This window comes from Butyrivibrio sp. FCS006, assembly GCF_000424525.1.
In the GTDB taxonomy this organism is placed as follows: domain Bacteria; phylum Bacillota; class Clostridia; order Lachnospirales; family Lachnospiraceae; genus Butyrivibrio.
Genome location: NZ_AUKB01000013.1, coordinates 115,344 through 173,014 on the forward strand (window position 1 = coordinate 115,344; position 57,671 = coordinate 173,014).

The 57,671-nt window shown below is 42.7% G+C and carries 57 protein-coding genes (2 of these 57 cut by a window edge); 25 read left to right on the plus strand and 32 right to left on the minus strand.

Translation table 11 applies throughout. The features are described 5' to 3' along the window. On the plus strand, nt 1–1,990 hold the 3' portion of the coding sequence (locus G633_RS0105285; protein WP_026519287.1) for a glycoside hydrolase family 2 TIM barrel-domain containing protein. The gene continues 533 nt to the left of window position 1, outside the view; the window shows 1,990 of its 2,523 coding nt (coding positions 534–2,523); its start codon lies off the left edge, out of view; its stop codon occupies nt 1,988–1,990. 37 nt (nt 1,991–2,027) lie between these two features. On the opposite strand, the gene G633_RS0105290 is transcribed toward G633_RS0105285, so the two are convergent. Next, nucleotides 2,028–3,431: an RNA-guided endonuclease InsQ/TnpB family protein gene (locus G633_RS0105290; RefSeq protein WP_026519288.1), complete on the minus strand. Its 1,404-nt coding sequence runs from the start codon at nt 3,429–3,431 to the stop codon at nt 2,028–2,030. Nucleotides 3,432–3,527: 96 nt separating this feature from the next. Here G633_RS0105290 and tnpA point away from each other — a divergent pair, with 96 nt between their 5' ends. Next, the gene (gene tnpA, locus G633_RS0105295) at nt 3,528–4,013 is read left to right on the plus strand and encodes an IS200/IS605 family transposase (RefSeq protein ID WP_026519289.1); all 486 of its coding nucleotides are present in this window, start codon (nt 3,528–3,530) and stop codon (nt 4,011–4,013) included. A 131-nt stretch (nt 4,014–4,144) separates the two neighbouring features. Here tnpA and G633_RS0105300 read toward each other — a convergent pair whose 3' ends face one another. Both G633_RS0105300 and G633_RS0105305 read right to left on the minus strand, forming a co-directional pair. Beyond that, entirely contained in the window at nt 4,145–4,579 is a 435-nt protein-coding gene (locus tag G633_RS0105300) for a hypothetical protein (RefSeq protein WP_026519290.1), read from the minus strand. 106 nt (nt 4,580–4,685) lie between these two features. Next, nucleotides 4,686–5,327: a DUF4867 family protein gene (locus tag G633_RS0105305; RefSeq protein ID WP_026519291.1), complete on the minus strand. Its 642-nt coding sequence runs from the start codon at nt 5,325–5,327 to the stop codon at nt 4,686–4,688. Nucleotides 5,328–5,497: 170 nt separating this feature from the next. Between G633_RS0105305 and G633_RS0105310 the strand changes: the two genes are divergently transcribed. Together G633_RS0105310 and G633_RS0105315 are read left to right on the plus strand one after the other, a co-directional pair. Continuing rightward, complete coding sequence (locus tag G633_RS0105310) at nt 5,498–6,919, plus strand: amidophosphoribosyltransferase (RefSeq protein WP_022767640.1); 1,422 nt, start codon at nt 5,498–5,500, stop codon at nt 6,917–6,919. Nucleotides 6,920–6,943: 24 nt separating this feature from the next. Continuing rightward, a complete protein-coding gene (locus G633_RS0105315; RefSeq protein WP_026519292.1) occupies nt 6,944–8,200 on the plus strand; it encodes a DNA polymerase Y family protein in 1,257 nt (418 codons plus the stop codon). Between the two features lie 37 nt (nt 8,201–8,237). Here G633_RS0105315 and G633_RS0105320 read toward each other — a convergent pair whose 3' ends face one another. The 3 genes from G633_RS0105320 to G633_RS0105330 form a co-directional block, all read right to left on the minus strand. Next, nucleotides 8,238–9,329, minus strand: a complete 1,092-nt coding sequence (locus tag G633_RS0105320) for a radical SAM protein (RefSeq protein ID WP_026519293.1) — start codon at nt 9,327–9,329, stop codon at nt 8,238–8,240. Between the two features lie 83 nt (nt 9,330–9,412). Then, nucleotides 9,413–10,825, minus strand: a complete 1,413-nt coding sequence (locus G633_RS0105325; RefSeq protein ID WP_026519294.1) for a hypothetical protein — start codon at nt 10,823–10,825, stop codon at nt 9,413–9,415. Nucleotides 10,826–10,843: 18 nt separating this feature from the next. Continuing rightward, on the minus strand, nt 10,844–12,406 hold the full coding sequence (locus tag G633_RS0105330; RefSeq protein ID WP_026519295.1) for an ABC-F family ATP-binding cassette domain-containing protein: 1,563 nt from the start codon (nt 12,404–12,406) through the stop codon (nt 10,844–10,846). A 104-nt stretch (nt 12,407–12,510) separates the two neighbouring features. On the opposite strand from G633_RS0105330, the gene G633_RS0105335 reads away from it, so the two are divergent. Genes G633_RS0105335 through G633_RS0105350 form a run of 4 tightly spaced genes read left to right on the plus strand, consistent with a single transcriptional unit; the run spans nt 12,511 to nt 16,924 of the window. Next, nucleotides 12,511–14,400: an acyltransferase family protein gene (locus G633_RS0105335; protein WP_081664690.1), complete on the plus strand. Its 1,890-nt coding sequence runs from the start codon at nt 12,511–12,513 to the stop codon at nt 14,398–14,400. 14 nt (nt 14,401–14,414) lie between these two features. Next, nucleotides 14,415–15,008, plus strand: a complete 594-nt coding sequence (locus tag G633_RS0105340; protein WP_026519297.1) for a hypothetical protein — start codon at nt 14,415–14,417, stop codon at nt 15,006–15,008. A 41-nt stretch (nt 15,009–15,049) separates the two neighbouring features. Then, a complete protein-coding gene (locus G633_RS17485; RefSeq protein ID WP_051199978.1) occupies nt 15,050–16,474 on the plus strand; it encodes an Mbeg1-like protein in 1,425 nt (474 codons plus the stop codon). A gap of 18 nt (nt 16,475–16,492) precedes the next feature. Beyond that, nucleotides 16,493–16,924 (plus strand): hypothetical protein, encoded by a 432-nt coding sequence (locus G633_RS0105350; protein WP_155828833.1) that lies wholly within the window; start codon nt 16,493–16,495, stop codon nt 16,922–16,924. Nucleotides 16,925–16,979: 55 nt separating this feature from the next. Here the strand turns inward: G633_RS0105350 and G633_RS0105355 are convergent, their stop codons facing one another. The 15 genes from G633_RS0105355 to G633_RS0105425 form a co-directional block, all read right to left on the minus strand. After that, nucleotides 16,980–17,966 carry a DUF3048 domain-containing protein gene (locus G633_RS0105355; protein ID WP_026519298.1) on the minus strand — a complete coding sequence of 329 codons (987 nt, stop codon included), beginning with the start codon at nt 17,964–17,966 and terminating at the stop codon, nt 16,980–16,982. 61 nt (nt 17,967–18,027) lie between these two features. Beyond that, nucleotides 18,028–18,987 (minus strand): CPBP family intramembrane glutamic endopeptidase, encoded by a 960-nt coding sequence (locus G633_RS19695; protein ID WP_081664691.1) that lies wholly within the window; start codon nt 18,985–18,987, stop codon nt 18,028–18,030. 11 nt (nt 18,988–18,998) lie between these two features. After that, nucleotides 18,999–19,985 (minus strand): hypothetical protein, encoded by a 987-nt coding sequence (locus G633_RS0105365; RefSeq protein ID WP_026519299.1) that lies wholly within the window; start codon nt 19,983–19,985, stop codon nt 18,999–19,001. Between the two features lie 114 nt (nt 19,986–20,099). Beyond that, nucleotides 20,100–20,408: a hypothetical protein gene (locus G633_RS20070; RefSeq protein WP_026519300.1), complete on the minus strand. Its 309-nt coding sequence runs from the start codon at nt 20,406–20,408 to the stop codon at nt 20,100–20,102. Between the two features lie 132 nt (nt 20,409–20,540). Continuing rightward, on the minus strand, nt 20,541–20,975 hold the full coding sequence (dtd, locus tag G633_RS0105375; RefSeq protein WP_026519301.1) for a D-aminoacyl-tRNA deacylase: 435 nt from the start codon (nt 20,973–20,975) through the stop codon (nt 20,541–20,543). A 23-nt stretch (nt 20,976–20,998) separates the two neighbouring features. Further along, nucleotides 20,999–21,265, minus strand: coding sequence for a hypothetical protein (locus G633_RS0105380; RefSeq protein ID WP_026519302.1), 267 nt, complete (start codon nt 21,263–21,265; stop codon nt 20,999–21,001). Nucleotides 21,266–21,344: 79 nt separating this feature from the next. Beyond that, complete coding sequence (locus tag G633_RS0105385) at nt 21,345–21,524, minus strand: hypothetical protein (RefSeq protein ID WP_022767662.1); 180 nt, start codon at nt 21,522–21,524, stop codon at nt 21,345–21,347. Between the two features lie 67 nt (nt 21,525–21,591). Continuing rightward, on the minus strand, nt 21,592–22,371 hold the full coding sequence (locus G633_RS0105390; protein WP_026519303.1) for a YdcF family protein: 780 nt from the start codon (nt 22,369–22,371) through the stop codon (nt 21,592–21,594). Next, nucleotides 22,371–23,654: an O-acetylhomoserine aminocarboxypropyltransferase/cysteine synthase family protein gene (locus G633_RS0105395; RefSeq protein WP_022767664.1), complete on the minus strand. Its 1,284-nt coding sequence runs from the start codon at nt 23,652–23,654 to the stop codon at nt 22,371–22,373. Before G633_RS0105395 ends, G633_RS0105390 begins: the two co-directional genes overlap by 1 nt. 132 nt (nt 23,655–23,786) lie before the next feature. After that, nucleotides 23,787–24,269, minus strand: coding sequence for a hypothetical protein (locus G633_RS0105400; protein ID WP_051199980.1), 483 nt, complete (start codon nt 24,267–24,269; stop codon nt 23,787–23,789). An 11-nt stretch (nt 24,270–24,280) separates the two neighbouring features. Next, nucleotides 24,281–25,858, minus strand: coding sequence for a Y-family DNA polymerase (locus tag G633_RS0105405; RefSeq protein ID WP_026519305.1), 1,578 nt, complete (start codon nt 25,856–25,858; stop codon nt 24,281–24,283). Between the two features lies 1 nt (nt 25,859). Continuing rightward, nucleotides 25,860–26,195, minus strand: a complete 336-nt coding sequence (locus G633_RS0105410) for a hypothetical protein (RefSeq protein ID WP_035770764.1) — start codon at nt 26,193–26,195, stop codon at nt 25,860–25,862. 21 nt (nt 26,196–26,216) lie between these two features. Continuing rightward, on the minus strand, nt 26,217–26,480 hold the full coding sequence (locus tag G633_RS0105415) for a hypothetical protein (protein ID WP_035770765.1): 264 nt from the start codon (nt 26,478–26,480) through the stop codon (nt 26,217–26,219). 13 nt (nt 26,481–26,493) lie between these two features. Next, the gene (gene dinB / locus G633_RS0105420) at nt 26,494–27,783 is read right to left on the minus strand and encodes a DNA polymerase IV (RefSeq protein WP_035770767.1); all 1,290 of its coding nucleotides are present in this window, start codon (nt 27,781–27,783) and stop codon (nt 26,494–26,496) included. A 218-nt stretch (nt 27,784–28,001) separates the two neighbouring features. Further along, complete coding sequence (locus G633_RS0105425; protein WP_026519309.1) at nt 28,002–28,391, minus strand: DUF4342 domain-containing protein; 390 nt, start codon at nt 28,389–28,391, stop codon at nt 28,002–28,004. A 273-nt stretch (nt 28,392–28,664) separates the two neighbouring features. Here G633_RS0105425 and G633_RS19895 point away from each other — a divergent pair, with 273 nt between their 5' ends. Beyond that, on the plus strand, nt 28,665–28,838 hold the full coding sequence (locus tag G633_RS19895; protein ID WP_155834915.1) for a hypothetical protein: 174 nt from the start codon (nt 28,665–28,667) through the stop codon (nt 28,836–28,838). On the opposite strand, the gene G633_RS0105435 is transcribed toward G633_RS19895, so the two are convergent. Genes G633_RS0105435 through G633_RS0105445 form a run of 3 tightly spaced genes read right to left on the minus strand, consistent with a single transcriptional unit; the run spans nt 28,839 to nt 31,904 of the window. After that, the gene (locus G633_RS0105435) at nt 28,839–29,360 is read right to left on the minus strand and encodes a cysteine hydrolase family protein (RefSeq protein ID WP_022767672.1); all 522 of its coding nucleotides are present in this window, start codon (nt 29,358–29,360) and stop codon (nt 28,839–28,841) included. A 24-nt stretch (nt 29,361–29,384) separates the two neighbouring features. Next, on the minus strand, nt 29,385–30,887 hold the full coding sequence (malQ, locus tag G633_RS0105440; RefSeq protein ID WP_255346139.1) for a 4-alpha-glucanotransferase: 1,503 nt from the start codon (nt 30,885–30,887) through the stop codon (nt 29,385–29,387). 27 nt (nt 30,888–30,914) lie between these two features. Continuing rightward, nucleotides 30,915–31,904 carry a helix-turn-helix transcriptional regulator gene (locus G633_RS0105445; protein WP_026519311.1) on the minus strand — a complete coding sequence of 330 codons (990 nt, stop codon included), beginning with the start codon at nt 31,902–31,904 and terminating at the stop codon, nt 30,915–30,917. A 123-nt stretch (nt 31,905–32,027) separates the two neighbouring features. Here G633_RS0105445 and G633_RS0105450 point away from each other — a divergent pair, with 123 nt between their 5' ends. Further along, nucleotides 32,028–32,813, plus strand: a complete 786-nt coding sequence (locus G633_RS0105450; RefSeq protein WP_022767675.1) for a class B sortase — start codon at nt 32,028–32,030, stop codon at nt 32,811–32,813. Between the two features lie 70 nt (nt 32,814–32,883). Here the strand turns inward: G633_RS0105450 and G633_RS0105455 are convergent, their stop codons facing one another. Continuing rightward, nucleotides 32,884–33,288: an acetolactate synthase gene (locus G633_RS0105455; protein ID WP_022767676.1), complete on the minus strand. Its 405-nt coding sequence runs from the start codon at nt 33,286–33,288 to the stop codon at nt 32,884–32,886. 20 nt (nt 33,289–33,308) lie between these two features. Next, nucleotides 33,309–33,677, minus strand: a complete 369-nt coding sequence (locus G633_RS0105460; protein ID WP_022767677.1) for a response regulator — start codon at nt 33,675–33,677, stop codon at nt 33,309–33,311. A 97-nt stretch (nt 33,678–33,774) separates the two neighbouring features. Between G633_RS0105460 and G633_RS0105465 the strand changes: the two genes are divergently transcribed. Together G633_RS0105465 and G633_RS0105470 are read left to right on the plus strand one after the other, a co-directional pair. Beyond that, a complete protein-coding gene (locus tag G633_RS0105465) occupies nt 33,775–35,133 on the plus strand; it encodes an MATE family efflux transporter (protein WP_022767678.1) in 1,359 nt (452 codons plus the stop codon). A 176-nt stretch (nt 35,134–35,309) separates the two neighbouring features. After that, nucleotides 35,310–35,594, plus strand: coding sequence for an HU family DNA-binding protein (locus G633_RS0105470; RefSeq protein WP_022766405.1), 285 nt, complete (start codon nt 35,310–35,312; stop codon nt 35,592–35,594). Between the two features lie 81 nt (nt 35,595–35,675). Here G633_RS0105470 and G633_RS17495 read toward each other — a convergent pair whose 3' ends face one another. Then, entirely contained in the window at nt 35,676–36,236 is a 561-nt protein-coding gene (locus tag G633_RS17495; RefSeq protein ID WP_022767679.1) for a hypothetical protein, read from the minus strand. Then, complete coding sequence (locus tag G633_RS0105480) at nt 36,236–37,063, minus strand: ParA family protein (protein WP_022767680.1); 828 nt, start codon at nt 37,061–37,063, stop codon at nt 36,236–36,238. Before G633_RS0105480 ends, G633_RS17495 begins: the two co-directional genes overlap by 1 nt. A 3,173-nt stretch (nt 37,064–40,236) precedes the next feature. On the opposite strand from G633_RS0105480, the gene G633_RS0105485 reads away from it, so the two are divergent. The 5 genes from G633_RS0105485 to G633_RS0105505 all read left to right on the plus strand — a co-directional run bounded on the left by G633_RS0105485 (nt 40,237) and on the right by G633_RS0105505 (nt 45,542). Then, nucleotides 40,237–41,433, plus strand: coding sequence for a replication initiation protein (locus G633_RS0105485; RefSeq protein WP_242838830.1), 1,197 nt, complete (start codon nt 40,237–40,239; stop codon nt 41,431–41,433). Nucleotides 41,434–41,493: 60 nt separating this feature from the next. After that, nucleotides 41,494–42,795 (plus strand): ATP-binding protein, encoded by a 1,302-nt coding sequence (locus tag G633_RS0105490; protein ID WP_022767682.1) that lies wholly within the window; start codon nt 41,494–41,496, stop codon nt 42,793–42,795. A 398-nt stretch (nt 42,796–43,193) separates the two neighbouring features. Further along, nucleotides 43,194–43,532, plus strand: a complete 339-nt coding sequence (locus tag G633_RS0105495; protein ID WP_026512368.1) for a hydrogenase maturation nickel metallochaperone HypA/HybF — start codon at nt 43,194–43,196, stop codon at nt 43,530–43,532. A 17-nt stretch (nt 43,533–43,549) separates the two neighbouring features. Further along, complete coding sequence (gene larC, locus G633_RS0105500) at nt 43,550–44,734, plus strand: nickel pincer cofactor biosynthesis protein LarC (RefSeq protein WP_022767684.1); 1,185 nt, start codon at nt 43,550–43,552, stop codon at nt 44,732–44,734. Next, nucleotides 44,718–45,542, plus strand: coding sequence for a TrmH family RNA methyltransferase (locus G633_RS0105505; protein WP_022767685.1), 825 nt, complete (start codon nt 44,718–44,720; stop codon nt 45,540–45,542). The genes larC and G633_RS0105505 overlap by 17 nt, the downstream gene beginning before the upstream one ends. Nucleotide 45,543: 1 nt before the next feature. Here the strand turns inward: G633_RS0105505 and G633_RS0105510 are convergent, their stop codons facing one another. After that, nucleotides 45,544–46,758 carry an extracellular solute-binding protein gene (locus G633_RS0105510; protein WP_207638100.1) on the minus strand — a complete coding sequence of 405 codons (1,215 nt, stop codon included), beginning with the start codon at nt 46,756–46,758 and terminating at the stop codon, nt 45,544–45,546. 168 nt (nt 46,759–46,926) lie between these two features. Here G633_RS0105510 and G633_RS0105515 point away from each other — a divergent pair, with 168 nt between their 5' ends. Beyond that, nucleotides 46,927–48,336 (plus strand): diguanylate cyclase domain-containing protein, encoded by a 1,410-nt coding sequence (locus G633_RS0105515; RefSeq protein ID WP_022767687.1) that lies wholly within the window; start codon nt 46,927–46,929, stop codon nt 48,334–48,336. Between the two features lie 59 nt (nt 48,337–48,395). On the opposite strand, the gene pta is transcribed toward G633_RS0105515, so the two are convergent. After that, entirely contained in the window at nt 48,396–49,379 is a 984-nt protein-coding gene (gene pta / locus G633_RS0105520) for a phosphate acetyltransferase (protein WP_022767688.1), read from the minus strand. Nucleotides 49,380–49,550: 171 nt separating this feature from the next. Between pta and G633_RS0105525 the strand changes: the two genes are divergently transcribed. After that, the gene (locus tag G633_RS0105525; protein ID WP_155834916.1) at nt 49,551–49,766 is read left to right on the plus strand and encodes a hypothetical protein; all 216 of its coding nucleotides are present in this window, start codon (nt 49,551–49,553) and stop codon (nt 49,764–49,766) included. Nucleotides 49,767–49,778: 12 nt separating this feature from the next. Here the strand turns inward: G633_RS0105525 and G633_RS0105530 are convergent, their stop codons facing one another. Then, a complete protein-coding gene (locus tag G633_RS0105530) occupies nt 49,779–50,396 on the minus strand; it encodes a YgjV family protein (protein WP_022767690.1) in 618 nt (205 codons plus the stop codon). Nucleotides 50,397–50,532: 136 nt separating this feature from the next. Continuing rightward, a complete protein-coding gene (locus G633_RS19900; protein ID WP_022767691.1) occupies nt 50,533–50,709 on the minus strand; it encodes a hypothetical protein in 177 nt (58 codons plus the stop codon). A 121-nt stretch (nt 50,710–50,830) separates the two neighbouring features. On the opposite strand from G633_RS19900, the gene G633_RS17500 reads away from it, so the two are divergent. The 6 genes from G633_RS17500 to asnB all read left to right on the plus strand — a co-directional run. Beyond that, nucleotides 50,831–51,598 (plus strand): PHP domain-containing protein, encoded by a 768-nt coding sequence (locus G633_RS17500; protein WP_051199982.1) that lies wholly within the window; start codon nt 50,831–50,833, stop codon nt 51,596–51,598. Nucleotides 51,599–51,683: 85 nt separating this feature from the next. Continuing rightward, nucleotides 51,684–52,334: a hypothetical protein gene (locus G633_RS20245; RefSeq protein ID WP_022767693.1), complete on the plus strand. Its 651-nt coding sequence runs from the start codon at nt 51,684–51,686 to the stop codon at nt 52,332–52,334. Between the two features lie 137 nt (nt 52,335–52,471). Next, nucleotides 52,472–53,932: an anthranilate synthase component I gene (trpE, locus tag G633_RS0105550; protein ID WP_330363333.1), complete on the plus strand. Its 1,461-nt coding sequence runs from the start codon at nt 52,472–52,474 to the stop codon at nt 53,930–53,932. After that, nucleotides 53,929–54,486, plus strand: coding sequence for an anthranilate synthase component II (locus G633_RS0105555; protein WP_026519313.1), 558 nt, complete (start codon nt 53,929–53,931; stop codon nt 54,484–54,486). The genes trpE and G633_RS0105555 overlap by 4 nt, the downstream gene beginning before the upstream one ends. A gap of 164 nt (nt 54,487–54,650) precedes the next feature. Continuing rightward, nucleotides 54,651–56,420: an ammonium transporter gene (locus G633_RS0105560; RefSeq protein ID WP_022767696.1), complete on the plus strand. Its 1,770-nt coding sequence runs from the start codon at nt 54,651–54,653 to the stop codon at nt 56,418–56,420. A 27-nt stretch (nt 56,421–56,447) separates the two neighbouring features. Further along, on the plus strand, nt 56,448–57,671 hold the 5' portion of the coding sequence (gene asnB / locus G633_RS0105565; RefSeq protein WP_022767697.1) for an asparagine synthase B. The gene runs 360 nt beyond the window's last position; 1,224 of the gene's 1,584 nt are visible here — the first part of the coding sequence; it begins with the start codon at nt 56,448–56,450; the stop codon falls past the right edge of the window.

Here is a 57,671-nt window from a genome sequence, read left to right on the forward strand (position 1 = left end):
TGCCATCAGAGCTTATATTCGCGTAGAAATTCAGGTGCAGAATAACACCCTGGACAATAAGATGGCCGGCGTCAGCGCATTTCTGACAAAAGACGGTAGCGATGAGGTAATAATCTCCCGCTCCCAGAAGATCCAGGTTAATCCTGCGTCATCGGAGACAGCCTATATCAGCATTACTCTTGATAAACCTGAGCTCTGGGATGCAGAAAACCCGAATCTCTACAGACTCCATGGCTCTGTGACTGATCTTGGCACATTCAGGACTCACTTTGTCCCCACAGCACATGAAACCTGTGACGAAACTTCAGTTTTATTCGGAGTTAAGACCGTAACTGCAGACGTTGTTAACGGCCTTAGGATCAATGGCAAAACCGTCAAGCTAAAGGGCGGATGCCTTCATCATGACAACGGAATGCTTGGAGCAGTTTCTTTATACGACTCAGAGCTGCGCAAGCTCTCCATAATGAAAGAGATCGGCTTCAACGCCATCAGAACCACTCACAATCCCCCTTCCTCTGCGCTTATGGAGGCCTGCGACCGTATCGGTATGTATGTCTTTGATGAAGCCTTTGATGCCTGGGGGATCATGAAGCAGCCCGGGGACTACAACCAGTACTTTGATACGGATTGGGAAAAAGACCTTACAGCCTTCATGAAACGTGACAGGAACCACCCATCAGTTATCATCTGGTCCACAGGTAATGAAATTCCTGAGCGAGGAGGCCTTGGAAACGGCTATACCCTGGCAACTCGACTCGCAAATAAGGCTCACAGCCTTGATCCCAGCCGTCCCGTTTCAAATGCGATCTGCTCTTACTGGAGCGGTCTTGACGATGAGCTCGCTGCTGAAAATATGAAAAAGGTCATCGGTGTTGATGCTGACGGCAATCCTCCACTTCAAAATGCAGACGGCGGTAAGAACGACACCAGCTGGGAAGAGTACTCAGAAGCCTTCACCAATAGCCTTGATATTGTTGGATACAACTACATGGAAGACAAATACACTCTTGACCACGAGATGTTCCCTGAGCGCGTAATTCTCGGCTCAGAGAATTACCCCAAGGAGATCGGCATTCGCTGGCCCATGGTTGAATCCACCCCATACGTTATCGGTGATTTCACCTGGACTGCCTTTGACTATATAGGTGAAGCAGGTATCGGAAAATCCGTCTTCTTAGAAGAAAATGATCCCATGCATAAAATAGGTGGTTTTGCCCTGATGTCACACGGATCACCCTATCCATGGCGACTTGCCAACGATGCTGATGTAGATATAAACGGACATATTCTGCCTCAGGGCGAATATCGCTCAGTAATCTGGGGAAGCGATAAGACTTACCTCTACTCCTACGATCCTGCCACCCACGACAAAAAAGAGCTGATCAGCAACTGGGGATTTACCGATGTCAGAAAGTCCTGGAACTGGAAGGGCGCAGACAATAAGCCTGTTTTTGTTGCCGTATTCTCAAACGCAGAGCGTGTTGAGCTCTTCCTTAACGGCAAGTCAATGGGCATCTGCAAGGAAGGAGAAAAACTTGCATGTGGTCTGCCAAAGTCATTCCTCTTTGATATCACCTATGTCCCGGGAACACTTGAAGCTGTAAGCTATAAAGGAAACGATGTTATTTCAAAAGACACCCTGGCAACAACCGGCGCTGTAAGCTCCATTAAGCTGATTGCCGAAAGGCAGGAAATGCCTGCCGATGGCCACAGTGTGAACTACGTTCAGGCAGAGATTTTAGATAGCGATGGAAATATTGTTCCCGATGCTGACAACAAGCTGACTGCAATAGTTACGGGAGAAGGCTCTCTTGCCGCCTTTGGCTCAGCCAATCCAATAACAGACGAGAATTATACAACCGGCTCATTTACAGCCTACAGGGGCCGTGCAACTGCTATTATAAGAAGCGGCTATACAAGCGGAACCTGTACTCTTACAGTATCAGGCGATGGACTTGAAAGTGTAAGTGCAACGATCAATATAAAATGAACTACCCTCACCGACTCCACGTCGAAAAGGGTTTCTGTTATGCCGCATGGCGGCATGAACCTGTAGGATGCTCTATGCATCCTGCAGAACAGGGCATGTCCACTATGCCCCTATCCCATTGGCTTACCTTTGGGAATACTTTCCTTAAGATGTTTGCAGCTCCATTTATGTCTGCATTTGTTATTGTACCATCGTAGTGCCTGTAAAGTCCTCTCTGTATCCTCTTGCCTGAAAAAGCGAAGTTCTCTTTCGCATTCTTTTTATACACAGGGATATAGTCTTTTGCAAGAAAGTCTGCCTTTGATGTGTAGCTTTCTTCCGTGAGAACAAACTTTATACCATATTCAGCAAGTTTGTATCTGAGCATGTCTGCAAATATCAGCATTGGTATCTGCACAAAATTCTGGTTATTGACATGTCCTATACCTATCTCCTGTTTCTGGTATGTATTATGTCCCATCACTACAACGGCCACATGGTTATCCCTTGCATAGGCTGCAAGCTGTCTGCTCACCTTATGGAACTGATCCTTTATCCTTCTGTTCCTCTTTTCAGTAAGAGCATTCATCCTTCTTGTCCTGTACCTGTTGTTACATATCATGGCACAGGAAGAGAGTCTTTTCATCTCTTTGTTGTAAAACTGGTTGATTGACTTAATCACTCCTCCCTTGATCACAAACGGTCTTGCACCAAAAGTGTTTGCTACAGCTGCTATGCTGTCTGTCCCGGGATCTATGGCCATCACTCTAAGGTCGTTTATATCCTCTATATCCGAGAGCTCAGAAAGGATATCCTTATCAGCCATGGGGATTATCCCTTTATCAGGCACTGAAAGGACTACATCCAGGACAAAACTGTTTCCGCCGGGCTTTATACGTACTTCCTTAAGGCACACTTCTTCAGGGAGCTGGCCAAGAGACAGCTTATCCCTGGTTCCGGGAAACTTAAGGCAGCCATTATTAATCCTGCAGATCTGATTTGTCAGGATGGCTGTTTTAAACGAGCCCTGTGATATATATCCCGGCATCTTAGGGCGACCCGTGAAAGCTTCAGGATTCCTTCCATATACTTTTACAGCTTCAAAAAAAGACTTATAGTCCCTAAGAAGCAGTTTCAATATCTGCTGATTAGCCTGAGCCGGAAGGGCATAGTATGCCTTATCCTTTGTTATCTTTAGCAGATGGTCCAATGCATTGTATGATAGCCATTTGCTGTCACCAAGATATTTAGTCCCTGAAAGATTATCCCTTACGAGCCTGTAAATCATCATCTGATTGGAGAAAAGAGGCTTGAATCCAGCCATTGAATCAACTGATGACGAATACTGCCTTAAGATGAAATTTGCCCTGTTGTACAGAACGGCTGATGATCTGCAGATATCCCTGCAATAATCATAGAGTATGTGGTTTTTGCTTATCCTGTATTGCCTTGTTCTGTACACGGTTGTAAATTCCTTAGCAGTATTCTATAGTTAGTATTATAGCACACATTTCAGAAATGCACAAACACATGTTCTCTTTGGGTAAGGAGTAAATTTATGCAAAAATCAATAGCAGAATCAGATATCATGAACGAGTACAGAAGAGGCTCACATTCCGTATACAAACTCACATACCATGTAATTTTCGTGACTAAATACAGAAAGAAAGTGATCACAGATGAGATTGGTGATTTCATGAAGAATTACGCCGCTTACCTCTGCGGACGCATGAACAGCGAACTCATTTCAGCAGAGACAGATGTCGATCACATGCATCTGCTGATCTCCATGCCACCTGATGTTGCTCCTGTAAAACTCATCAACTCGTTAAAATCACAGCTTTCCAAAGAAGTGAGAAATACATATAGGACTCATATAGAAAAGTATCTGTGGGGAGATTCACCCTTCTGGAGTGCAAGTTACTTCTGTGCCACTACAGGAAGTGTTTCTCCTGACACGGTTAAGAAATACATTGAAGATCAGCGAACAGAAGAACACAAACGCAAATACATTAAGACGGGGAAATACAAAAAGAAAAGCTAGTGCGATTCATCCCACAACCGATTTCATCGGAAGGGGTTTTCTCGCACAATGTTTATAAACAAAAATAAGCGCCCGGGAAATTGATGTGATTTCCCGGGCGTATTCTTAGCCAAAAATTGTCTGTTATGTAGTTAGTCCATGCTCATAAGCTGTGAAACTGTATATGCATCAAGGTACTCGCAGGCATAAATTGTGCCGTCTTCAGCGATGAGTCCGGGGATTCCGTTTGACTCAAAGTATGTTATAACCAGATTCTTCCCAACTGTAATATACTGTACCGGGCCAATTCCCTTTATTGTGCCATACTCGATGGTAAAATCAGAAAAAATGTGTCCCATACCATCATTTATGTAGGCAACGTCTTCCCCATTCTTCTTCTCGTAAAGTGCCAGAACAATCTCTGTTCCGTCTTCTGTCTGGCCATGAACAGCACTTAAAAATGTTGCTCCCTTTATGTATTTGGCAGAGTCGTCTGCTGCATAAGCAACTGTTGAAGCAAATCCGCCAGTAACAAATAAAATTCCTGCAAGAAGTACACCTGTTAACATTGAAATAATCTTTTTCATAATACTTTACCGTCCTTGTCTTTGGTTTTTTGTTTAACTGAAACCAATAATAAACGATTAAGTATCACAGAAATGTCACACAGGTAAAAGAGCTTATAAATACCTATCAGATATCAGCTGCGATATCGATGTTCTCGCCTGTAATGCCGATCCAAGCGCCGTCCTTCGCCTCAGATGACTCAGCATGTGCAAGGAGCCACTTGTTTGTAGCAGTGATGAGCTTGTCCTCCTGATTAGCAGGTGTAAAGTCAGGCTTACCAACGTTGGTTCCCTTAGGAAGTCCAACAAGTACCTGGAATCCTGAATCCTTGCTTGCCTGACATGGAGCATAGTGAAGAGCTGTAGCATAAACCTCTACCATAACTCCCTTTGGTACAAGGAAAGCCTTAACCTTGCTGGAATCGATCTTGTAATCTACGATCTCTTCTCTCTTAGCAAGAAGAAGGATAAAGTCTGTTGCGCCGAGGTTGATCTCGCTTGAACGGTGATACTCAAGGCAGTTGAGCTTGGTGTTGTGTCCGTTGCACCATCCGAACTGCATTGGAGATCCGCCAAATAATGAGTTTGTGATCTTCTCTGCTGCAGGAAGCTCCTGAAGAGCCTTCTCCTCAGCCACATATGCTGTTCCCTCAGGAATCGGAGTCTTGTCGCGAAGAGTATCTGCAATCTGCTTCTTCTCCTCTTCGTACCCCTCAATGATTCTTCCGTAATTAACAAATTCCGGGTCTGTAACCTTATAAATCTTCATATCGTCCTCCTATAAAATCAAAATACTTCCTCAATAATCAATGATACACCAAGTCTTATCATTTTTCTTATCAATCTGTATCAAAAATACTTCAAAAATTGCTGATAGTTGTGCTATTATTGTTAGCGTATCTGTCAACCATTTATTCGCATTACATCCGGAGGTTTCCAATGGGAGGATTTTTTGGTGTAGCGTCTCGTGAAAGTGCAGTATTTGATCTCTTTTATGGTACTGACTATCACTCACACCTTGGCACACGTCGTGCCGGACTCGCTGTTTATGATAAAAAGAAAGGGTTCGACCGCTCTATTCACAACATAGAAAGGTCTTACTTCAGACCTAAGTTTGAAGATGACATGCTCAAGATGGAAGGCAATCTCGGAATCGGCTGTATCTCCGATTTTGAGCCCCAGCCACTTATTGTAAGGTCACATCATGGCACCTATGCTATTACCACTGTAGGTAAGATCAACAATATCGATGAAATAACCAACAAGCTCTTTGCCGACAACAGATCTCACTTCCTTGAGATGAGCGGTGGAGATATCAATCCCACAGAGCTTGTAGCTTCTATTATCAATCAGAAAGTAACTATCGTTGAGGGAATACGTTACGCCCAGGAGATAATCAAGGGCTCAATGTCCCTTCTTCTTATGACTCCTGAAGGCATCTATGCAGCCCGTGACCGTTTCGGAAGAACTCCTGTTGAGATCGGTCACAAAGATGAGGGCTACTGCGTCTGCTTTGAAAGCTTTTCCTATCTCAATCTTGGATATGATCCCTATAAAGAACTCGGCCCCGGCGAAATAGCCTATATCACACCGGAGAGCGTTGAAATTGTGGCTCCTGCCTTTGACGAAATGCGCATCTGCACATTCCTGTGGATCTACTACGGATTCCCTGCATCTACCTACGAGGGACTCAGCGTAGAGAGGATCAGATATGGCTGCGGAGGCAAGCTTGCTCAGCGTGATATGCAAAGAGGCCTTCACCCTGACCTTGTAGCCGGCGTTCCGGATTCAGGTGTTGCACATGCCATCGGCTATTCCAACACCTCAGGAATCCCTTATTCAAGACCTTTTGTAAAGTACACACCAACCTGGCCAAGATCCTTCATGCCCACAGTTCAGTCAAGACGTGATCTTATCGCCAAGATGAAGCTCCTTCCCGTCAATCAGCTCATCAACAACAAGAGCCTTCTTCTTATCGACGACTCAATCGTAAGAGGAACACAGCTGAGGGAAACCACAGAGTTTTTATACAGAAGCGGTGCAAGAGAGGTTCACATAAGACCCGCATGTCCTCCGCTTATCTACGGATGCAAGTACCTTAACTTCTCCCGTTCCAACTCCGAAATGGAGCTTATTACAAGACGCGTCATCGAGAAGCTCGAGGGCTATCCAAGTCCTAATGAAGAAACCGTAAGAAAATACACTGACCCCGATTCACCACAGTATGAAGCAATGCTCGAGGAGATCAGAAAAGAGCTCAACTTCACATCTCTTCACTACCACCGTCTCGATGACATGGTGGAGGCTATTCCGATCGAGCCCTGCAAGCTTTGCACCTACTGTTGGAGCGGCAAAGAATAACGTTTGATATCAAAGGATAGAGACATGAAACATATCATTTTTCATGTGGATGTTAACTCTGCCTTCCTTTCCTGGACAGCAGTTAAGAGGTTAAAAGAGAATCCGGATTCCATAGACCTTAGAACCATCCCTTCCGTTATCGGAGGGGATGTTAAGACCAGGCACGGCATTGTTACCGCCAAATCTATCCCCGCCAAAAAATACGGGATTCAGACTGCTGAGCCCATTGCCAGCGCTCTCCAGAAATGTCCCAAACTCGTGGTTGTTCCTTCGGATTTTAAGACCTACCATGAGTATTCAAGCGCCTTTATCAGTATCCTTAGGACCTACTCCGAAGTTCTTGAGCAGGTCTCTATTGATGAGGCTTATCTTGATGTCACTTCTTTAAAAGACATCTATCCTTCCCCTGATTTTCCACTAAATGTTGCACAGATGATCCGCGCCGAGATCAGGGATAATCTCGGCTTTACTGTAAACGTAGGCATTTCCAGCAATAAACTCCTTGCGAAAATGGCCAGCGATTTTACAAAGCCCGACAAAACTCACACACTATTCCCCTCGGAAATCAAAGAAAAAATGTGGCCACTTGATATCGGAGACCTGTACGGCTGCGGCAAAAAGACCGCAGAAAAGCTCCGCTCTGTGGGTATAAGGACCATAGGAGATGCTGCGTCATATTCTAAGGAGCTCTTAACGTCGCTCCTGGGTGAGAAGGCAGGCGAATACATATATCAGAGTGCAAACGGCATTGGCTCAGAAACCGTACATCCTGAGAGGGATGATCCCAAGAGCTACTCCAACGAGACCACCACTAAGAATGATATAACCACAGCCAATTTCGACACTGATATGCCTCCGATCGTAAGGCATCTTTCGGATAAAGTATCCGCAAGGCTTAAAAGAGATAACGTCTATGGCGGAACTATAAGTGTTCAGGTTAAGACCAGCGAATTTAAGCGCTTTTCAAGACAGCTCCGTCTTGCTGAGTCCACCAACGATGCGGATACCATATACGAAAACGCTCTTATGCTGCTGGGTGAGCTCCTTACCGGCGACAACGGCATTTTTGAAGAAGGAGTTGGCATACGCCTTGTTGGCGTTGGTGTGGATCATCTTGATAACGGAACCTTCAGGCAGGGCAATCTCTTTGACTGGATGACCACCGGGCAAAAAGAGCTTCAGGCAGAAAAAGAAAAGAAAGAAAAAGACGACAAGCTTGAAAAAATGGAAAGATCCATCCGCGATAAATTCGGGGATGGTCTGATACATAAAGGCTTTTGACAAAAAAAGACCGCCGTTTACGGCGGTCTTTGGTATTTTATACTGCAGCAAGTTCCTGAACCTGTGCGCGCTTCTCATAGAGGACGCATCCGCCCTTGTGGTCGTCAAGAAGGACGCCTTCGGACTGAAGTTCAAGGAAAAGCTTGGATTTCATAGCTTCCCTGAGAGAAGTCTCTTTTACATTGATGTCAGAATAAGGTGAGAATGGGCAAGGCTCTGCGCCTCCCTGTGAGTTGATGTGGAAGAAACCTCTTCCTGCGGCGATACATCCGTCTGAACTCTTCTCATCTCCAGGGAATGATACGAATACCATCTCAGGATGCTCTCTTCTGAGTCTCATGATCTCTGCCTTTAAGTACTCTCTGTCCTCATCGCCTGGTGCAAGGTGCTCAGAATTCTCATCTACAGGCACAAATTCTACGAAAATAACCGCCTTGCAGCCTTTCTCAGACATCATACTGATGAAACTCTCGGAGGAAACCTCTTTTAAATTGTCAGTTGTCACTGTTACAGATGCTCCGAAGATAAGGCCTCTTCTCTTGAGCTCATCCATGTTTGAAACAAGCTTCTCGTATACGCCCTCTCCTCTTCTTCTGTCAGTAGCTTCCTGCTCGCCCTCTATACTCATGATAGGGATCAGATTACGGTTCTTATCAAATTCGTCGAAGTACTTCTCTGTCATGAAAGTTCCGTTTGTAAAGATAGGGAACAGGATTGACTGCTTCTTGCCTGCAGCCTCTATTACTCCGCGCCTTAGAAGTGGCTCTCCTCCTGCAAGAAGAATAAAGCTTACTCCGAGGTCATCAGCTTCATCGAATATCTTGCTCCAATCCTCATCTGAGAGCTGCTTAACAGGCTCATTGTCATTGGTAGCATCATTACATCTGGAATAACAGCCTGCACAGTGAAGGTTGCAGCTGCTGGTAATGCTTGCAATAAGGAATGGCGGAACGTGTTCTCCTGCATCTTCCATCTTGGCTCTCTTTTTGGAAGCTGCGCTGCTGGCAATAGCGAATTTAGCCATATATGCGCTCTCTTTGGGGTTTCTGAGAGTGGCTCTTACGGCGTCGGCAACAACACGCTCAACTCCTCTGGTCATATACTCCTGAATATCAAAGCCTTTACTCATAACGTGATCCTCTTATATTTGTTATTGCTACAAACGATTATATCACGTTTTATATTTTTCGCTATTATATTGTGCGCTATTTTTTAATCATTTCTGATAGAAGGGTCCAGCCCTATTTCTTTTGCACGATCTGAGAGTATCTTCTTGATTTCTTTTTCTGTATATGTCTTAAATCCGGCTTCTTCCATGGTGTTCTTAAACACGTTGTCGTTCTCGTAATACTTTTTGCTGCCGGTATAAGTGTAATGATAATAGATGTGCTCTGAATCCTTCATATCTTCGGATAATATGTAGACCATGAGCTGAGTGTCCTTCCACTCCTCCATATCGATCTCTACATCATCCCCGAAATCAAAATCATTGACCGTCAAGAAATAATGCATCTTGTAGAAGAAATGATATCTGGCATCAGCATCAAGGAAGCCATAGTCATATATCGCAAGATTCGCTCCGCCTTTGCCAAATTCACCTACAAAGCCCTGTTCGCTGATGTTTCCCTCACGCCTTTCAGCCTCTACATATGTTATATATCTTATATATAACTTGCCTCCGACCTCTTTGATCACAAAGCTGAGTTTGGCAGGAATCATATCAGGATCACTGCGGGCAAAGACCAAAAGCTCATATTCACCGTCACTTCCGCAGTCAATATATTTGTAATCATAAATAGGATAATCAGCCTCAGCATCATAGTCTTCGAATTCGCAGTCCATTATTGCCTCTGCTTCTCCATTGAGATACGCAGTGTATAGGCCTGTTGTATCTCTTTCATCCCGGTAATATTTCTTTTCATAAGAAACCAGCAGACTTTCAGCTGTCACATCCTTAAACCATGAAAATCTCTCTTTTTCATTGCCGAAATACCAGGACTGCTCGCCGTCCTTGATCTCTTCTAAGGTTATCGTATTGTCCTCGATAAACATTCTGTAGAAGGTATTCATACCCCAGTAGGCATCGGCAGATTCACGTACGGTTGCATAAACCATGTATTTTGCATCTTCATCTTCTATGATGTATACGCTGTCAACATCACTAAGGCACGGCTCTACATCCAGCGCTCTGAAGACATCCATTTTCCATTCACTGAGCGCCTTGTCATCTGTAGTCTCATAGATCGAAGTCTGATAGAGCTTGGTATCATCGCCCCAGAAGGTCTTTATCACCTCCAGATATCCGTCCCTGTCCAGATCATCTATGGCATAGCCATAATCTATAAAGGGTGAAAAGACCTCCATGTCCTCCTCAGTAAGCTCCCAGAGATCAGAGTTGTCACTGATAACTGCAAGCTGCTCTTCATAAGGATATGCCAGCTCGTACGTATTCTCGGGCTCTTCCGGCTCAGGCTCAGCTTCAGGTTCACTCTGCAAAGCCTCCTGTGTAACCTCAGCCGCCGGGGCAGTATCTGCCTCGATAGCTTCGTTGTTGGAATTAAATCCACCACAGCCCGTTGTCAAAAGAGCTGTAGCCAGTATTATCAGTAATTGTCTTCTCTTCATGCGCAACACCCTATTTTCTTAAATCAGCTTTGTTGTCCACTTCGTGCAGTCCAGAACGTCCGTAGCAAGGTCCTGATAAAAGTCAGGCTCATGACAGACCATAATGACTGTGCCCTTGTACTCCTTAAGAGCTCTGTGAAGCTCCTCTTTTGCATCGACATCCAGATGGTTTGTAGGCTCATCCAGCACCAGAATGTTGGACTCTCTGTTCATTAGCTTGCAGAGCCTTACCTTTGCCTGCTCACCTCCGGAGAGGACCTTGCATTTACTCTCGATGTGCTTGGTTGTAAGTCCGCATTTAGCAAGGGCTGACCTTACCTCGTACTGTGAAAATCCGGGAAATTCATTCCAGATCTCCTCAAGACAGGTGGTCTCGATATCCGGTGGCATCTCCTGCTGGAAATACCCTATCTCAACGTTTTCACCCCTCTGGACTTTACCTGAGATCGGAGGGATTATGCCGAGAATGCTCTTTAAAAGAGTGGTCTTTCCGATTCCGTTTGCTCCTGTAAGAACAGTGAAGGTATTTCTCTCAATGGCCAGATTAAGCGGCTTTGACAGAGGTTCATCATAGCCTATCACAAGGTCTTTTACCTCAAAGAGGAACTTGCCGGGGGTTCTGGCTGTCTTGAAGTAAAACTCAGGCTTTGGCTTCTCCTGAATCTTCTCGATGAGGTCCATATTATCAAGCTTCTTCTGCCTTGCCATGGCCATATTTCTTGTGGCAACCCTGGCCTTGTTTCTGGCAACAAAGTCTTTAAGCTCTGCGATCTCCTGCTGCTGTCTGTTGTAAGCAGCTTCTCTCTGCGCCTTCTGGGCCTCATACACTTCCATAAACTTGTCGTAGTCGCCCACATAGCGCTCCAGGGCGTGTGTATAGCCGTCCATGTGATAAATGATATTTACCACGCTGTTGAGGAACGGAATGTCATGAGAGATCAGGATAAATGCGTTCTCATACTCCTGAAGGTATCTGGTGAGCCACACGATGTGCTCGGCATCCAGATAGTTTGTAGGCTCGTCCAAAAGCAATATATCGGGTTTTTGTAAAAGAAGCTTCGCAAGCAGTATCTTTGTTCTCTGTCCACCGGAAAGTTCGGTAACATCCCTGTCAAGGCCCAGCTCCAAAAATCCGAGAGCCCTTGAAACCTCCTCAATCTTTGAATCTATCAGGTAAAAATCGTGATTGGTAAGAAGGTCCTGGATGGTCCCAAGCTCCTCCATATAGTCCTCAAGCTCTTTTTCATCTGCCTCACCCATGGCATCGCAGATCTCGTTCATCCTGCGCTCCATTTCAAAGAGTTCGTCATAGGCTGAAGATAGCACATCCTTAATGGTCATGCCCTGTTTTAAGACTGCATGCTGATCAAGGTAGCCCACCTTCACGTTCTTGGCCCATTCAATTTTGCCGGCGTCAGGCATAAGCTGACCGGTTATGATGTTCATAAAAGTCGACTTTCCCTCGCCGTTGGCGCCCACAAGGCCGATGTGCTCGCCCTTTAGGAGCCTGAAGGAAACGTCATCGAAGATAGCTCTGTCACCAAAACCGTGTGTCAGATGCTCAACATTTAAAATACTCATAGTAATGCACACTCCACTTCTATATTTGTGTAATCAAATTTTACTATCTCCGGGGCTCTTAGTAAATTATTGTTAATTCTGTGCCTGTGGTTTAAGATAAGTGTATGCAAAACTTACTATTGCTCATATTTCCAATACTTCTTTTTGTCATAACCTTTTATTGTGCGACACTTTCAAAAAAAGGTCTTCTTTCCGACACTTTTCTTGACCTTGATCAGAGCAAGAACATTCAGGCTTTTGCCTGTTTAGCGATAATCATTCACCATGTCACCCAGCAGATATCGGTTTACGGAATGCGTCCCAAGGGACCGATCACGCTCTTTAGCTATATCGGGTACCTTTTTACTGCCCTGTTTTTCTTCTTTTCAGGGTACGGCCTGATGACCAGCCTAAACACCAAGCCGGATTACTTAAAGAGCTTTTTGAAAAAAAGACTTCCGGCGGTTCTGATTCCCTTTTGGATCATCAATGTGCTCGCAGTCATTCTGGTTTCATTTCTCCCGGGGCCAAAACTCTCTGCAAGTGGGATAGCCTGTGCAATAGCAGGAGTCACTCTCATAAACGGCAATGGCTGGTATATAATTGAGATTGTATTTTTTTATATCATCTTTCATGTACTGTTTAGATTTGTAAAAAACCGAAAGCTTGCCACAGCTCTTTTGTGTATCGCCACCGTATGCATCATTGTCTATGGTTTCTTACAGGGACACAATACCAAAGGCACTCAGCCTCGCTGGTTTGAGGGCGAGTGGTGGTACAATTCGACAATTACTTTCGCTTTTGGAGTCCTTTTTGCAGGCATGAAAGACAAATTCTCAGCTTTTTGTGTTAAACATTACAAGCTGATGCTTGCTCTTTTTGCTATACTGACAATAGTTTCAGTCAGAATAAGTGTATTTGCTCAGGAACATTTAGGTTACTACCATGAGGCTGTGCACCACGGGATGCGGGATGCATCCATAACACTAGTTATTCAAAGCGCTTCTGCCATCATTTTTACAAGCTTTGTCCTGATCCTCAACATGAGGCTGTCAATAGGAAACAGAGCTCTTTTGTTCATTCGCAATATGAGCCTTGAGCTGTTCCTTATCCACGGCCTTTTTGTGAATCAGATATTTGGCTCCCGTGAAATGAGCGATTTTGTCCGCTATACAGTTGTGTTTATATGCAGCATACTTTGTGCTGCACTCATTGCCCCTGTCGTGAACTTTTTGGTGAAAAAGATTACCGCTCTCCTTAATACCAATAGAGTTAAAAATGACACCCTCGAGCAAGCAATCATTGAAAAGCAAAGAGCGAAACGAATTAAGATTTTTGGCTTAACAGCGGGCGTTCTAATCGTTGCAGCTGTTATTTATTTCCTCGTTGGCAAATCCGTCATCTTAAAAGGCGAGCACTCAATAGAGCAGGCACAGCTTAAGAGTTCACAGGTCGGAGATATCGTCGAATGGGGCCACATAGACACAAATCCTTCTATCCCCGGAAAAGAGCGCATTACCTGGATAGTCCTTGAAAAAGACGATCAAAGCGCTCTTCTGATATCCGAAATGGGTCTTGCGGGAAGCTACTACCACCAGCATCACACGGCAATTTCCTGGGAGGACAGTGACCTGAGGGGGCTCATAAACTCTGATAAGTCCATTAAATCCTTTAGCAAATACGAGCGTCCTGACATGCTTTCCATAGACGGCGACCTTGTATCACTTCTGACCGCCTCGGAAGCTGATAAGCTCTTTTCCTCGGATGTATCAAGAGAACTTCTCATCACACCTATGGCTAAAGCTCAGGGAACAAATATCAACGATCTGAGTAAGCACCACGAGTGGGATATGACAAATGTAAAGACCTCCTGGTGGTGGCTTAGGGGCGATAAGGGCGTATCTGCACTAACGGCGCCCATAGTTACCGTAGACGGAGTCATCTCTTTAGACGAAAAGTACGTAAATAAGCCGGCCGGGGCCATAAGACCGGTCATAAGAGTCAAGATAGATTAATGCGGAGGGTGAGTATGGATCAAAACAACACCGAAATGAAAATAAAAACGCAGGACGTAGAAGCGTATCTTTGCAACAAGTACCCAGGTCAGCGCTTTGAAGTTACGGGCTGTACTCCAATGGCCGGCACTGCCAGGGATTATGACGAGTGGTTCTACAATGCACTGGATGCCGAAGGAAACGTCACAAATGAATCCTCCTTCGTCGCAAAAGGTATGCCTGATGGCGAATCCTATGTGCTCACAGATGATTTTTACGGCGAACTGATCCGTGACGAAATCGTAAGAAGCATCAAAAGAGCTACATCAGAAGCGGGCTTTACTGCCATAGATGTAAAGGTCTCCTTCTGGGAGCAATTCGGCTCGGATGAGGCAAAAGACATGTCGGCCCTTGATGTTCTGACCGGTAAAATAAACGCAGGAAACGATATCAAGATCTTTTTGGACGGCTCAGAGCTTAAACCCTCTTCCTACGACAATGTGCTTCCGGCACTGGAAAAGGTCTTTTCCCAAAAAAGATTCACAGGAGACTACTATGTGGTGATATTAAAGGGTAAAGACGCCGATCCTGCAAGAGAGAGGCTATATTCCGACAGTTTCACTCTGTAAGCAGCACTTCGAAGCAAAAGTCTAATGGGGGATGGCTTTAAATGAACAGTAATCTTACGATTGAAGAAATTGTTTTGATAAATAACCTGCTGTACGCAGAAAATCTCGGTGGTCCAAAGGGAACTTTTCTCTCTCCGGGCCAGGAGATGAAAACCATAGGTGATTACGTAAAGGGAACGCTGAAAAACTCTGACCTTATCGAGGATGACAAGGAGTACAGCACCGGAATCACAGGCTCCGAGTACAAAGAGATCCTTGCGGCTGTAAATAAGAATCAGCACCTTAAGGATATGATCATAATGCAGGTCCATATTGAGAGCTCAGATGCCGGCGGCGGAAGAAGCGCTCTGCTCTACGATCCTGCCTATAACGAGGCCATCGTTGGCTTTAAGGGAACCGAGGGAGATGCAGAGTGGATAGATAATCTCTCAGGCCTGTGCAAAGTGCCCACTGCCTATCAGCAAAGCGCCCTGGACTGGTACAGGTCCCTCGACCTTTCAGGCTACGATATCATTACCGTTACAGGCCATTCAAAGGGTGGAAACAAGTCCAAATTCATAACGCTCATGGATGAAAGCGTTGACAACTGCTTCGCCATGGACGGACAGGGCTTCAACGACGAATTCATCAAAAAATATGCCTCAAATATCAGGGATTATCAGGATAAGATCCTTAACATCAACGCAGAGAGCGATTTTGTTAATATCCTCCTCAATGACGTGGGCAAAAGGACCTATTACCTTGGGACAAACTTCGGAAGACTTGGTTTTGTCGAGAATCACTGCTCAAACGCTCTTCTTTTCTTTGATGATCAGGGCGATCCTTCAGTTTGGAAGGCGCAAAAGCAGGATAAGAGAATGTCTGATCTTGACCATATGCTCAACAGCTTTGTAAGATCCTACCCTTCGGGCAAGAAGGAGATGCTCTACAACGCCCTTGCAAACATCATTGTCTGCGCCAAAAACAATGACTCCGAGGGCATCATCAGCTCTTTTACCGGAGAAAAATACAGCGATAATACCGCTGATCTCTTGGCCTTCATTCTCAGATACAAGGAAGAAAAGCCTGAGATAATGGCATCTCTACAGGAAATCCTGAGCCAAAACGGTTTTGATACCGCGATGCTGGGCGTAATTGACTTTGTTACCAATCATGAGCTACTCATGGAGTTTATAGGAGCCAGCCCTAATTCCATAATAGGTCTTCTCAGGCTTAATAATGCGCCAAAAGAGCTTGTCACATTCCTTCAAAACCACCGTGAACTCTTTGATTTCCTGATCCTTACAGCCAGCAAAATGCGCTCAATAGATCCCACAAAATATAGGGGCGATGACATGACTCCGGATACGGCCGGAGGCTGGTTTAGCAGCTTTGCAAGGCGTACAGACCGGGGAAAAAAGGTTCTTATTGCGGCTTTCATTTTTCTGCTAATTTTGTTTTTCTTATTCTTATTTGTGGTACATTAATTGTGCTATAATTTTTTTATGAAACTATTTTTTAAAGCAGATAAGTACATAACAAGGGTGGAAAGCCCAAGAGTAAACAGCGCCAGAACACGTAAATCACAGGTTCTTTTATACATCGATAAGTATTTTGACATGTACAACCACGAATACCTTGGAAGTGTCTATACGGCCTGCAAGGAATATATTGAGGAGATGATGGACGAGGAGGAGAGTTCATCTTCAAACATAAGTCCCGAGGTTCAGGCCTGCACCACCATCATCAAGGGCCTTCAGGATTTTATCGGGCAGGGCAAACACGAAGAGCTGCGCTACATGAAGCTTTTGGCAGCCAAGGAAGCCTTCAAATTCTACTGTGCCATGATATCCAAGGTGACGGAATTTGAGATCATTGACAGGAAACAGGCCAAGAGAAGGATTACCAAATTTTATAACGAATGTGGTCTTGAGTGACTAAAAAGGGAAGGCTTTCGCCTTCCCTTTAATTATACCTTTTTGTATGTTCCGATCAGTTGAGCACTACACTGCCCCATGTATCTGCAGGTACAAGTCCGATATAGGTCTTTCCTCTGTTAATGGAGATCTCCTGTCCTGCTGAGTTGTAGTAGTGTGTCATTCCTGTCTCGCTTCCCTTGGACCATGTGATAGGAATAGCCTTACCGTTTGTGATGTAGTATCCGCTTCCTGATCCGATCACGTTGTAGGTAAGATATCCGTTCTTATCAAGCTGGTTAAAAGAGACATTCTGCAGGATTACGTTCTTGAAAGTCATTACCTGACCATCTTCCGCATCAGCATGAATTGATCCGTACTCGTAGTAGTCGTAGGTTCTTGTTCCTGCATTAAATGCAAGTCTGCTCTTATTGTGAGGGAACACGTTTCCAAGCTCTACGTTGTTTGCAACAAGCTCGCTTGCAAGATCGGTGTCAGCTCCGTTAAATACGAAGTGAGTTCCTCTCTCAAGCCCAAGTGTATAGGTGGTAGGAATTCCTGCCTTGGCAAATCTTCCAAGCATCTCCTGTCCGAATACATACTCAGTGAACTCTGTCGGCTTACCGTTCTTTATTCTTGAGAATCCGCCGCTGATATGAGCTGCGTATGGCTGAGCCAGATATGTGTTGATATAAAACGGACCGCCGTCATGGATAAGAACAGCATTGTACTCATCGGCAATCATAACATTTGTTGTTCTTGTACTGCGGATGCTTCCTGTTCTCTGAAGGTTTGTCCAATCCTTATACAGACACATGAGTCTGGTGATTCTTCCGTTTGCAGTGCTGTTCATCATCTCATAGACAACATCAGCCTCAGCTGTACCATAATGCTGAAGAGCTTTCTTTTCATTGTCTACCATGATGGCTACAGGTCTCTGTCCGGCAATTCCATCGGAAACTTCAAGTCCCGTAAGCTCGTTAGTTGCAGCATAAACCGTTGTAGGCAGCATAAATGTGAGCACTGCACATAATACCAAAGCAAAAACTGTCTTTAATCGCATAAAATGGCCTCCTTTAAAATTCGGGGTGAGTAATATCCATTATATCATACAATTGCACTCTTTATACAGTTAACTGCACGGTTTCTTCCTGCTTTTTCCATACATTGAGGCTCCTTGCACCTCTCTTTTCCCCGATAACAATGACAGCGACCGTTGCTACAATGGTCACAACCAGCAAAAATGCTGAACCCTCAACACCAAAGGTCGGGTCATAGAAGAAAGTGATCTGTCCAACGGAGGCCTCAAGCTTCGCAATGGAAAAAGAGCTGACGATTCCGCTGTTGGGAAGTCCGAAAATAATATTCTGAGTATAATTCCAGCCTGCGTGCGCCATCATAGGAATCCAGATGCTGTCAAAGTAATATACGAAGCATGAATAAAATACTGCAATTACAACGAGGTGAATGATCGGAATTACTGATACTCCGGGGTTTAAAAGATGCAACGCCATGAAAATAAGGGCATTTCCGATTATAGCCACCCAGGGAGACTTATAGCCTCTTCTTAGCCTCTGATACAGAAAATTTCTGCACATAAGCTCCTCTGAAGATGACTGGATAAATACAACAATAAACATGGCTATCAGTCTGATGATCGGGAATCCGTTATATGAAAGATGAATGTCGCTATGAAGTGCTGCAAATAATATACCCAGCGCATTCTCACCAAAGCCGATCAAAAGGCCAATAAGAAGCATCTTAAGAGTATTTCCCTTTGCCTCGGGCGTAAGAGCTCTGAGAATAGGCCTGTTCAGCTTTGTCACAGCACAGTACAAGGCAAATATCAGCCACTGGAATATTGTTGATGCATACATGATAAACAAAGACCAGAAACCGTCGTCATTAACTGTTGGGTATAAGCGTATAATAAGATATTCAAAAGGCGCCGCAAGAACCGACGCAACAATCATCAAAAAGATAAACAACAGAAAAATAACGAAAATGCTGTCATGCCAGGTAAAACCTTCATTATGAATTCTCTTAATGAATGACTTTTTCTCTACTACATTTTCTTCACTCATAGATTACCCCCTTATCTTTTATATCCAATATCTGCAGCTCTTGCGTTAAGTAGTGCCTCAATGTCAGCGTGAGTATAGGTCTTAACGCCGCATTCATTAAACTTCTGCTTTACGGGATTTGAATCCTCGTAATCTGCATCAGTAGTAACATCTTCATAATTGTCATTTATCATGAAATACTCATAGTAATGAGTTCTCTGCTCATAATCGGCCTCAAAGTAATAATCCCTGATTCCGATGTGGTCCACATCAAGGCCGTCAACAGGAAGTACCTGATAATCAGTCTTATCATAGAGGTAAATATCGTTGTAAAGAGTAAGTGTCTCCTCACATCCGTAAAAGAACTTGTAATCACCCTTCGCATCTACAAATGCATAATCCACGATATGGATAGCTGCTCCGCCTGATCCACCGGATGAAATCTTTCCGTCAGCTTCAACCTGCAAGTCACTCCTAGACCATGCGTCCTGATCAAAGCAGATAACAAGCTCACCGTCGATATCCTTGATGATCATGTAGAGAGTAAACTCCGGATCAAAAAAGGTCTCAGTCAGCATCTCAGGGATTCCGTCGCTTCCGCAATCAATCATGGTATATGTTGTGTCGGAAGCCTTTTTGTAATCGGTTGATCCTTCAAGAGCACTGACGATTTCGTCCATTGTATAAGACTTGCCCTTTTCAAGGCAAAGAGATGTCTCAAGATAAGAAGTTCTGTCCCCTGCACCGGTGTACTTGGCCTTGGCATTTCCTGCCTTAAAGTCGTCATAGAGAGATGACTCTGATTCAGCCTGCTGGCTCTGTGCATCGCTCTGTGATTCTTCCTTTACTTCAGGTGCTGCTTCGCTTTGTGCGTTTTCAGATTGCTCCGATCCGCTTTCTGAAACCTGCTCAAATAAAGAGTTGTTTGCCTGTGCATTATCCGCACTCTTTCCACATCCGGCTAAAATAGCTGTCATCAGCACCCCTGCCACAACAGCTGTTGCGATTCTTTTTTTCATATTCCTTTTCTCCTCCTGTACTGACCTAATTGTCAGACAATTTCCATAATAAAAAACTCTTCGGAAATAATCAACTTCCGGAGAGTTTTTTAATAGTTATTTAATATTGTCGGATTATTTGCCAAACAGGCTTGTTACCGTGTTCATAATGGCTTTGTTCTTCAGGATCTCATCAAGAATGCCACTGAGCTGTGACTTCTCACCCTTTAAAAGAGCCATTGCAGCTTTCTTGGTATCTGCATCTGCAGCTCTGTAGAGTTCAAGGAGCTTTTTCTCTGTAGCTGTAACCTTTACGGATGAACCTGTTGTGCTCTTCTTAGCTGTTGTAGCAGGTTTCTTGGCAGCTGTAGTCTTCTTGGCTGTTGTAGCAGGTTTCTTAGCAGTTGTAGTCTTTTTGGCTGTTGTCTTCTTTGCTGTGGCCATACTTCTCTCCTCCTTGTGATGTGAACGAAATACTCATATATCCATAATATCCCAATTAAGGCCTCTCAACAATTCCCTATGGGCGTAAAAAATCCCCCACCGCTTAGCAAGCAATGAGGGGTTCTTTCCTCGTCAAATATCAAGTACTATAGTTACAGGTCCGTCATTTATCGATTCCACCTTCATATCTGCTCCGAATTCACCGGTTTGAACTTCAAATCCCCGGCCCCTGCACTCGGAAACAACCATTTCATAAAGTGGTTTTGAAATCTCTGGTCTTGCAGCTTCCGTAAACCCGGGTCTTCTGGAACTGCAATCTGCATAAAGAGTGAACTGACTTACTATAAGCAATTTAGCTCCGGCATCCTTAGGAGAAATGTTCATCTTTCCATTCTCGTCCTCAAATACTCTGAGTCCGCATATCTTGTCGGCAATCTTTTTTGCCTGCTCCTGTGTATCAGTAGTCCTAACTCCCAGGAGAACCAGAAACCCTTTATCGATCTCCGATGTCTTTATCCCGTCAATAGTTACTGATGCTGACAAAACTCTTGTGATTACCGCTCTCATGATCTCCTCCGGCTAAAATTTATTCAGCCTGAGAAATGATTACACTCTCCACAATGTGTGCAAGTTGCTTCAGGCTGGCTAATATCTACTGTAATTACTTCTCCACACTCGTGGCAAGCTATATTCATCATCTGAGGGTTTACAGTTTCTGTTACAACTATTGTATCAACAGGATCTACTGTAACAGGGCTAGCTGCAAAGATGTGAATAAATGCAAAATGGAAAATAAGGAATACAATTAACATGATTCCGAAAAATGTTGTTGCGATGCCAATAAAACTCTTTCTCATAACTATTCTCCTTAATATCTCGACGTGATTTGTTATGAGAAAATATTATCATCCGGTTTATCACAGAAATATCACACAGTCATAAAAAGGCGCTTTCAGCCTCTTTTATCATGTCACTTAGCTCCTGATCCGATAAATCAATCACCCAGGCCAGCATTGTGATATTGTGTGCATGTTCCTCCACAGAAAACTTGGGACACGTAAGGTACGTATCGATCTCATCACAGAGTTTTTTCCTGATATCTTCTTCTGAACGCATGAGGCACCTCTCGAAATTGAGTGTGAATATAGTCTATATTCTGATTATACCTCATTTCTGCCCCTTCTCACAATTGAAGCAGGCCATTTTTCAGATCTCTCAGTATTCCGAAGCACTCTCTTACCACATTGTTGGGTACATACTGAGGCTCCATATATGCTGCAATACCGCAAATATCGGCATCTGTCAGCTTCTGTGCCAAATGCACTCCCCTAAATACATGAAAGCCGTTTGTGACAATTCCAATGTGGAGATTCTCCGTGGATCCTTCCCTGTCTTCTATAATAGCCAGGGCGTTGGCTATATTATCATCCGTATCAAGGGACTTATCTTCGGCTATAAGCCTATCCTGAGATATTCCCTTGGATATGAGGTAATCTCTGCCTCCTTCACCCTCGCTTATGGTTTCATTTACACCCTTTGCTCCGGTGGTGATACAAATGGTATCGTCATTTTCTTTTAAGTATTCTGAGGCCTTTTCAAGCCTGTATCTGTATACAACACTGGGGCCGGAGCTCCTCATCTGGGCACCCAGAACAATTATATAGTCCAAATTCTCTTCGCCCTTGTCTGAAAAATGCGAGAATATCGCAATAAAGCACACCAAAAACACGGCTGCAACTGCTGTAATAACAGCTATTGCGCCGTATCTGATGACTTTGGGAATTCTCATCCATCTCCCTTTCCCTGAAAGGAAAAAGCACAGTGCGAAAAATGCGCTGCCTGCCAGCCAGATGGTAAAGGAATAGGTTCCGCTCCCAACCATATATACCATGGCTGAGTACAATAAGCAGATTACTGCCAGTCCCAGCCATAGTATTCTGATCCTTGGTTTAAAAAACTTCATTACTTAGCTGCTGCAAAGCCTTTCTCAAGATCTGCGATGATGTCATCTATATGCTCGGTACCGATTGAAAGTCTGATGGTACTCTGTGTGATTCCCTGATCTGCAAGCTCCTCATCATTGAGCTGTGAATGAGTAGTTGTTGCAGGATGAATAACAAGGCTCTTAACATCCGCTACGTTAGCAAGAAGTGAGAAGATCTCCAGATTGTCGATGAACTTCCAGGCTGCATCTTTTCCGCCCTTGATCTCAAAGGTAAAGATTGATGCTCCGCCATTTGGGAAGTACTTCTCATAAAGAGCATGGTCAGGGTGATCAGGAAGTGAAGGATGGTTAACCTTCTCTACCTGAGGGTGGTTTGCAAGGAACTCAACCACTTTCTTGGTATTCTCTGCATGTCTGTCAAGACGGAGAGATAATGTCTCAACACCCTGAAGAAGCAGGAATGCGTTAAATGGTGAAATAGTTGCGCCTGTATCTCTAAGAAGGATTGCTCTGATGTATGTAACAAATGCAGCCGGTCCTACAGCATCATAGAATGATACGCCGTGATAGCTTGGATTAGGAGCTGCGATCTGTGGGTAATTTCCGCTTTCCTTCCAGTTGAACTTACCTGACTCAACAATGATTCCGCCAAGAGTAGTTCCGTGACCACCGATAAACTTCGTTGCTGAGTGTACCACGATATCAGCGCCGTGTTCAATAGGTCTTATAAGGTATGGTGTTCCGAAGGTATTATCAATTACCAGCGGAAGTCCATGCTTGTGAGCGATCTCTGCAATAGCATCAATATCCGGAATATCACTGTTAGGATTTCCAAGTGTCTCAAGATAGATGGCTCTTGTGTTCTCCTTGATTGCTCCCTCAACCTCTGCCAGGTTGTGTGCATCAACGAACGTAGTTGTCACACCGTACTGTGGAAGAGTGTGTGCAAGAAGGTTGTAGCTTCCGCCATAGATGGTCTTCTGTGCAACGATATGTCCGCCGTTTGCAGCAAGTGCCTCGATTGTATAAGTAATAGCTGCTGCTCCTGAAGCTACTGCCAGTGCTGCGCTGCCACCCTCAAGTGCTGCTATTCTCTTCTCTAAAACATCCTGTGTGCTGTTTGTCAGTCTTCCGTAGATGTTTCCGGCATCAGCAAGTCCAAATCTGTCTGCTGCATGCTGTGAATTCCTGAAAACATATGATGTTGTCTGATAGATCGGTACCGCTCTTGCATCTGTTGCGGGATCCGGCTGTTCCTGTCCTACGTGTAACTGCAGTGTCTCAAATTTGTAATTGCTCATACCATTAAATCCTCCGTTCGTGTTTTCTTGAAACTGATGATAGAGCCTGCAAGCCTTTACCGTCAATTAACTAAAACTTTTAACTGGCGATAAGTAAGCCATAAATCCCTCTTTCGCTGCTCCTTATCTATGTCATATTCCCTTATCTACAATTTCCCCATGTATCTCAAGAATATCGCTTATACTTATGGTCACATTCATATCAGCAAGCCCTTCTTTTCGCTCTAAAACCAGTTTCCTGCTGACATTGTCGACCTTTTTAATAACTTCTGTTATTGTTTGATAGCTGCCTCCTTGCTTTAAAAGATCAGGCACAAAATAGGTAATGGACACCTCCGGAGATCTTCCCTTATCTATCTCCTTAGCTATTATCGCCAGCTTCTGATCCAGGATTTCGAGCTCTGACCCATCCAGCTCTATTTTATTGTCAACCAGTCTTGCCTCTTCCTCCACCATGTCGTCATACCCGGTAAGAGCCGCAAAAGGCGCAAACTGAGCAGCTCTGTCATAAAGACTCATATGCTTATGCACACTGGACTGATGGTGCGGTAAATCGATTATATCCGCGTATATGGCCCTTGGATCGGGCTCATGGCCTGTTATACCCTTTGTCATCAAAACTCCCCTTATTCGGCCCTGTGGCCTCCTATTTGACCATTCCTTTGTATGGTGGTGGCACCTTCACTGAGATTCATTCCCTTAAGTACCGCGTTCTTTCCAAATTTCTCCTGAAGCAAAAGAGTCGCTTTCTGCATTCTCTTTTCTTTCTCGTCAGCCTTTTTCTCTTCTTCCCGCTCTTTATCCCTCTTGGAGTAATCAGTAAAAAGATCCATCTGCTCAGGCTCTTCCGGAGGAATCTCCGACTCCTTTATTACTCCGGCTGCAACAACATTAACTCTCCTAATCAGCAGGTCAGGATCAACGATCCTGTCATAGAGCTGCGACATTACTTCCATGATCTTTCGTGTTGAACTGGTATATCTATCAAGATTCCCTGTACCATGGGCATGTTTTGGCGCCATTCTGCCATAGTAATCAGCTGTGACTATACCTGTATATCTCTTGCCTGTTGTGGCCACAGCATATACTGTATCCTGCGGAGTTCTGCCCTGATGCAAGACCTTAAGGCTCTCCCTATCATAGCTGATCGTCAGTACAACCTGCTTGGTAACCAGATTCTTCCTTACAAGGTCAAGAACGAGAAGCTCAGTCATTTCTTTTACTATGAGCTTGCCCTTTTCGGCATTGTAGGGCTCCATGAGGACCTGGCCCGATGAGATTGAGTTGTTCTCAGGCTTGTAGGACTTAATGGTGGATATCTCCGTCGGCTCCCATCCCCAGGCATGATCTATCAGCAGCTCTGCATTTACGCCAAACTCTTTATAAAGACGTTCCTCATCCTGTATGCTAAGCCTTGCCACGTCTCCCATGGTATAACACTGCATGTTCTCCAGGCGCTTTGATATTCCCCTACCCACGCGCCAGAAGTCCGTAAGAGGCCTGTGGCACCACAAAAGCTCTCTGTATTTCCTTTCATCAAGCTCTGCAATACGAACGCCCTGCTCATCTGCCTGAACATGCTTGGCCACGACGTCCATGGCCACCTTGGCCAGGTACATATTGGTTCCGATTCCGGCTGTCGCCGTAATTCCCGTCTCTTTAAGCACATCTCCTATCATGGTCCTGGCCAGTTCATGGGCCGTGAGAGAATAGGTCTTCAGATATGCTGAAACATCGATAAAGCACTCATCTATAGAGTAAACATGTATGTCATCCGGACTTACGTAGTTCAAGTATGTTGAATATACCCTGGTACTGACTTCTTCGTACTTAGCCATGCGCGGAGGCGCTGTAATATATGAGAGTTCCAGGGACGGATCCTTATCAAGGTCTCTAACATCACAAGAAGATCCGGAAAAGTGGTAATTTCCCGAATCATCCTTGGCCGCCACCCCGAGCTTTATTGCTTTATTCAAGCGCTCAATGTTGATCTCTTTGACCCTTTGCACCACTTCAAACAACCTGGCTCTGCCGGATATTCCATATGCTTTTAAAGATGGTGAAACCGCCAGACAGATGGTCTTAGACGTTCTGGAGGGGTCTGCCACCACCAGATTCGTCACAAGAGGATCGCACTCTCTGTCCACAGCCTCAACAGAGGCATAAAACGACTTCAGATCTATGGCTATGTACTGTTTTTCCATGTTATAAAGTATATCCTAAAATATCTGTCGCTGCACCATCGACACGGCATGCTCTGTCATCCAGATACACATCACAGGTGATCTTACGGGAGTTGGAGCCGTACTTCTCTATTGTCTCCGGGAGATTATCATTGACTGCATCAAAATTCAGCCCATGATCCTTGCAAAACTTCACCGCTCTCTCCAGAGGTTCTCCTGCCCTGCAAGTCCAGAGTATGAGCTTATCACCGCCCCTTTGCCTGTCTATAAGATAATCTATCAGTCCGCTGTTGGCCGGTCCCACTTCGGGCCACTCGCCCATGCTTAATGTTCCGTCAAAATCCACCGCATAAATCATAGTCAAACCTTCCTTTCACTATCAGGCCTTGGACTCCAGAAACCACTTGGCACCGGAGGGTGAGTCCTCAAAATACAAATGAATCTCTTTTCCATCTACAATGCAGGTATATACAAGTCCCGCTCCGCCGGCTCTTCTGCTGGCTCCGGGAACACAATCCTTAACCCTTGTTATCTGATATTTCCTGCCATCTTCCCACTCTATGGACAAAGGACATATCTCCCCTTCATCCGAAAATTCAACCACAGTATCCACATAAACCTTATGTCCTATCCGAATCGCCATATCCGGCCTCCTATCATTCATTCTCCCCAAGAACCTTGTTTCCATTCTGGAAATATGCCACCGGATGGATCATGTGGTCATCAGCCTTTGCATCAAGTCCGGACAATTCCCTGTCATAATACATAAGGCCCCGAAGCACGGCGCTATAGCCAAATCTCCTTCGTATATCCGTGACTGCAAGATCAGCTCTTAAATACTTCTCTCTGAGTGCCTCACTCCTGAAAAGATCCGTCTGATAGGGCATCGTATCGGGTACAAGTCCCGCCACTCTCACCCCCACACTTCTGATTGGATGAGCCCAGTCGTAATTCTCCTTAAAAAGCTGCCAGGCATAGCCTGCAATCTCCTCGGAAATATTGGTTGGAATCTTCACTCGGTGCTGTCTTGTGAAGCTAAATAGTCCATTATCTCTTACGCTGATGCCTATTACATCTCCGATAAAGTGATTCTCCCTGAGCCTGGCTGCCACGCTCTCTGAGAGCAGGTATATGACCATACGGACATCCTCGTCATTAACCAGATCTCTTGGCGTCGTTGTGCTGTTGCCAACGCTCTTTATGGGAGATGACTCGCCCACAGCTGCCACCGGAGTCTGATCCTCGCCCCTTGCAAAAGCCGACAGAACGTAACCTATCTTGCCGAATATATTGTGAAGACTCTCAGGATCTGCCTTAGCCAGATCTCCTATGGTTATTATCCCGTATTTCCTGAGCTTCTCATTGGTGTGTCTGCCCACATACAAAAGGTCCGATGCCGGTGCACTCCACAGAATATCTCTATAATTCTCCCTGGAAATCTGTGTTATCGCGTCGGGCTTTTTGTAATCAGAACCGAATTTAGCATAGACCTTGTTCCACGAAACACCTATGGAAACCGTGATTCCCAGCTCTCTTTTGACCCGATTTGATATCTCTTTTGCAATGGACATACCCGTATCAGTTCCAAGCATATTCTTTGAGTGCGTTATGTCGATCCAGGACTCATCAAGCCCATAGGGCTCGACCAGATCTGTATAATCCGAGTAAATCTTCCTTGCCTTGCGTGAAAATCTTATGTATTCGTCGTAGTTTGGTGAAACAATAGTCAGATCTCCGCAAACCTTCCTGGCCTCCCAAAGGGCCATTCCAACCTTAACTCCGCGTCTCTTGGCTATATAATTGGCAGTAAGTATGATCCCGTGCCTGGCCTCCGGATCTCCTCCCACTGCCATGGGAATATCCCTGAGCCCCGGATTGTGCAACATCTCTACCGATGCGTAGAAACAATTGCAGTCTGAATGAAGTATGATCCTGTCATCATCCATAACCACTCCTTAGCACTCGCAAACATGTGTTGCGAACATCTGTTCTTGTTTGTGCTTTTATTGTACGAATGTTTGTTCGAAAAATCAACCGCTAGATGTTGTGGTGGGAACTTTATTGGACTCATTCCCTCGCGTGGCAGATAAAAAGCGCAACAGAAAAGGCCACTATCCATCAGCGATGAATAGTGGCCCTGTCATATTTAGTATTCAGTTTTTTATTACTTTACTTCATCTGTAGTTCCGTCTTTTTTTACTACTTCAAGCTTGCATCCAAGTCCGAATGCTGCTACGGAACCGGCGATCATTGCCCAGGGTGCTGCAGCAAGTCCAAGAAATCCTCCGATGATTCCTACATTTACAGGAACACTGAGCACGATCTCATCATTCTTGCGAATCTGGATCCTGTCTACATTGCCCTCTTCCACTTTCTTTTTGAGCTTTTCTACAGCTGCCTTAGCCTCTTCTCCGATGTCTATTGTATCGGGACGGATCAGTTTGATAGCCTCATCAGCATTTCCGTTTGTCTTTGTAAGGGCTTCTTTAGCAGTCTTGTATTCAACTCCTGTTGCCTCCATTACTTTCTCGATAGCTTCTAATGTGATTTCCATTTTAAGTCCCTCCTCTAATCTTTGTGATCTATCTCGAAATCAGCTATGTGTTTTGCTGATGATATGATTATATCCGGAGATTCTATCCACAAAAATATTGTATTCCGTGAAATATGACCGCCTAATTTTCCCCTTGTGCATGTCCTGCAGTAATAATCCACAAAAAATACAGACTCTTTTTATACTTTCTTTAGCGACTGATTACGGGAAATACAGAATTATAGGGTATTATAGCTATATCGGTTGTTGTTATATCACACGGAGACTATACCAATGGGCAATTCAAATTTTTATTCAAAATCACATTGCACAAAAGTAGTGGATGCAATAAACATCGGCGGAAAATACGTGGATAAGGAAGTTCTCACTCAGAAAGTCATTACAGCCACCACAACTTCCGTATTTGCCGTTTCATTTATTACATTTATCATCCTGCTTCTTGGCTGATCAGATGACATTAATCTGACATGATCTCATGGTTTCAAGCGCTGCCTCGTGCTTTTCCACGGTAACGCCTGCGCAGCATGAAGAATCAACGCTGATCTTTACTTCAGGCATGAAGGCCTTGAGCATGAGCGCATTTGATACAACGCAGATGTCGGTGCAAAGTCCGACCATCTCAATTTCCAGCTCTTCTTCCTTGGAGAGCTTTAATATTGCATCACAGAGAGCTGTTGAGCCGAAGGTGGGCTTATCAAAGATAGTTGCCCCATCAAGTACGGCTGCAACGGCTTTATTTATTTCCCATCCTTCTGTTCCCTCTACGCAGTGAACAACCGGAAGATTCTTGCCCTCCTGAGTCTCCATATAGTTTGGCTGATGTGTGTCTCTTGTGGCAAATACGTCCTTTATATCATAACACTTGATTTTTTCTACCACGTTTGGCACGATGGCTACAGCCTCTTTTGTTCCAAGTGCCCCATCAACAAAGTCCTTTTGCATGTCGATGACAATAAGTATTTTTCTCATATCTTTCTCTCTCCCAAATATAATTTATTCCTCGGAAGCCTTGGGCAGACGGCTATAGGTCTCACTCAAAAGCCTGATGCTTCTTGCCAGATCCTCCGAGAGATAGTTCGGTGTAAGGCGCCACTGCCAGTTCCCCTCTGCTGTTCCGGGGGTGTTGATCCTGGCTTCCTTTCCCTTACACAGATAATCCTGTAAAGGAATTATACACAAATCTGCCACGGAGCGATATGCCTCCCTGATAATATCCCACACAAAGGCGCCATAGTCCGTATTCATGGAGTTTATGTATCTTCTGGTAAAAGACCTTTCGCCCTCGTTGATCTCCTGAACCCAAGCAAAAGTCGGTGTGTTATCATGGGTGCCGGTATAAACAACACAGTTTTTCTCATGTCTGTGATTTACATAGCAGCTGTCCCAGCTTGTAAAGCCGTATTGAAGCACCTTCATTCCCGGGAAGCCTGAATCCTTAAGGAGTTTAACATTCTCCTCTGTGGTATTTCCCAGATCCTCTGCGATCATATCAAGCTCTCCGAGGCTCTTTTTAAGTGCATTGAAAAGATCCATTCCCGGACCCTTCTTCATTTTGCCGTTCTTTGCAGTCTCATCTCCGAAAGGAATCTCGTAGTACTCGGAAAATCCATGGAAATGATCGATACGGATCACGTCGAACCACTGATAATTGCGCTCAATTCTCTTTATCCACCACAAATAATCGTCTTTTTTGAGAGCATCCCAGTCATATATTGGATTTCCCCAGAGCTGGCCTGTAGGCGAAAAAGCATCCGGAGGACATCCTGCCACTGATTTGGGCTCAAAGTCTTTGTCCATCTCAAAAACTTCCGGATGTGACCAGCTGTCTGCGCTGTCCATGGCAACATAAAAGGGAAGATCGCCGATGATCTTCACATTATGCTTGTGCGCATAATCAAGAAGTGCCTTCCATTGCTCATCAAACTTAAATTGCTGGAAATAGATGAACTCAATCTCCTTTTTGTTGGTCTTTTTTATCTCATCGATAACCTTTTTATCACGGCTTCTTAACTCTTTATCCCAGTCTGTCCAGGATTTTCCGCCCTGAAGCTCCTTGATTACAAGGTATAATGCGTAATCCTCAAGCCAATATGCATTTTCCTTAGAATACTTCTCAAGCTCCTTCTTATCGCCCTTCTCGAGGAAATTGTCATAGGCCTTCTCAAGTACTTTATACCTGTTTTCGTAGAGTTTTCCGTAATCCACGCACTCCTGATTACCGCCAAAATCCATGCAGTTTACATCATCCCAGGACAAAAGTCCCTCTTCTATGAGCTTTTCAGGCGAAATAAAATAAGGATTGCCTGCAAAAGCCGAAAGTGGCTGATACGGAGAATTACCATAGCCCGTAGGGCCAAGTGGCAAAACCTGCCAATATCCCTGTCCGGACTTCTCCAAAAAGTCCACAAATTCGAATGCCTCTTTTGAAAAACATCCAATCCCAAATCTTGATGCCAGTGAAAAAATAGGCATCAGCACTCCGCTTTCCCTGTTCAAAACTTTCTCCTCCTTAGATAACATTTGTTATTTATATAACTTTCCAATTGCGCCAAGGTCATCTGTAAAGCGCTTTACAACCTCATCCGGGCCAACGATCTTTACACTTGAGCCAAGGGAAAATATCCATCCCAAAAACTGTTCGCTGAGGGCCACATCGACATTTGCCTCCGCCCATTCTTCATCGTCCGTAGAACGAATAGCAATATCTTTTCCGAATCTGTCCAGCAAAACTCCCACCAGGTCCTTCTTGAACTTAAGCTTAACCTTGACCTCTTTTCCGCCAAACATTCCGAAATTCATCCTGGCGTAGGTGGCCATATCAACTTCCTCGAAGTGGCTTCTTCCCTCTCTCTTCTCCTCGATAATATCGATATCACGCATCTTGTCGACTCTGTAATGCTTGATGATTCCTGCTTCTGAGTCAAATGCTATCAGGTAATAATTCTCGTCGTCCCAGGTCAGTGCCCATGGACTTACCTCGTATTTTCCTTCTTTTCTCGGAACCATCTCTTTATTGATATTCCATTTAAAATAATTGAAACGGATCTTATTGTTGTTACTGATTGCACTATGGATCTCATCTACTACGTAATAAATGCTCTCGTTCATGGTCTTAATACGCCCCTGAACCACCACCTGGCGCTTAAGCTGCAGCGCCTCGTAGTCACTTACAAGCCCTGTGAGCTTCTTTATAAGTTCGCTGGACTTCTTCTCTGTAATAAACTTGGAAGACTGAATAGCATCCACCAGGAGTTTAAGCTCTGCTATCTCAAACTCCTTACTGCCAAGGTGATAACAGAAGTTTCTTCCGTCTTTTTCACCGATAACATCAAATCCCAGCATCCTGAGAGCATCCATATCGTCATAAAGGCTCTTTCTGTCAGCTGCAATGCCGCGACTTTCAAGCTGCTGCTGTATCTCGGGCATGGTTATAGTGTGATTGTCATCGGTTTTTTCCAGCAAAATCCGGTAGAGATAATATAGCTTTAATTTCTGATTAGCGCTTCTTGGCATGCTTCATCCTCCCTGTAAAATGAACCGGCATAACAATATCAATTATAGTGCATTTTTCTTGATTTAGCGATATTCGGGTAATAGAATGAAATAGAAAACTATTATTTTTTGAGAGGGATTTTGATGAAGATTATTCGCAGTAAAGCCTTCAGACTCATAGTAATCCTAATCTGTATTGCGATAATAATATATGAGTCCATAGCTATTTACAGAGAAAAGCAGGAATATAACATAGCAGGCACCGAGTATGAAGAGCTGGTTGAGGATTCCGTATCCGTGGCAGATAAGACCGAAATGCCTGATGGCGCTACATATCCGCCTCTTCAGATTGATTATGCCCAGTTAAAGAGCATAAACAGTGACTTTGTTGCATGGATTTATATGCCATGTTTTGACTTAAGTTATCCTGTTGTTCACGAAAAAGAGATTGATGAGTACATCAAAAAGACCTTTGAAGGCAAGTACAACAGCTCAGGATGTCTTTTCACCGATGTTCTCAGCACAACGGATTTTACCGGAATGCACGATATCATTTTCGGTCACAACATGAGAAACGGTGCAATGTTCGGCAAGTTCAAACAGCTCATCCAGGAAGGCGGCCGCGATATTATCGATTCAAATCCTTATGTCTATATCTACACAGAGAATGCCGTCTATAAGTACCGTGTTTTCGCCTATTACGTAACAACCGTCGGAAGTGACTCATATTCGGTTGTAACCTCCGAACAGGAGTACAACGATTTCATTAAATATATTGCAAGCAACAATCTGTACGAAAAGCCATCAGATCTAAACCTTGACGAGTTCCCTTCTATCCTCACTCTCTCCACCTGTAGCGGTAGATCCGGAAGCGGAAAAAGACTGGTTATTCACACTGCCAAGGTTGATGGCTGGACACTGAATAATTAAAAGAAAAGTCATAGATGTTATATAACATCTATGACTTATTTATTATATCTATATTCTTATATTATCAGGATCAAATGCAGTTATATCCTTTGTTTGTAAGGATGTTCTCCACCTGATATATGTCATCAGTATGCATCACCATGATTGGAAGTCCCGATTCTCTGTTGAATGAAAGATATATGTAATTAACGTTAATATTGCTGGAATACAGCGTTTTTAATATCTTGTCGAGGGCTCCGACCTCATCCGGGCATTCAACGGCTAAAACCGGCGTAGTTTTGCAAATATAGCCGTCTCCTCTAAGGACCTCAAGGCACTTTGCCGGATCCGAAACCACCATCCTGATAATTCCGTATTCTGCCGAATCATTGGTTACAGAACCTAAAATGTTGATTCCATTTGAATTAAGAAGTCCTGTGATGTTCTGAAAACATCCTTTCTTGTTCTCTGCGTAAATTGAAACCTGGTCTAACATAACTGTCTCTCTTTCTGTATTTATTCCCCATCGAAGAGCTTCTTGACCGCAAGAAGCACATCATACGATGTAAAAGGCTTTATTACGAAGTCCTTTGCTCCCTTTTTGAGGGCCATCATTATCATAGACTCATACTTCTGATCTGAACACATGATAACTTTGGCATTGGGATCAATCTTCATTATCTCTGTAAGTGCGTCAATACCGTTCATTTTAGGCATATTTATATCAAGGATCATCACATCCGGCTTAGTCTCCTGATAAAGTTCAATTGCCTTATCACCGGAAGTTGCCTCTCCGACTATCTGATAATCCTCAGCCGGAAGCGCTCCTCTAATCATCTCTCTCATCAGTGTAGTATCATCAGCAATAAGTACTCTTTTACGCATATAGTCTCCTTCACATCAATACATATCACTAAAAAGGTCTTTTTATTATATTATCATGTATAATAAATGAAAAAAAGAAAAATCCAAAGGAAAATCCATGAATCAAGAAAACAAAATGGGCGTAATGCCCATAAAAGAACTAATCATTTCCATGTCCCTGCCTATGATGATCTCCATGCTGGTGCAGGCTCTTTATAACGTAGTAGACAGTGCCTTCGTAGCCCGTATTCCCAATCACGCAACCGAAGCCATCACCGCAGTTACTTTAGCTTTTCCCATGCAAAACCTGATGATCGCCATGGGCTCCGGAACCGGTGTCGGTATTAATGCCCTTCTATCGCGCTCACTCGGCGAAAAGAGATTTGATAAATCCGATGCAGCAGCCAATAATGGTCTGTTCCTGACATTCCTCAATTTCGTACTCTTTTTTATCATAGGTATTTTCTTTGCCCGTCCATTTATTGCATCCCAGTACAGCAGCGGAATAATCATGGAATTCGGCACAAAATACCTCAGAATTATCTGCCTGTTTTCTGCCGGAATATTCTTCCAGATGACCTTCGAAAGGCTTCTTCAGTCCACAGGAAAGACTATATTCAGCATGGTTTCTCAGGCAACAGGTGCAATTATCAATATTATCTTTGATCCGCTTCTTATCTTCGGAATCGGACCTTTCCCCGAACTTGGCGTTGCAGGAGCTGCCTATGCCACAGTTTTGGGCCAGTTTATCGGAGCTGCTATAGGCCTCACCTGTAATCTGAAGTTCAATAAGGAAATTGTCTTTTCCTGGGAAAAGATACTTCACCCTGAGCTTGAGACCATCAGAGAAATATACTACGTTGGTGTCCCTTCGATACTTATGATGTCCATCGGCTCAATTATGACTTATCTGCTGAATAAGATACTGATCATGCTATCACCTATTGCAACAGCGGTATTCGGAATCTATTTCAAACTGCAGAGCTTTATCTTTATGCCTGTATTTGGCTTAAACAACGGACTTATACCTGTACTCGCCTACAACTACGGTGCCAGAAAGAAATCACGTATCAATGAGGCTCTCAGGTTTTCACTTGCACTTGCCCTTTCCATAATGTTTATAGGAGCAATTGTATTCTTCACCATGCCTGATAAGCTCCTGGGAATATTTAATGCAGACGAAAATATGCTTAGTATAGGTATTCCGGCGCTTCGCACAATATGCCTCTCATTCCCTGTAGCAGGCCTGTGCATAACCATGGGATCCATATTCCAGGCCTTTTCAAAGAGTATCTACTCTCTGATCATATCTGTAGGAAGACAGCTTGTTGTGCTAATCCCGGCTGCATGGCTCTTATCTAAGACCGGCAATATAAACCTTGTTTGGCTCGCATTTCCTATCGCAGAGGTAGCTTCACTTGCCCTATCTGCCTACTATTTCCTCAAAGTATACCGCCAAACAGTAGCAAAACTGTGAATTTGTAATACTCTTTTTGTAAAAAGTCAATACTTTAGCGCTTTTTCAGAATTCTGCACTAAAAAACACAATGAAATTTGGCATTTTTTCGTGTTTAATCTCTTGAGAATGCCCAAAACTAGGTGTAAAATTTTCATTGTAGTAAAAATTACTCATTTTGAGGGAGGTATTATACCATGAATAAGACAGAACTTGTTGATGCTATCGCAAAAGAGACTGGTCTTTCAAAGAAGGATTCAGAGAAGGCTGTTAAGGCTTTCACAGATGCTGTATCAAAAGAGCTTAAGAAGAAAGGCAAAGTTCAGCTCGTTGGATTCGGAACATTCGAGACAGCTAAGAGAGCAGCTAGAACAGGTAAGAATCCTCAGACTGGCGCAGCTATCAAGATTCCTGCAGCTACAGTTCCTAAATTCAAAGCTGGTAAGGCACTCAAGGATGCTGTAAACGGAAAGAAGAAATAATTTAATAGACATTATTTAAGCCCTCGGACTTATGTCCGGGGGCTTTTAAAATGCATTTAAAGGCGATTTTAGACGTTTTTCTTAGTTTCCTGATCTTCCTCTGAGCTTTTCCTCTAATTCCTTGTGAGCGAGGTAAATATCGTTATTTTTGTCCATATCCTGCTGGATAAGGTTTCTGATATATTTTGTTGCTGACATATTGGCAGCCTTAGCCATATGTTCAACATAGTCTCTGTATCCTCTGATATCCAGAAGGAGGAACTTCTCTTTCTCGTATCTGCTGTTGCTCTTGGCAGAAGTCTCAGTTTTATCAACTTTTTCCGCTTTATTAATTCTTTCATTAATAACTTCGGGTTGTTCTTGAATTTCTTCAATAACAGGTGTTTGAACCTGTGGGTGCGGCATTACAGGGGCTTCTACTACCGGCTCCTCAACAGGTACTTCCGCTACCTTTACCTGAACAGATTCTTTCTTTGTTTCATTGACTACTTTGGTCGGTTTTTCTTCTTTTACAATATCTTCTGTTATCTCAACAGCCTTGGAAGGCGCTTCTTCTTTGGCATCCAGCCTTGACATTCCTGCAAATAAACCCATACCAGTTTTATTGGCGCCCTGTTTTAACATGTTCGCTTTACTTGCCATTACTCATCCTCCCCCAAGAATTCATCAATGAAATCATCATAGTCTCTAGCTGCTGCTGAACCACCGGAATATTCGAATATATCCATTTTCATGGTTTGTGCCTCTTCTACGGATACATTCAGTCTTATCTTAGACTTAAACACCTTCGTACCAAGTAATTCCGCCTTCTCTTCAATATCATTGATCCAGATCTTTGAATTGGCTGTATTTCTTACCTTAGTAACGAGAATACCGTCAACTACCAGCTTATCATTAGTATAATCATGAATCTGATCTATAAATTTATACAGTCTTGATAATCCCTGAAGTGAGTATGCGCCTGGCTCCAACGGTATTATTACCTCATCTGCCACGGTCAGTATGTTCATAAGAACAACGCCAAGAGCCGGACTACAGTCAAATATGCAGAAATCATAGTCTTTCTTGAGCTTGCCGATTGCATTCTTGATCAGTCTCTCTCGTCCCAGGTCTCCAAAGGTCATATCTGCGGATGCAAGGTCGATTCCGCCTACTATAAGGTCCAAATTGTCCCCTATTGGAATAATGGCGCGATTAATGTCCTTTTCCCCCTTCATGACCTCAAATAATTTAGCAGGGACGTTTTTGAAGAAATATTCCTGTTGTTCCGGTGTAAGTGCTTCAATATCCTCTGGATCCGGATCAATCTCATTTAAATTGATTCCTGCGGTCATAGACAGGTTTTCCTGAGGATCGGCATCTATTACAAGAACCTTGTATCCCCTGTTAGCCAATCCTACCGCAAGAGCGTAGCTGGATGTTGTCTTGGCAACTCCGCCCTTCTGATTACTAAATGCTACTATTCGCATGGCTCCTCCCAAACTTATATAACATATATCTGTTATAAATTTTATACATTCAATCCTTTCTTATTATATAACGTAGGACATTTAAATTCAATAAGTAATATGATAAATATATTATATTTCACATCTATATGTTATATAACTTATATGTTTATACATATTTAGTGATCATTTGTTTAGATTATTTATATTATATTTGTTATATAACAATTCGGATCATCAAACAATATAATGTTATATATCATATATGTGCGATATATTTTATAGAGCGCAAAATGTAGTTTTTTATTTTTGCATAATGTTATATAACATATATCATTTATATTTCAAAACAATCTTTTTTATTGATTTATAAATTTGATTTTTAATCCCGGTAATCGAGAAACAATTTTTAACATTATATAACATATATATGCTACTTTTTCCTTTTTGATCAATTACTTATAATATTAAGTTTATCCTTCTACTTTTCACACTATCTCAGGTGCTGATTCTATATTTCTCTTCAATTCCTTGGAAACGCGCTTATTTACTGACTTTGCAGAAGAAACAGCTTCATTAAATTTATATATATGTTATATAATTCATCGTGTTATTTACAACATCCCTGGCCTGCATTTTATGGTTTTAAGCTCCAGCATATGCAGATCCTATTTTCATTAACTCAGACTCAATATTATTTAAATCAAATGTTATATATCTTATATCTTATATTTATCATCCTCTAAGATTTTTATTAATCCCACATATGTTATATAACTTATATCGAATATTCATCCTATATCAAAATATTATATAACATATTTATATTATATTTCATATATCTTTTATATTATATATTCGTTTTATTTATTTAATATATTCTATGTATTATATCGCATATATTTATTATACATATTATATATCATATATTGTTATATATATTATTTACTTTATACAATTATATATGTTTTATATGCTATATGTTTTAAATATTTAATATTATATATTTTATTTTTATATTTAATATATTTTATATGTTTACTCTATATTAAATATTTTTAATATTTTATATGTTTCATTTATTTTATATTGCTTGAATGTTTTAAATATTTATGATATTATATATTTGTAATATGTGTTCTTTATTGTATATATTTTATATCATTTATTTAATATATATTTACCTGTTGTACTTTTATGTTTCCTGGGCCTGATGATTTGATCAGTTTTTTGTCATATTAAACATAAGAATTAAAGCTTTTATTTGATTCCCCCGTAGGTAATTCAAAGATCTTTGCCAGAACACATAAAATAAGCAAAAATATTAATTTTAATCAATATTTAGAGCGTTTTTAACCATTGCGGTCTATTTTGGATTTTAAGGGCTTGTAGGCGTAATAATTTACGTAGAGGGTGTTTGAAAAATCGATTAATTAATTATAAAGATTTTATAAACTTGCAATCGAGAAGATGCAATTTTGTATTGAAACATTAGATATCGTTTAAGATGCGCATTTTAAGGCCTTTCCGGGGCTGTGAAAATTGATCTGGAAGTTAAATTCATCAAGTTGCAAGTTCTGTTGCATTATAGTGAATAGAAGATGAGTTTGATTTATTGTATATCGCTTGTTATTTAATTAGAATATATGAGGTATACAGTATATAATTATAATTGGAATTAATATTTTATCATAATAAGTTCAGTAAACGAAATATCAATATAGAATATTGACCCAATCAGTCATTATTCATTTTTGATGATTTTGCAAATATGTTATAATGTTTACAAAATATAAATCTTGATTATCATTTATAATTAAATCTAACAAGCGTATTTTCACATGATTCCATTCTATATCATCTGTTTTTTTATTCTGCATTTCTCTGATGTAATTCCTTTAATTAATTTTTTATTTATTTTTTTATAAATTTTTGGTTGCATCTGTTATTAAATATAAATTTAAATTTGTAATTTTATGTCAATTTGTTATTTATTCAATATTTTTTATATATTTCTTTTGATATATAATTTTCATTCATTTTGTCCTGCATTCTCTAGTAAAGTATTCCTTATAGTTCTGGATCCTGGATACTTTGTCTGAAATCCCTTAATTCAGTCCATTTCCTTATACAAAAACCTTATGCATTTTCTATGCTATTCTTAATTCTTTTATCAATTCTCCTGACTTATATATTTCAATCTTCATTATTTCTTTCTATATTTCATTTTTTTGTCTTCCGGAAAGTGTAATAATCTTTACTTACACAAACGGTGTTGTTTATTAGTATTTATTAATACTTACACTTGTTATTAATTAGCATCCCTCAAAAGTCCAGTAAACATGAGGGATGGGACGTTTTTAGGTGAGTAAAAAGGGGATGAAAAGTAGGGTAAAAGGGTATGGATGGTGTACTAATAGGGCATGATTAGTGACTTTATTTGGGATGGAAATGATACCTTTCAGGTGACGGTTTGGGGTATATAAAGGTATATAAAAGGGAATAAAGGTGACCAAAAAGGGAATAACCATAGAACAAATTATTATGCCAAAGAAATGAGATAAATAGGGCGTTTCAGACATGTTAAGTAATGATAGGTGACCTAAAAGGGAATGATTAGGTGACTAAAAAGGGAATGTATTTATAAGGCCCATTATCGGGAAAAATATGTATTCCTGATCTTAGGAGTATGCTGCCGGGAACATTTTAGAATGAAAATTCGATTATTAAAGTAGTAAAAGCAGGCATTTTTACCCTGCTTTTTTATATAGGTGCACGACAAGGGAATATAAGGTGACTAAAAAGGGAACGTAAAATATAGATATAGTAGCCAAAAAGGCAGTCTTGATGGGCTTTACAGGAATCAGGACGAAATAGGGTATGCAAAAGGGCGTAAAAGGTGATTAAAAAGGGCATAATATTGACCGTATTAGTTTATCCGAAACGGTTAAAGGTACCAAAAAGGGAATGACCTGTTCTGAAAGGTGTACAAATAGGGAATGGTAGACGTTGACTGGAATAGGCAATTATTTTTAGTGGTAAAACCGATAACTACCTACAAAATATTGTAAGAAAATGCTTGTAAGTGACAAGAAAGGGAATATAATATAGATAAGGTTTATAAAAAGGGAATGTTATTTAAACACTGATAACCTAAAGGTTAAAGAAAAAGGAATAACTTATTATACCAATAGGTGAACAAAAAAGGAATCGGTTTTAAGATGCAGAAAGAGAAGAGAGATCAGCTCATTGTAAATAAGAGCTATAAGAAATCCAATGAACTTATTAATGCCATGGGTAAGGGTACAGCTCTTAGCCAGAAGCTTTTTGCCATAGGAATGCAGCACATTCATGTTGATGAGACCAATAATGTTGTTGCAACTATTTATGGTACGGACCTCAGGAAGATGTTTAAGTCCAGCTCAGGTTCTTTATATGAGCATATAGAGGCTCTCTGTGACAGACAGATCAAGGGAGCAACTATCTTTGACTGGAATCTTCTCATGAAGGACAAGGAAAACGGTAAAATTGAGGCCCATCAGGTGGTAACCGATGCATCTTTTAAGAATGGAACACTAACCCTTAGATATAATAACTCACTCACAGATAAAATAGTCAATCTGCAAAAGGACTATACAGTCCTCAGTCTGGCAGAAACTCTTAGCCTTAAGAGTGTATACTCATTAAGGCTTTATGAGATGCTAAAGTCTGCGTACGACTACCAGTCTGCAGTTACCAAGAAACAGGGAGATATGGTGTTTGAATATCTGCTTCCTGAGCTCAAATTAGAGCTTGGTATCATCAATTCCGGCGGAAGTAAGGAAATCAAGGCCGAACTTGAGAAGGAATCTCCGGATTATGACAGAATTGATGAACTTGCAGAGAAGACAGGCCAGAATAAATACAAGGAATTTAAGATATTTAACAGAAACGTCCTGCTTAAGGCGAAGGAAGAGCTCAATAACAAGACAAGTCTGGTTGTTGATTATGAGCCCATTAAGAGTGGACGTAAGGCAGTCGGGATCAGGTTTTTTGTAACTAAGAAGGATCTTGAGGCGCCTAAGACTGTACAGATCGTGCAGGCTAACAGAGATGAGATATTAGATGAGCTTATCGATCTTATGCATGATGACTTTAAGCTCAGAGAGATTAGAGAGATCGCTGAGGCGGCTGATTATGATATATCCAAGATAAAAAAGGCTTACGAATATATGCAGAATTACGGAACAGATATTGATGTTCCCATTGCTTTTATCAAGGACTGCATTAAGAAGGGTTACTATAATACAGAATCTAAGTCAAAAGCTGCTAAGAACAACTCTTTCAATAACTTTTCACAGCGCACAGACTATGATTTTGAAGAGCTTGAGAGGAAGCTTTTAGAGAACTAAATCAACATATATGTTATTTGTGTTATATAACATAGATAACTGCTTTTGACGGAGGAGCAGATGGAACAAATTGTCGCAAAACTGCTTATTTACGGGGATTTACCGGAGGATTCAATCCTCATTCAGCTTTCTGAGGTCTATAAAGACTATCACAGAGGAAGCTATTCTAATGCTGATCTTATTACAAGATGCTACAAACAGGTTAAACGTCTTTTAGTCCTTGGAACGTCTTGTGCATTTGACAAGAATCTTTGGCACAATTACCTGACTTATCTCTTGATCATGGATGAGAACCCTTTCAGTCTTACCTGTGAGAAGGTAGGTAGTAAAGATGGCAGTGTCAATCACTTTGCAATAAATGATTTCCATGCGTTTAAAGAGCTTTTTGACTTCGATTTTACAGAACTTGAAGAGGTTCTGGGTATTGACTGCTTTAGTTGCATAACCAACTATAAGGCAATTGATAAGCCGGAGCTTATGTATAATCAAAATGTCAGTGAGAAGGTAAGAACCTTAAGTGAAAGCCTTGAAAACGCTCAGTCTGACGACGAATTCTTTGTTCTCGTAACATCATTTTACAAGAAAATAGGTGTCGGAGAATTTGGTCTTAATAAGGCATTCAGGCTCAGAGAACTTCCTAACGGGAAAGTGGAATTTAACCCTATTAACAACATGGATAGCGTTGTTTTGGACGATCTTGTCGGGTACGAGATTCAGAAAGAGAAGCTTATTGCCAATACAAAGGCTTTTGTTGATGGTAAAAAGGCCAATAATGTCCTTTTGTTTGGTGATAGCGGAACCGGCAAGTCTACCAGTATTAAGGCTATAGTCAATGAGTTTTATGCAGACGGACTGAGGATGATAGAGATTTATAAGTATCAGTTCAGGCTTCTTTCACAGCTTATTTCGCAGATCAAGAACAGGAACTATAAGTTCATAATTTATATGGATGACCTTTCTTTTGAGGAGGATGAATCTGATTACAAGTTCCTGAAAGCCGTAATCGAGGGTGGTGTTGAGACCAAGCCGGACAATATTCTAATCTATGCGACCTCCAACAGGCGTCATCTGATCAAGGAGACCTGGAAGGACAGAAGGGATATTGAGCAGGATGGAGATATCCACAGATCTGACACCATGGAAGAGAAACTCTCACTGGCTAATAGATTCGGTGTAACAATAGGATATTACAAGCCATCGAGGCAGGAATTCTATGATATCGTGAAGGTTTTAGCCGAGAGAAACGGTATTGTGATGGAGGAATCAGAGCTAAGACTTGAGGCAGACAGATGGGAACTCAGTCATGGAGGCGTTTCCGGAAGAACTGCCCAGCAGTTTATTACACATCTACAGGGTAAGTGATATAACATATATGTGTTATATAACATAAATAAAATCCGCGGCGCAAAACCGCGGATTTGCTATATCCAAATTATTATGGAGCCCATTTTAGATTGGGACAGTCTGTCGCACAGCCTGCCAGCGCGTTATTTCTTACTTCACAGGACGTATTTCGGCATTCGCGACACTTAAACGTGTAGTGGTATGAATATCTTATTTTGCAGGTTTTACAGCAAAATGGATTCATGCTGTTATGAGCTGTAAAAGAACGACCGCATCCAACACAGGTTATAACCACATTGTGAGCCATATCACACCTCCTTTTTATATTATCGACAAAAAAGTAGTCATAATCAATTAAATTGTAATAAAATATAGTAAAACATGAGAAATTGGGCGGAGAAGTATAGATGCATGAGATGAGTTATATCGCTAAAATGGTTTCAATGGCTGCCGAAGTTGCCATGGAAAATGAGGCGAAAAAGGTAAAGAGCATCGAGGTTTATATCGGAAAAACAAGTGGCGTAATGCCTTATTATATGCAGAAGTATTTCCCGGAAGCTTCCAAGGGAACAATAATTGAGGGAGCAGAGCTTATATGCGTTGAGGTTCCGGTGAAGGCTTTGTGTGAGGAGTGCAATAACGAATATTTTCCGTCAAGAGAAAACGGATACCTCTGTCCTGTCTGTGGAGGCAGAAAAGCCCACATAATCGAGGGAAAAGGGGTTGTACTGAATAATGTAGTGATAGAGGAGTAACAGAAAGGGAACGTGCTATGAAAACACTGTATCTGGAATGTAAGATGGGTATTGCCGGCGATATGATGGCTTCTTCGTTACTTGGGCTGTTTGAAGATAAAAACAGCGTTATAGAGGCCTTAAATGCGATAAATATACCCAATGTGGTATATAAACTCGACCAGATCAAAAAATGCGGCATTTTGGGCGATCATATTACGGTTTTGATAGATGGAATTGAAGAAGGTGACGAGCATGACCATGAGCATCATCACAGCACTCTTGATGACATAGAAGAAATTATAGAAGGACTTAACATTTCAAAGGAAATCAAGAGTGACGTAAGGGAAGTGTACCAGATTCTTGCAGAGGCAGAGAGCAAGGTCCATGGAGAGCCGGTTTCTCAGATCCATTTCCACGAAGTCGGTAAGATGGATGCCATAGCTGATATCACTGCTGTATGTTATCTGCTTCACGAGCTTGATCCTGATAAAATAATCGTTTCACCTATAAACGTCGGAAATGGCACTGTTAAATGTGCTCATGGCATTCTTCCGGTTCCGGCGCCTGCGACAGCTCTTTTGCTGGAAGGCATACCAACATATTCTCCGGAGAAGATTGTGGGCGAGCTCTGTACTCCTACAGGTGCAGCTCTGGTCAAGTATTTTGCCTTTGATTTTGGCGCGCAGCCGGTGATGACGGTAGATGCTATCGGTTATGGCATGGGTAAAAAAGATTTCGACCAGGCCAACTGCGTAAGGGCCATGATCGGTGATTCATCGGAAGAGGCTGAGAGGATAATTGAGCTCTCCTGTAACATCGACGATATGACCGGAGAGGAGCTTGGTTTTGCAACAGAGATACTCTTTGAGAGAGGAGCACTCGATGTTTTTACAATATCGGTTGATATGAAAAAGAACCGCCCGGGATTCATTTTGACAGTCCTTTGCAACGAGGATGACAAAGAGAGACTCCTTAGTGTGATGTTCAAATATACCACTACTCTTGGTGTTCGTGAGCATACCTACAACAGATATACCATGCTTAGAGAGATCAAGAAGATTGACACCCCTTATGGTGAAGTCAGGGTGAAAAGATCTTACGGACACGGAATTAAGCGCGAAAAATTTGAATACGAAGACCTGGCAGGCATTGCAAGGAGAACGGGCAAATCTTTAATAGAGCTGAAAAACGAACTGGTGGAAAATGAGCGAAATAATTAATCTTAAGGATTTAAACTGCGAAGATGTCGCAATCTACAATTCTTTAAACGAGAATCAATTAAAGAAAATATATGAACCGAACTTAGGGCTTTTCATTGCGGAAAGCCCTAAAGTTATTGTACGGGCTTTGGATGCTGGATTTGAGCCTGTTTCTGCACTTGTGGAGGACAGGCTTCTTACCGGGGAGATGGAAGATATTCTGCTAAGGCTTGGAGATATTCCAATTTACACATCAACAGAGGATATTTTATCCCGGATAACCGGCTTTAAACTCACAAGAGGCGCTCTCTGCGCAATGAGGAGAAAAGAGCTGTTGTCACCGGAGGATATAGTAAAGGATGCGCGCAGAATAGTCATTCTTGAGGATGTGGAAAATCCCACTAATGTCGGCGCAATATTCCGTTCTGCAGCAGCTCTTAACATTGATGCAGTGATACTGACAGGAGGTTGCAGTGATCCGCTTTACAGAAGATCAATAAGAGTCAGCATGGGCAATGTTTTCCAGGTTCCATGGACTTTTATCGGTGATGAATGGTATGAAGATGGTATCAGCATGCTTCATAAGCTTGGCTTAAGATCAGCTGCGCTTGCACTGGTGGATAACAGCGTAAGCATAGATGACAAGCACCTGGCACAAGAAGAAAAACTTGCGATAATAATGGGAACAGAGGGAGAAGGCTTAAGGAAAAAGACCATTGATGACAGCGACTACGTTGTCAAGATCCCGATGTCTAACGGAGTAGACTCCCTTAACGTAGCAGCAGCAAGCGCCGTCACATTCTGGGAGCTTGCTGCCAAAAAGAGCTGAATTATTCATTCATAAGATCGGAAATTGCTTTCTGTGAGTTTTTGATCGTATCATCGACGGATTGGCTGCCTTCTATGCACTTTACCAGCTCTTCTCCGAATACGGTCTCAATTTGTGACCATTTAGTGGTTCTCGGACGCACTCTGGAGTTGTTGGTTCCGCTGTACAGCTGCTGGAAGTATGGATATTTGGCAATTGTTGAATCGTCTTTAAATACACTCTTCCTTGTGGGAATTCCGCCGTGTTCCAGAGCTTCTCTTTGAACATCAGCGCTGGTTAAGTAGATCGAGAGCTTAAGTGCCAGCTCGGGATCTTTGGAATTTGTGGTGATTCCAAGGAGCCAGTTACCGATTTCACCTGTGGCAAAGGTTTCGGATATACTGTAATATTTGCCGGGAATCTGGGCTATGGAAGCTGTGGGTCCGCTTCCGGTTATAAACCAGGATGGCCATCCAAGTGCCATAGCAGCTTCGCCACTGTTTACGGCTTCTATAAGTCCGTCTTTATCGTAATTATCACCTGTCTTGTACAATTTACAGTAGAATTCAAGAGCTTCACGGCTCTTTCTCGAATCCAGAATGACTTTGTTGTTCTCGTCAAAAAGATCTCCGCCAAAAGCCCAAAGTATGGGAAGAAAATCAGAAACAATAGGGTTTCCTGCCTGTCCTCTTATGGCGTAGCCTTTTTTCCCTGATGCCTGAACTTCTTCACAGGCTGTCAGAATATCACTCCATGTATTTAAAGATCCGGAATCGGTTATTAAGTCAGGATTATAAAATATGAGCTGAACGTTACCTGAGAAGGGCAGAGCATAAGTGGCGCCCAGTGGATAAGGGTCTTTTCCCAGAAGTCTTGATTTATCAACAAAGTCCTCGTCATCGGCATATCCTAGCTGTGTGAGGTTTTGAAGTACGTTTTTCTCTATATATTCAGGCATTAATGGATCGTCTATCATGATGACGTCATATTTGCCCTCAGGGTTTGAGATATCTTCGATTACATTTTTTCGTATGTCATCTGCACTTAAGGGTATTACCTCGACGGTACAGTTATTCTCTTGTTCAAACTTTCCTTTTACAGCATTTATTACATCTGCATGTGATCCGTCTCTGGCTGCGATAGTTAAGGTTTTTGTGCTTTCAGAAGAATCCTGAGACTGAACAGATCCCTGAGAAGATGCGCATCCCACAGCAAGGAAACACATGCATGTAGCCATTATGAATGATAGAAAAGTCCTACTTTTGTGCATAGCAAACCTCCGTAACAATACAATACTATCATATTAAGTTTGTTTGTTTATTAAAAATAGATAATAATATGATTAACTTTATAGTATAATTAAAATGGCACAGAATATATTGCATAATTAAAAAGAGGTGAGCATATGCCTGAAACTAACAGCGAAGGAAAAATTGGCTATTCAACAGATACTGAATTTACTGCTAACGACATATTATACATGCTAAGAGATCTTCCCGATGCATGTTGCATCTTCAAAGTTCTGACGGATCCCTTCGGAACAGTAAAAGATATGCTCTTTTTATATGCGAATGAGAAATATGCGCAGCTGGTGGGACGTCCCATTGCTGAGCTTATAGGAAGTACCTATTACCAGACTGTGTCGAATCAGGATGAGGACTGGATCAAATTCAGTTATCAGGCAGCGGTTCTAAGGCAGTCTTCCATTAATAGGACCTACAACAGCCAGTTCAACAAGTGGTTTGAATTCTGGGTTGTTCCCGTATATCAGAAGGGGTTCTGTGCTTTTATTATTCATGATGTAACAGCGGATAAGCGAAATGAGGTAACTCAGACCTTTAATGCCAATACTAATAACCTTGTTATCGAGTGCGCCAAGGCGATCGCTACACCTGATTTTAACAAGGGAATAAAAAGAGTTCTGCGCCGTATAGGGCAGACCATGGAAGCAGATCGCGTCTATGTGATGAGAATTGAGCCTGATACTCATAAGATAAAAGAGCTTCATGAATGGGTCAGCAAATCCTGCTCTACAGAGCTTCCTTCCAAAAAGATGTTTGAAAAGACCGATATGATCAATATATGGCTCAGGGATCTTGAGGGCGGTAATGTTCTGCACATGACCGATGTGACTGTGATACAGGATTCAAGCCCGGAGCTGTACAATGAATTTCTGGCGGGAAAAATCTCCAGATTCCTGGTGACAACCCTTAAGGATAAAGACGGACTCATAGGCTTTCTTGTTGTAGATAATCATTCGCTTGAGATCCAGGTCAATGTGGTTGAGATGATGGAGACGGTTTCTGCGTTTATCGCAGGCCAGATAAGAAACAATGATCTGACAAAAGAGCTGATGTTCCTGGGTGGACATGATGCCCTTACGGGACTCGGAAACAGATATGCGCTTAATCAGTCTCTGACGTCGCTTTCAGAAATGTCTGTACCTGTTGGTATATGCTACACAGATATCAATGGCCTTAAGGCTATAAACGACGATAAGGGACATCAGGAAGGTGATAAGCTGATAAAAGATACAGCTGAACTGGTAGGATCGGTGTTCAAAAAGAAATACTGTTACAGGATTGGCGGAGATGAATTTGTGGCAGTAATTCCCGATATAGAGGAAGAAAAGTTCAGCGAGCTGGTAGATAAACTCAAGAGTAAAACCAAGAAGGTTTCACTTGCCATAGGATATAAGTGGTCGAGAACCTCCAAGGATGTAAACAAGGTCATTAGAAGCGCTGACGAGAACATGTACAAAGACAAATCGATGTTCTACAAGAGTCATGAACGCCGTCATGCAAATAATACCTAAACAAAAAAGAGTAGTCACGTAATGTGACTACTCTTTTCACGTCTCAATAAACTTTCATTTTATGCAAGTGCTGCAGTAATGATAGACATTGAGTAAACCTCAATAGCGTTGCAGCCTCTTGAAAGATCGTTGATAGGTGCGTTAAGACCAAGAAGAATAGGGCCGTATGCTTCGAAGTTACCCATTCTCTGAGCGATCTTGTAACCAAGGTTTCCTGCGTTGATGTCAGGGAAAATGAAGGTGTTTGCATGTCCTGCAACAGGTGAACCGGGAGCTTTCTGCTTAGCTACACGAGGTGAAACTGCTGCGTCGAACTGAAGCTCACCGTCGATAGGAATATCAGGATACTTCTCCTGAGCCTTCTTGGTTGCGTTCTGCATCTTGGTTACGGTGTCGTCCTTAGCTGATCCCTTTGTTGAGAATGAAAGGAAAGCAACCTTGGGATCTACGCCGAAACGTCTTGCGCAGTTAACTGTCTCGCCACAGATCTCAACAAGCTCATCCTCATTAGGATTGATGTTGATTCCGCAGTCGGCCATTGCAATAACTTCGTTGTCACCTGTAGCAGATGGACGAACAAGAATGAAGCATGAAGAAACGATGGTGTTCTCAGGCTTTGTCTTGATGATCTGGAGAGCAGGACGAACTGTATCAGCTGTTGAGTATGTTGCTCCTCCGAGAAGACAGTCGCCAAGACCCATCTTAACGAGCATTGTTCCGAAGTAGTTGGTCTGCTTGAGAATAGGTATTGCCTTCTCTGGTGTCATGCCCTTGCTCTTTCTGAGCTCGCAGAAAGCATCAACCATCTCGTCGAACTTATCATAGTTCTCGGGATCGATAATCTGAGCGCCGCGGATGTTGTAACCTGCCTCTTCAGCTGACTTATTGATCTCGTCTACATTTCCGAGAAGAATAGGTTTGATGAAGTTTCCTGCAAGAAGTCTTGAAGCAGCCTCAAGAATACGTGGATCTGAACCCTCAGGGAATACGATTGTCTTAGGGTCCTGTTTGAGTTTTTGGATCATATCACCAAATCCGTACATTTATTTTTCCTCCTTAAAAAACAACGGTTTTTCACTAATGTAAGCGCATACATTTTTATATGCGAATGTCATTATAGACTAAAGGAAAATAAAAAAATTTGATTTCACTCAATTTTTATGCTAAATTTTAGCAGAGGTGACAAAAATATGAATATGAATCCAATGATGTTTATGCAATTACAGCAAAGAATACAGACTTTCCAGCAGGATCATCCCAAATTTGTACCATTTATTATGGCTATTAAGGACAATGCTTTGCAGGAAGGAACCGTTCTTGGCGTTACGGTTACAACACCGGACGGAAGGAAGATAGAGTCAAACATTAAGCTTACAGCTAATGATATTGAGACTATCAAAATGATGTCCGATCCCGGTGCAATGAGCTGATAATCTGCTCTATCAGAAGGTTTTTACGTAGCTGCCGTCTTTTTTAACAAAACTGTATTTGTTAAGGTAATCCTTGTGATGCTCATCCGGACCACTGTAGGTAAGAGATTTAACCCCATATGAAGGAAGTTTGGAGAAAAGAAATTTTCCTATGGAGAAGTCTCTGTACTCCGGAAGTGAGTAATCCAGGAGAATATCCAGATTGTTGTCTGAAGTCTCTTTTCCGATAAAGATTCCTGCCGGTGCGCCGTTATAGCAGACCATATAGGAAGTTGTCGCGTCGGAAAAATCCAGAGATAATCCCGGGAAGCACTTTTGAATATCGTCTTTTGCTCTATCAATAGAGTATTTAAGCATGGAGTCATCAAGGGATACCTTCACAAGATCGTATTCCCTTGTTTCTTTGCTTGTATTGCTGAGCTTGATAAGATAATAGATATTGATGGCAACCAGGCAGATATTCATGACTGCTGTTGGGTATGAGTGGATAATAAAGGCATATACGGTAAAAATAAGGCTTCCGATAGTGTTTATTACCCTGAGCTTAAAAATGGAGGACATAAAGAAGGAAACCAGCACAAGAGCTGATCCTACGTAACCGACCATTTCAATTATCATTTTTGTATCCATAATTCTCTCCTTAATTTAACAATTTACATAAAAAAGCATATCATAAATGATGACAATAAAATAGATGGGGCATAACCCCATCGATTATCATATAAGTTATATAACATATATAATACGCCTGCTGGCGAAAGTAATATCAGAGCAGGATTACCAGAGCAGTAAGTCCGCCTATAAAAAGAGCTGATGCTGAAGCGGTGATAACCTTGATCTTGAAGGATGCAGCGTCTACGTACTTGCCGAAAAGGTTTACTGTGTCTACGACCTTGGGCTCATTTACTTTGTTGTAAGACTCAAAAGAGTTTAATGTGTCCATATCGTTTTCCTCCAATCCATAAAAAAATTACTTTCAACATCATAAGCGAAAAATGTGTACAGTAACTAATCTGCGTCTAAAGATTTTATAAAAAAAATATTAACTTAAAGAGGTTTCAGAGTTGGAGTACATTTACGAGACACATCTTCATACAATCGAAGCAAGCGCCTGTTCTTCCACGCCCGGAGAGGATTATATTACCTATATGAAGGGCCTTGGATACAGTGGGATCATTGTGACCGACCATTATTTCACGGGTAACAGCTGTGTGCCCAGAGACTGGCCTTGGGAGAAGAGGGTTGAGAAGTACTGTAGTGGCTTCGAACACGCAAAAGAGGCGGCTGGAAGCGATTTCACAGTCCTGTTTGGTATCGAATACAATTTCCACGGCGATGAGTTCATGATCTATGGCCTTGATAAGAAATGGCTCCTTAATCACCCCGGGTTTGAAACCAGGGATCGCTATGAGGTGTATAAAATGGTGCATGAAGCAGGAGCAATCATGATTCAGGCTCATCCCTACAGGGAGAGAGGATATCTTTCCGAGATTAACATAACGCCTGATATCAGTGATGGTGTTGAGGTATATAACGCAGCCAATCCCGACTGGCAGAACAGCCTGGCATATGAGTATGCTGTTAAAAGAGGCTTCAGAATGGCCGGCGGTTCTGACATCCACAATTTTTCTCAGGAAAACATGGGCGGAATGAAGTTCTCTTTTCCCATAAATTCCATTGAGGATTATAAAGAGGCATTTATGGCTGGAGAAGGGACTCCCGTATGCCGTATGAATGTTCATGACAAACCCGGAGAATTCAGACCTGTTTCCGAGTTTATAGAACTGACAAAACCCACGCAGGAATCTACACTTGAGGTATTTTGGCACTAAATTGTAAACAATGTTAAATTTCTGTTAACTTGTACACAATCTGACTGCCTATGGTTTATAATGAAGGTGTAGGAGGTATAAGCCTATGAGGATGAAGAGTATTGTGGGAATAGTAATGACAATCGCTTTAATGTCGGTTGTGGGATGCTCCGGCGGAGCGGCTCAGAGTAATACTCCCGAGGGAGTTGATCTTAAGCCTGTAATTTACCTGTATCCGCAGGAGGATGGAAGCGAAATTTCAGTAAGCCTTGACTACAACGGAGATATCACCGATCTTATCCCGGAGTTCAATGCAGAAAATACATGGAATGTTACAGCTAACAGGGATGGCAAGATCACTTTTGAAGGACAAGAGTATGATTACCTGTTCTGGGAAGGCGTTCCGAGGTTTGAGTACGACTTCTATACAGGCTACTGTGTAAAGGGTGAGGATACGGAAGGATTCCTTAGGGAGAAGCTTGCCGAGCAGGGACTAAACGATGCCGAGATTGCTGAATTCCTTAAGTTCTGGCTCTCAGATATGGAAGGCAATCCCTACAACGTGATCAGTTTCCAGGGTAAGACCTATACAAAAGGCGCCAAGCTTACCGTTACTCCTGAACCTGACAACATGATCAGAGTATTCATGGCGTGGTATCCATCAGAGCACCATATCAGGATCAAACCTCAGATTCTGGATACACCTTCAAGAGATGGATTTACCGTTGTTGAATGGGGTGGAAACAAGGTTAAATAAGAATAAATATAAAAATATAAGGGCTGAACATTATTGTTCAGCCCTTTTTTGTTGCGCTTACGCGGTTTATGCGCTAATATTTATGCAAATATGCAAAAATCGCCTAGGGGACGATTTTGGGGAGGTTTATATTGGATGTGACAATTAGCCTTAATAAGGCAAAAGAAATCGCAAATAGCGGCAAATATGACGTTATACCGGTGGGCTGTGAGATCCTCTCGGACTTCATTACACCCATCGAACTGGTCAGGAAACTAAAAGCTGCATCCAGACACTGCTATATGCTGGAATCAGCACAAGCCAACGAATATTGGGGAAGATATACTTTCGTCGGCTATGATCCGAAGCTTGCAATCACACTTAAGGACGGCGAGATGTCTTTTGGCGATAAAACCGTACAGACCAAAGAGCCATGGACAATACTAAGGGATATTCTCGCAAACTATAAGAGTCCAACATTCGAGGAACTTCCGCCGTTTACAGGCGGTCTCGTTGGGTATTTTGCCTTTGACTACTTTGGCTACTGCGAACCCAGTGCGGCTTGGAAAGGCGTTGATAACGATGCCTTCAAGGACCTGGATCTGATGCTCTTTGACAAGGTCATTGCCTTTGATAACGTGAAGCAGAAGATTGTTCTTATTGCAAACGCAAGGACCGAGAATATCGAGGAAGGCTACAAAAAGGCCATAGAGGAGCTTACACAGCTAAAAGAGCTGATATATGCCGATACTGAGAAATCCTGTGAGGGAGGAAAACTCATGGGCGAGGTTACACCTCTTTTTGGTAAAGAGGAGTACTGTGCCATGGTTGAGAGCGGCAAAAAACACATCAAGGAGGGCGATATCTTCCAGATTGTGCTTTCAAACAGGCTTTCGGCGCCTTTTAAAGGAAGCCTTCTTAACACATACAGAGTTCTGCGCACCATAAATCCGTCTCCGTACATGTTCTATTTCTCAGGTACTGACGTTGAGGTGGCCGGTGCTTCTCCTGAGACGCTGGTCAAGCTTGAGAAGGGTATTCTTCACACATTCCCGCTGGCAGGAACAAGGCCCAGAGGCGCAACAGATGAGGAAGACAAGGCTCTGGAAAAAGAGCTTCTGGCGGATGAGAAGGAGCTGGCGGAGCACAACATGTTGGTGGACCTTGGCAGAAATGACCTTGGAAAGATCAGTAAATTCGGCACCGTGCAGGTTGAAAAACTCCATTCCATCGAGAGATATTCCCATGTTATGCATATCGGATCGACGGTAAGAGGAGAGATCAGGCCGGAGAACGATGCACTTGATGCTATAAATGCAGTGCTTCCGGCAGGAACACTTTCCGGAGCGCCCAAGATAAGGGCATGTCAGCTGATCGGAGAGCTTGAGAACAACAAGCGCGGAATCTACGGCGGAGCCATCGGATACATAGATTTTTCGGGAAATATGGACACCTGTATCGCAATTCGTCTTATTTACAAGAAGAACGATACCGTTTTTGTTAGGAGCGGAGCGGGAATCGTAGCTGATTCAGACCCCGAGAAAGAGTACATGGAGTGCCTTAATAAAGCAAGAGCATCGCTTCGTGCACTGGAGCTGGCACAGGAGGTGGAGAGATGATACTTCTTATAGATAACTACGACAGCTTTTCCTACAATCTTTACCAGCTTATAGGCGAGATCAATCCTGATATCAGGGTTATCAGAAACGATGAGATGACAATAGAGGAGATAAGAGCACTAAAGCCTGAGCGGATCATTCTTTCACCCGGTCCCGGAAGGCCTGAGGATGCAGGTATTATCGTTGAGGCTGCAAGAACTCTGGGAAAAGAGATCCCGACGCTGGGCGTGTGCCTTGGACATCAGGCAATCTGTATGGCCTTTGGGGCTACGGTCACTTATGCAAAAGAGCTTATGCACGGCAAACAGTCAGTGGTTAAGTTCGATACTGAAAGCACCTTGTTTAAGGGTATTTCTGAGAAAGCACCCGTTGCAAGATATCATTCTCTGGCGGCTGAAAAGAGCACAATTCCGGACTGCCTAAAGATAACAGGTGTTACCGATGATGGCGAAGTTATGGCAATAGAGCACAGAGAATACCCTATTTACGGGGTTCAGTTCCACCCGGAATCCATCATGACCCCTGATGGAAAGGCTATGTTGAAAAATTTTTAAAAAGTTGTTGACAGGTCTTAAACATCCGAGTACAATCCATGAATAAGTAAAGTGTATACACGAATACAAAAAAGCAAACGATGCAATGGCGCATCAAACTACGAAAGTAGTGTGCCAGTGCGTCGTTTTTTTGTGCTTTAAGGCACAAAAAGGAGGAGAAACGTATGAGTGGAGAAATCTTAGATGCTATTAACGGCAGTGTTTTTGGCGTATGGTTTTTGATCGGCGCAGCTTTAGTTTTCTGGATGCAGGCCGGATTTGCAATGTGTGAAGCAGGCTTCACCAGAGCAAAGAATACAGGAAACATCATTATGAAGAACCTGATGGATTTCTGCATCGGAACTGTAGTATTTATTCTCATCGGTTTTGGCCTGCTTCTTGGGGAAGACCTGGCAGGCATAATCGGAAGACCCGGATTTGATATTTTCACAAATTATGCAAATTTCGACTGGTCAAATTTCGTATTCAACCTTGTGTTCTGTGCTACAACAGCAACAATCGTTTCAGGATCAATGGCTGAGAGAACTAAATTCTTATCTTATTGTGTGTACTCGGCAGTTATCTCAGCAATCGTTTATCCGATTGAAGCACACTGGACCTGGGGCGGCGGATTCCTTGCTCAGATGGGATTTCATGATTTCGCCGGATCCAACTGCATCCACATGGTAGGTGGTATTGCAGCTCTTGTTGGCGCATCAATGCTTGGACCACGTATCGGTAAGTTCGAAAGGGATGCTTCCGGAAAGGTTACAAAAGTAAATGCTTTCCCGGGTCACAACCTTGTAGCAGCTTCCCTCGGTGTATTTATCCTGTGGCTTGGCTGGTACGGATTTAACGGCGCAGCATGTACAACCGTAGAGCAGCTCGGAAGCGTATTCGTAACAACAACAATTGCTCCTGCACTTGCAACAGTAACCTGTATGGTATTTACCTGGGTTAAATACGGTAAGCCCGATGTTTCAATGTGTCTGAACGCTTCACTGGCAGGTCTTGTAGCCATCACAGCTCCCTGTGATGTAACAGATGCTTTTGGCGCAATCGTGATCGGTATCGTAGCAGGCCTTCTTGTTTGCTTCGGTGTTTGGTTCCTTGATTACAAGCTTCATGTTGATGATCCTGTCGGAGCTGTTTCGGTACATTGCCTCAACGGTATTTGGGGAACACTTGCAGTAGGTCTTTTTGCTACAAATTCAGCTCCCGGCTATTCAATAGCTGATGCAGCAGGTAACGAAATGGTAGGTCTTTTCTACGGCGGCGGACTTAAGCTCCTTGGAATCCAGTTCGTAGGAATGTTCTCTACAGCAGCCTGGACAGTTATTACTATTACAATCACATTCTTCTTAATTAAAGCCGTTATGGGACTTCGTGTAACAGAGGAAGAAGAGATTCTCGGACTTGACTCAACAGAGCATGGTCTTGCGTCTGCTTATTCCGGATTTGCCATCATGGATGTTTCAAACACTCTGAACATGAGCGTAAACGAGAACACAGATCTTGGTGTAAGCGAGTACGACAATGCTTCACAGGTACAGAAGGATGCAGCTGTAAAGGTTGTTACAGCACCGGTTCCTAATACATCAGGAATCCACAAGGTTGTTATCATTGCTAAACTCTCACGCTACGACAAGCTCCGCAAGGCTATGAATGCTCTGGGCGTAACCGGAATGACAGTTACGCAGGTTATGGGCTGCGGTGTTCAGAAGGGCTCCGGTGAGATGTACCGTGGAGTTGAGATGGATGCAACACTCCTTCCTAAGATCAAGCTGGAAGTAGTAGTTAGCAAGATCCCTGTTGAAGATGTTATTGAAGCAGCCAAGAGAACTCTTTACACAGGCCATATCGGAGACGGAAAGATCTTCGTTTACAGTCTCGACAACGTAGTCAAGATCCGCACCGGAGAAGAGGGTGCAGCAGCTTTGGCTGACGTTGAGTAAATAGGAACATTTAGGAGGATTTGAAGTATGTGCGCAATACTGACATACGCAAGAGCAGATGTATCAAAGGATTTCTTTGAAGAGATCCTGGAAAAGACAACTTCCAGAGGCCCGGATATGACAAGGACCCTGCAGACAAACAAGGGCTATATGGGATTTAACAGACTATCGATCATGGGACTTACAGAGAGCGGAATGCAGCCCTTTACCCTGAATGGTAACGCAGTAGTTTGTAACGGCGAATTGTACGGGTTTACTTTCCTTAAGAATTATCTGGTGTCTTTGGGATACAGCTTTAAGAGTGACAGTGATTGCGAGATACTTCTTCCTCTTTATGAGAGGCTTGGAACCAAGATGTTCAGCCTTCTGGATGCAGAATTTGCCTGTGTCATTTATGACAGCAAAAAGAATGACTTCGTGGCAGCGAGGGATCCGATAGGAATCAGGCCGCTTTACTACGGCTACGACGACGAAGGATATATCCTTTTCGCTTCAGAACCCAAGAACTTAACTGATGTCTGCAAGTGCATTAAGCCCTTCCCTCCGGGACATTACTACGAGGATGGCAGATTTATCTGCTACAGGGACATGACCGAGGATAAAGAACTAAAGACAGATGATCTTCAGACTATCACGGAAAACATCCATGACAAGCTGATCCGCGGTATCAAAAAGAGGCTCAGCGCAGATGCACCGGTTGGGTTTCTGCTCTCGGGAGGACTTGACTCCTCCCTGGTATGCGGAGTTGCAGCAAGTCTCTCAGATAAACCAATCGAGACTTTTGCAATCGGCATGGACATAGATGCCATAGACCTCAAGTACGCAAGAGAAGTTGCAGAGTACATCCACAGCAATCACCATGAGGTGATCATCACAAAAGAGGATGTAATAAATGCCGTAGAACCTGTGATCCATGCTCTTGGAACCTATGATATCACCACAGTCAGGGCTTCCATCGGAATGTACCTTCTGTGTAAATGGATCCACGAAAACACAGATATCAAGGTAATCCTTACAGGAGAGATTTCAGACGAACTCTTTGGTTACAAGTACACGGATTTTGCTCCAAGCGCCGAAGCCTTCCAGGAAGAGGCTAAAAAGCGCGTCAGAGAGCTTCACATGTACGACGTACTAAGGGCTGACAGATGCATAAGCGTCAACTCTTTAGAGGCAAGAGTTCCTTTCGGAGATCTGGACTTTGTAGATTACGTAATGAGCATTGACCCTCAAAAGAAGCTAAATACCTACGGA

What these genes read in the sequence shown, in the direction of transcription:
- tnpA (WP_026519289.1), top strand. Translation starts at nt 3,528, where the DNA reads ATGCAAAAATCAATAGCAGAATCAGATATCATGAACGAGTACAGAAGA.
- G633_RS0105300 (WP_026519290.1), bottom strand. Translation starts at nt 4,579, where the DNA reads ATGAAAAAGATTATTTCAATGTTAACAGGTGTACTTCTTGCAGGAATT.
- G633_RS0105305 (WP_026519291.1), bottom strand. Translation starts at nt 5,327, where the DNA reads ATGAAGATTTATAAGGTTACAGACCCGGAATTTGTTAATTACGGAAGA.
- G633_RS0105310 (WP_022767640.1), top strand. Translation starts at nt 5,498, where the DNA reads ATGGGAGGATTTTTTGGTGTAGCGTCTCGTGAAAGTGCAGTATTTGAT.
- G633_RS0105315 (WP_026519292.1), top strand. Translation starts at nt 6,944, where the DNA reads ATGAAACATATCATTTTTCATGTGGATGTTAACTCTGCCTTCCTTTCC.
- G633_RS0105320 (WP_026519293.1), bottom strand. Translation starts at nt 9,329, where the DNA reads ATGAGTAAAGGCTTTGATATTCAGGAGTATATGACCAGAGGAGTTGAG.
- G633_RS0105325 (WP_026519294.1), bottom strand. Translation starts at nt 10,825, where the DNA reads ATGAAGAGAAGACAATTACTGATAATACTGGCTACAGCTCTTTTGACA.
- G633_RS0105330 (WP_026519295.1), bottom strand. Translation starts at nt 12,406, where the DNA reads ATGAGTATTTTAAATGTTGAGCATCTGACACACGGTTTTGGTGACAGA.
- G633_RS0105335 (WP_081664690.1), top strand. Translation starts at nt 12,511, where the DNA reads ATGCAAAACTTACTATTGCTCATATTTCCAATACTTCTTTTTGTCATA.
- G633_RS0105340 (WP_026519297.1), top strand. Translation starts at nt 14,415, where the DNA reads ATGGATCAAAACAACACCGAAATGAAAATAAAAACGCAGGACGTAGAA.
- G633_RS17485 (WP_051199978.1), top strand. Translation starts at nt 15,050, where the DNA reads ATGAACAGTAATCTTACGATTGAAGAAATTGTTTTGATAAATAACCTG.
- G633_RS0105350 (WP_155828833.1), top strand. Translation starts at nt 16,493, where the DNA reads ATGAAACTATTTTTTAAAGCAGATAAGTACATAACAAGGGTGGAAAGC.
- G633_RS0105355 (WP_026519298.1), bottom strand. Translation starts at nt 17,966, where the DNA reads ATGCGATTAAAGACAGTTTTTGCTTTGGTATTATGTGCAGTGCTCACA.
- G633_RS19695 (WP_081664691.1), bottom strand. Translation starts at nt 18,987, where the DNA reads ATGAGTGAAGAAAATGTAGTAGAGAAAAAGTCATTCATTAAGAGAATT.
- G633_RS0105365 (WP_026519299.1), bottom strand. Translation starts at nt 19,985, where the DNA reads ATGAAAAAAAGAATCGCAACAGCTGTTGTGGCAGGGGTGCTGATGACA.
- G633_RS20070 (WP_026519300.1), bottom strand. Translation starts at nt 20,408, where the DNA reads ATGGCCACAGCAAAGAAGACAACAGCCAAAAAGACTACAACTGCTAAG.
- dtd (WP_026519301.1), bottom strand. Translation starts at nt 20,975, where the DNA reads ATGAGAGCGGTAATCACAAGAGTTTTGTCAGCATCAGTAACTATTGAC.
- G633_RS0105380 (WP_026519302.1), bottom strand. Translation starts at nt 21,265, where the DNA reads ATGAGAAAGAGTTTTATTGGCATCGCAACAACATTTTTCGGAATCATG.
- G633_RS0105385 (WP_022767662.1), bottom strand. Translation starts at nt 21,524, where the DNA reads ATGCGTTCAGAAGAAGATATCAGGAAAAAACTCTGTGATGAGATCGAT.
- G633_RS0105390 (WP_026519303.1), bottom strand. Translation starts at nt 22,371, where the DNA reads ATGAAGTTTTTTAAACCAAGGATCAGAATACTATGGCTGGGACTGGCA.
- G633_RS0105395 (WP_022767664.1), bottom strand. Translation starts at nt 23,654, where the DNA reads ATGAGCAATTACAAATTTGAGACACTGCAGTTACACGTAGGACAGGAA.
- G633_RS0105400 (WP_051199980.1), bottom strand. Translation starts at nt 24,269, where the DNA reads ATGACAAAGGGTATAACAGGCCATGAGCCCGATCCAAGGGCCATATAC.
- G633_RS0105405 (WP_026519305.1), bottom strand. Translation starts at nt 25,858, where the DNA reads ATGGAAAAACAGTACATAGCCATAGATCTGAAGTCGTTTTATGCCTCT.
- G633_RS0105410 (WP_035770764.1), bottom strand. Translation starts at nt 26,195, where the DNA reads ATGATTTATGCGGTGGATTTTGACGGAACATTAAGCATGGGCGAGTGG.
- G633_RS0105415 (WP_035770765.1), bottom strand. Translation starts at nt 26,480, where the DNA reads ATGGCGATTCGGATAGGACATAAGGTTTATGTGGATACTGTGGTTGAA.
- dinB (WP_035770767.1), bottom strand. Translation starts at nt 27,783, where the DNA reads ATGGATGATGACAGGATCATACTTCATTCAGACTGCAATTGTTTCTAC.
- G633_RS0105425 (WP_026519309.1), bottom strand. Translation starts at nt 28,391, where the DNA reads ATGGAAATCACATTAGAAGCTATCGAGAAAGTAATGGAGGCAACAGGA.
- G633_RS19895 (WP_155834915.1), top strand. Translation starts at nt 28,665, where the DNA reads ATGGGCAATTCAAATTTTTATTCAAAATCACATTGCACAAAAGTAGTG.
- G633_RS0105435 (WP_022767672.1), bottom strand. Translation starts at nt 29,360, where the DNA reads ATGAGAAAAATACTTATTGTCATCGACATGCAAAAGGACTTTGTTGAT.
- G633_RS0105445 (WP_026519311.1), bottom strand. Translation starts at nt 31,904, where the DNA reads ATGCCAAGAAGCGCTAATCAGAAATTAAAGCTATATTATCTCTACCGG.
- G633_RS0105450 (WP_022767675.1), top strand. Translation starts at nt 32,028, where the DNA reads ATGAAGATTATTCGCAGTAAAGCCTTCAGACTCATAGTAATCCTAATC.
- G633_RS0105455 (WP_022767676.1), bottom strand. Translation starts at nt 33,288, where the DNA reads ATGTTAGACCAGGTTTCAATTTACGCAGAGAACAAGAAAGGATGTTTT.
- G633_RS0105460 (WP_022767677.1), bottom strand. Translation starts at nt 33,677, where the DNA reads ATGCGTAAAAGAGTACTTATTGCTGATGATACTACACTGATGAGAGAG.
- G633_RS0105465 (WP_022767678.1), top strand. Translation starts at nt 33,775, where the DNA reads ATGAATCAAGAAAACAAAATGGGCGTAATGCCCATAAAAGAACTAATC.
- G633_RS0105470 (WP_022766405.1), top strand. Translation starts at nt 35,310, where the DNA reads ATGAATAAGACAGAACTTGTTGATGCTATCGCAAAAGAGACTGGTCTT.
- G633_RS17495 (WP_022767679.1), bottom strand. Translation starts at nt 36,236, where the DNA reads ATGGCAAGTAAAGCGAACATGTTAAAACAGGGCGCCAATAAAACTGGT.
- G633_RS0105480 (WP_022767680.1), bottom strand. Translation starts at nt 37,063, where the DNA reads ATGCGAATAGTAGCATTTAGTAATCAGAAGGGCGGAGTTGCCAAGACA.
- G633_RS0105490 (WP_022767682.1), top strand. Translation starts at nt 41,494, where the DNA reads ATGGAACAAATTGTCGCAAAACTGCTTATTTACGGGGATTTACCGGAG.
- G633_RS0105495 (WP_026512368.1), top strand. Translation starts at nt 43,194, where the DNA reads ATGAGTTATATCGCTAAAATGGTTTCAATGGCTGCCGAAGTTGCCATG.
- larC (WP_022767684.1), top strand. Translation starts at nt 43,550, where the DNA reads ATGAAAACACTGTATCTGGAATGTAAGATGGGTATTGCCGGCGATATG.
- G633_RS0105505 (WP_022767685.1), top strand. Translation starts at nt 44,718, where the DNA reads ATGAGCGAAATAATTAATCTTAAGGATTTAAACTGCGAAGATGTCGCA.
- G633_RS0105510 (WP_207638100.1), bottom strand. Translation starts at nt 46,758, where the DNA reads ATGGCTACATGCATGTGTTTCCTTGCTGTGGGATGCGCATCTTCTCAG.
- G633_RS0105515 (WP_022767687.1), top strand. Translation starts at nt 46,927, where the DNA reads ATGCCTGAAACTAACAGCGAAGGAAAAATTGGCTATTCAACAGATACT.
- pta (WP_022767688.1), bottom strand. Translation starts at nt 49,379, where the DNA reads ATGTACGGATTTGGTGATATGATCCAAAAACTCAAACAGGACCCTAAG.
- G633_RS0105525 (WP_155834916.1), top strand. Translation starts at nt 49,551, where the DNA reads ATGCAATTACAGCAAAGAATACAGACTTTCCAGCAGGATCATCCCAAA.
- G633_RS0105530 (WP_022767690.1), bottom strand. Translation starts at nt 50,396, where the DNA reads ATGGATACAAAAATGATAATTGAAATGGTCGGTTACGTAGGATCAGCT.
- G633_RS19900 (WP_022767691.1), bottom strand. Translation starts at nt 50,709, where the DNA reads ATGGACACATTAAACTCTTTTGAGTCTTACAACAAAGTAAATGAGCCC.
- G633_RS20245 (WP_022767693.1), top strand. Translation starts at nt 51,684, where the DNA reads ATGAGGATGAAGAGTATTGTGGGAATAGTAATGACAATCGCTTTAATG.
- G633_RS0105555 (WP_026519313.1), top strand. Translation starts at nt 53,929, where the DNA reads ATGATACTTCTTATAGATAACTACGACAGCTTTTCCTACAATCTTTAC.
- G633_RS0105560 (WP_022767696.1), top strand. Translation starts at nt 54,651, where the DNA reads ATGAGTGGAGAAATCTTAGATGCTATTAACGGCAGTGTTTTTGGCGTA.